Raw genomic sequence first — 55,766 nt, forward strand, 5'->3', positions numbered from 1 at the left:
GGAGAGGAAGTAACGCAAAAAATGTTCACCCGTCTCCCTGTTTTTCACGATCGAATAGGTTTCGAATTCACTATGAGCAAGTTCCTTGATCGTTTCGAGAGAGGACAGAAATTCGTCTTTTTCACGGGCATCTAGTGTGTCCACAGCAGTTCGCTCCTTTAGTATTGCCAAGCCGCGATACATTTTTTGTACAGATAAGAATGGAAAGGCTCTCATCCGGTATATGTGTTAACAGAGGCGAGGCCTGTGCTCTTTGGTTGCAAAAGCTTGGCGCAGCCAGGTTTTCTCATTCATACAGTATAGCAAATGCCTCGGAGAGTGACAACGAACGAAGATTTTGGGCATGCAAAAGAGCCCGGAGACAAAGGCTCCAGGCCCTTTTCTTTACGCAGGCGACTGACTAGCAGTCGCAGGAACACCCAACAATTACCAGCAGGATAAACAGTACGAGCACTAATGCGAAATTATCACCGAAGAAACCGCCGCAGAAAGATGTACTCATCTTTGTTTCCCCTCCTTTCCGTTATGCTCTAGTCTATACACGAACGCACAGGTTGGCGTGGGCGGATGACCAGCTCACCGAAAAATGGGCGCTGGCTTTTTGGACAACAGTTAATATTAGACAAATTCTCAATTGACGAAGAGACAGGGGGGTGATAAGATACTTGCAAACATCAACAAAGTTGCAAATCAACTTCATATTGATGAACGACTCTTATCCAGAGAGGCAGAGGGACTGGCCTGATGAAGCCTCGGCAACCGGTAGAAATCCGGTGCCAATTCCAGCAAAGCTACGGCTTTGAAAGATGAGAGGATGGCCAAGTGCAACTGCATTCCGCGGACAAATCCTCTTCTTTTCAAAGAAGGGGATTTTTTTGTTCAGCTAGGAAACGCTCCATTTTCCTACGCGTATATGCGCAACATAGCGAGACTTGTGCCTTCTGGGTACGAAGGCTTTGCCGCATCAAGGCTGGGCAAGGCCAGGTTTTCCACGACCGAATAAACGAAATGGATGAAATGGCGAAGGATAGCCAAAAAGGAGCAAGCTGATGAAACCAACTTTTCGCGAGCAGCTTTCCCGGAAAATTCTGATTCTCGATGGTGCAATGGGAACCATGCTGCAACAGGCAAACCTGACTGCCGATGACTTCGGCGGTGAGGAGTACGACGGATGTAATGAATTGTTGAACCTGACGAGACCGGACGTGATTCGCGGCATTCATGAGAAGTATTTGGAGGCCGGAGCAGACATCGTCGAGACGAATACGTTCGGGGCTACTTCAGTGGTTCTGGCAGAATACGACGTTGCGGACAAAGACCTCGAAATTAACATCGCGGCTACACGACTGGCAAAAGAAGCGGTGGATGCGTACTCGACCCCGGAATGGCCGCGTTACGTAGCAGGATCGATGGGGCCGACCACCAAGACGCTTTCCTTGACAGGCGGTGTCACGTTTGAAGAGCTGGTCGAGTCGTATTACCGCCAAGCGAAAGGGATGATTATCGGAGGCGCAGACGTCCTTTTGCTGGAGACCTCTCAGGATACGCTGAACGTCAAGGCGGGAGGAATCGGAATTCGCAAAGCCTTTGACGAATTGAACACCGAGCTGCCCGTCATGCTTTCGGGGACGATCGAGCCGATGGGGACCACACTTGCGGGTCAAAACATCGAAGCGTTCTATTTTTCACTGGAGCATCTCAAACCAGTGTCAGTCGGGCTGAACTGTGCGACAGGGCCCGAATTCATGCGTGATCATCTGCGGACCTTGTCCAGTCTCGCACAGTGTGGCGTCAGCTGCTATCCAAATGCGGGACTTCCGGATGAAAACGGGCATTATCACGAGACACCTCAGGGTCTTGCAGCGAAAATGCGGGCGTTTGCCGAGCAGGGGTGGCTGAACATTGCCGGTGGCTGCTGCGGTACGACTCCTGACCATATTCGAGCGATGGCAGAAGCCTTGAAGGATTGCCAGCCGCGGGCGCATGAGATTCCCCCTGTCAGTGCTGTATCCGGAATTGAGGTCGTGTATGTCGAGGATGACAATCGACCGCTGCTCGTAGGTGAGCGCACGAACGTAATCGGCTCGAAAAAATTCCGAGATCTCATTGCCGCTGGTCAATACGAAGAGGCATCCGATATCGCACGCGCGCAGGTGAAGCGCGGTGCCCACGTGATCGACATCTGTCTGGCTGACCCGGATCGGGATGAATACGAAGATATGGAAAAATTCCTGCAATTCATCGTGAAAAAGGTAAAAGCGCCGCTGATGATCGACTCCACGGATGCGAAAGTAATGGAGCTTGGATTGCGCTATTCCCAAGGGAAGGCGATCCTCAACTCGATCAACCTGGAGGATGGGCTGGAGCGCTTTCAGGAAGTCGCGCCGCTGATCCACAAATACGGGGCTGCGGTCGTCGTTGGGACGATCGAGGAAGCCGGTATGGCTGTCACTCGTGAAAAGAAGCTGGAGGTAGCCAAGCGCTCCTATGATATCTTGGTGAACCAATACGGAGTAAAACCGCAGGATATCATTTTCGATCCGCTCGTATTCCCGGTTGGAACCGGTGACGAACAGTATATCGGTTCTGCAAAGGAAACGGTCGAAGGGATCCGCCTGATCAAGCAGGCCATGCCTGAATGTAAAACGATCCTTGGGGTCAGCAATGTCTCCTTTGGCCTGCCAGCTGCCGGCCGGGAAGTGTTGAACGCAGTGTTCTTGTACCACACCACCTTGGCAGGATTAGACTACGCAATCGTCAATACCGAGAAGCTGGAGCGATACGCTTCCATTCCGGAACATGAGCGGAAGCTGGCTGAAGCCCTGCTGTTCGAGACCAATGACGAGACGCTGGCAGCCTTCACGGAGTTTTACCGTCAAAAGAAAAAAGAAGTGAGCGTGGAAGTCTCCAACCTGACGCTGGAAGAACGCTTGGCACGCTACGTTGTCGAGGGCTCCAAGGACGGACTGACCGAGGATCTGCAGCTCGCATTGGAAAAATACGCGCCGCTCGAAATCATCAACGGGCCGCTGATGACAGGAATGGAAGAGGTAGGTCGCCTGTTCAACGGGAATCAGTTGATCGTAGCCGAGGTGCTGCAAAGCGCTGAAGTCATGAAAGCATCTGTATCCTTCCTCGAACCATTCATGGAAAAGTCGGACGCTGCAGCCAAAGGGAAAATCTTGCTCGCAACCGTAAAAGGCGACGTGCACGACATCGGCAAAAACCTTGTGGAAATCATCTTGGCGAACAACGGCTATGAGGTCGTGAATCTCGGAATCAAAGTTCCGCCAGAGCAGCTGATCGCTGCATGCCGGGAAGAGAAGCCGGATGCGATCGGCCTGTCGGGTCTGCTGGTTAAGTCGGCTCAGCAAATGGTGATAACGGCGCAAGACTTGCGCGATGCTGGCATCGACGTACCGATGATGGTCGGTGGCGCTGCGCTGACTCGTAAGTTTACCTCCAACCGGATTGCACCGGAGTACAGCGGAATCGTGCTGTACGCCAAAGATGCCATGGACGGTCTGGACCTCGTGAACCGTTTGCAAAATCCTAAAGAGCGGGAACGCCTATTGGAAGAGCAGCAGCATTTGCTGGAAGCAGTTGCTACCGCCCAACCGGTAATCGAGGAGAAAAAGCCGACGATTCCTGCCCGATCTGCCGTCAGCAAAACGGTTCCTGTACATGTTCCGCCTGATTGTGAGCGTCACGTGCTGCGCCAGTACCCGATCTCTCATCTGCAGCCATACCTGAACCTGCGCATGCTGCTCGGAAAACACCTCGGGGTGCGTGGAAACGTCGACAAGCTCATCGAGTCCGGTGATGAGAAAGTGCTTGCGCTGTACAGTCTTGTGGAAGATTTGCTGAATGACGCCAAACAGAATGAGTCCATCTCAGCGCACGGGGTCTATCAATTCTTCCCGGCGCAGTCCAGCGGCAATGAGGTTCTGGTTTACGATCCAGCGGACCACAGCAGAGTGCTCGAACGTTTTGAATTCCCGCGCCAGCCAGAAGAACCGCATCTTTGCCTCTCCGACTTCCTCCGCCCTGTGGAAAGCGGCGAAATGGACTATGTCGGCTTCCTGACGGTAACCGCCGGTGGTGGCATTCGCGAGCGTTCTACCGAGCTGAAGGAGCAGGGGGACTATCTGCGCTCCCACGTTCTTCAGGCCCTCGCCTTGGAGCTGGCAGAAGCGTTTGCTGAGCGGATCCACCACATCATGCGGGATGTGTGGGGAATTCCAGATCCGGCTGAGATGACGATGCTGGAGCGCTTTGGCGCACGTTACCAAGGGATTCGCGTATCGTTCGGCTATCCCGCGTGCCCGAATCTGGAGGATCAAGCGCAGCTGTTCCGCTTGCTGCAGCCGGAAAGCATCGGAGTCCAACTGACAGAAGGCTTTATGATGGAGCCGGAAGCATCTGTTTCCGCGATGGTATTTGCCCATCCTGAGGCTCGCTATTTTAATGCCGGACCGTCGGTGTTTGAAGTATAAACGGAATCAAAAGGAGAGAAGTGATTGAGTTGACCACAAGCAAGAAAGATTTACGTGGGTATTTGAAGGACCATCTACTGATCGGTGATGGAGCGATGGCGACCCAGCTGCACAGGCTGGGCGTCCCGGTGGGGGTCAGCTTTGAGGAGCTGTGCCTGTCGAATCCAAAGCTCGTACAAGAAGTGCACGATTCCTACTACCTCGCAGGAGCGAGACTCCTCGAGACCAATACGTATTCGGCCAACCGGGATTCCTTGTCCCGCTATGGCCTGGAGCATAAAGTAGCGAGGATTAACCGGCTCGCAGTCAAGCTCGCGCGGGAATCAGCCAAGGATGATGCCTATGTGGCAGGCAGCATCGGTTCGATTTTGGCGGGACGTGTACGCAAGAAAGTGCTGGATGAATATCGCGACCAATATGAGGAGCAGGCCATTGCCTTGCTGCATGCAGGGGTGGACGGCATCATTCTGGAGACATTCCTGGACTTGGAGGAGCTGCTGCTGGCACTGGAAGTCATCCGTCCTCTGACGGATGCTCCGTTGATTGCCCAGCTGGCTACGCTGGAAGTGGGGCGGACGCGTGACGGATATTCGCTGACGGATGCGTTTGGCCAACTGAAAGGGGCAGGGGCGGACATCATCGGCCTCAACTGTCGACTCGGTCCGGCAGAAATTTTGCGCTCTTTTGAAAACACGGTGGTTCCGGAAGGCGCGCTCCTGTCTGCTTTCCCGAACGCAGGACGTTTGGGGATGACGGACGGAGAATACGCGTTTAAATCGACGCCGGAGTATTTTGCCAAGAGTGCATTGAATCTGCGGGAGCAAGGAATTCGCTTGTTGGGCGGTTGTTGCGGTACGACTCCCGCTCACGTGAAAGCCATGGCGGACGCTTTGGAATCTCTGGAGCCGCAAGCCCGGGTCAATCCGACGGTTATTCCGGGTGATCGTCCTCACGTATCGGTGCAGAACGCACGTGAAGCAAAGCCTAGCATTGTCGAACGTGTCAAAACAGAGACGACGATCATCGTGGAATTCGACCCGCCGCGGGATCTGGATGCCGATGCATTCCTGGATGGCTGCTGCGAGCTGCACAGGGCAGGAGCTGACGCCATTACGCTTGCGGATAATTCCTTGGCGACCGTCCGCATGAGCAACATGGCTCTGGGCGCTTTGATGAAAAGCCGGCACGGGATCGAACCGCTGCTGCATTTGGCCTGCCGCGACCGCAATCTGATCGGGCAGCAATCGCACTTGATGGGGCTGCATGCGCTCGGCATCGATCAAATTTTGGTCATCACTGGTGACCCATCTCGATTCGGTGACTTGCCAGGGGCTACGTCCGTATTCGACGTGACCTCCTTTGACTTGATTCGCATGGTGAAGCAGCTGAACGAAGGCGTATCGTTCTCCGGTCGCCCCCTCAAACAAAAAGCGAATTTTATCGTAGGAGCGGCTTTCAATCCGAATGTGAGGCAGATGGATGCTGCAATCGCCCGCCTGGAAAAGAAAGTGGAGGCCGGAGCCGATTACATTATGACCCAGCCTGTGTACGACGCGGAATCGATCAAGCTCGTATACGAGGCGACCAAGCATATCGGGATCCCGGTATTCATCGGGATCATGCCGCTGACCAGCTCGAGAAACGCGGAATTCCTGCACAATGAGGTGCCCGGGATCAAGCTGTCAGCCGAGGCACTGGAACGGATGAAAAAGGTGCAGGGTGAAGCAGCAAGGCAGGAAGGGATCAAGATGGCCAAAGAATTGCTCGATACGGCCGTTCAATACTTCAAAGGCATCTATCTGATCACGCCGTTCAATTATTCTTCGATGGCAGCCGAGCTGGTTCAGTATGTGCGCCAGCAGAGCGCTCTCGTCAAATCAGCCGTACACTAACGAGATAACGAAATCGACGGGCCCTTGGGTGAAGAAGCAGGCATTTTGCCGCTCTTTACTCAAGGGCCTTCATTTGTTCCAGCATGAAAGCGATTTTTTTTATTTCACGCTTGAGAAACGTTGCGACCTCATTGCCGGTCATAGTCAGGTATTGCTTTTGGCGTAAAAAACGCTCGGCAATATGAGGAAATGCCAGGTCTATATACATCAGATGGCGCTGGCTGCGCGACAATGAATTTTCATTCAGATAACCAGACAGCAAATAATGGAAGCTTTGCGGGCTCCAACGCTTGTTTTTTCTCATGAGTAAAGAGAGGATCCGGCTGATATCTTTTGAGGGAAAATCATAACGGACATCTTCCCAGTCGATGACGGTAATTTTTTGCTTATCGGCCAGCAGGTTGCCATTATTAAAGTCCCCATGGCACAAAAAGTGCTTGTAGCAGGGGAGTTCCTTCCACTGCATGAAATAGGTGGATGCTTGCAGGCTGTCGAGTGCGATCTTGCCGGCAATGAGAAAGAAGGGGAGGTGCTGGTAAATGATTCGAAGCTTCGGGTCCGTGGTATCCTCGTGCATTTGCCTCCATCGCAGAAGGCTGGCAAAATCTTGTTCGTACTCTTCTTCCCAGGTAGGCGCGGCGTTAAATTGCTCGCTTGAGGCAGTTTTAAAGCCGACGGAAGCAGCATGTATTTTGCCCAAGGTAGCGCCGACTCGTTTGATTCGAAATGGAGTATTGAGAGCGAGCATGGGACCCCGTGCCCACTCTTGTATGATAAAGGGGGTGCCTTTCCAGTAGATGAAGCGTTTGTTGTCTCTCGTTTTTTTGGTTTTGGGGATGTGAATTCCTTTTCGCAGCAGATGTTCTTCAGCGTCTAGAATAAATTCCTGTCTATGCGTGGGTGAAAATAAACTTTTCCCCACCCATTTCCCTTTTAAAGACTTAAGGTACACGACTAATGACTTGTCTGTGTTTCGCTCCACGTGGTGACCGACTATTTTCAAATCGTATTCTTCCTCGATCAAGCGGATGAGTGCATCCATCTCTATCCTCCATTCATCGAGTATACGATTATCCTACTGGCAGGGAAGGCGAGACGTGACAACTAGTGCAGGGGATGCCAGCCTTTTTCCAGCAAAAACTCGCTGAGCTTGCTGAACATGGCCAGTCGTTCCTCGCGAGTGAAGGAAGCATTTGCCCCACTGGTCGAAGGGATGACGAAGAGATAGCTGCCCGGCCAATCCGTTGTTTTGAAACGGCGTTCCGGCTGAAGCCCGAGAGAAATCGCTGCCTTTTTCTGTCCAGTGGCATGGCGAAAGGCAGTGATCCCGTTGAAGCAAATCACACGTGGGCGATAGGTCTGGACCATCTGTTGGAATTGCTCCGCGCCGAGCGTATAATCTTCTTCGCGCAAATCAGTGGAAGAACGAGTCGGCCGCGATACCAGGTCGGTAATCCCGTAGTTATAGTCCAGTAAGCTCGCTGTCTCTTCAGGAGCAAAGCGATGCGGGGTCAATCCGCCCTCGAACAAGCCTCGCCAGAAAAGGTTTGCTGGATTTGCATAATGGTATCCGGCGTTGGCAGAGACTCTCCCAGGATTGATTCCGCAGAACAGCACAGCCAGATCCCGCTTTATGTATGTGGGCAACCATTTTTCCGTGAAGTGTACCAACCTGTTTCCCTCCTGTCCCACCCATTGTAGCATGATCCATTGCTGTCCATACAAAAAAGCCGCCCCGAAAGAGGACGGCTGTTTCGCATGTTGAATTACAGCTGAGGATACGGGAGCATTTGCTCAGGTTCTGCTATCGTAAATTGCTCCATTTCGTTCCGGACGTATTTTTTCGCCTCGAATGGAACTTCTTCATGATCTTCTTTTCCCCACAACCAGCGTGACAGCGATTGTAGCATAGGTAGGACCCCTCACTTTGTGGAAATAATTGACACAAGGTAAGGATACTCCTGTTTTGTAAAATTGTGGTTGCCTGGATGTGAAGATGTTGTGAAGAAAGGCGAAATGTGAACTATTGTTCTTCTTTTTCTTCTTCGTAGTCTTCGTAGAACCAGAGCGGATCTTTGTTGTCCACATCGCCATTATAGTTGATGAAGACTTCTTCCCCAGCTTTTATGTCTGTATACGCGTAAAAGTCGAAAGTATGGTTATCGAAATTAATTTCGTAAATGGCATTCGGTTCATACGAATGGTTAAACAGCATGCCATACCCCAGGAGAATACAGGTGTGGTTGGCGCCATACTCAAAGGCGTAGTCGGCAATCATGGTTTTTTCGATATGCTCGTGCTCTTCATTTGGATAGGGGAGGACCGGCGCTTCGTGGATCAATTCCCCTTTCCGTATATCTTTCGTGGCGAATACTCCTCGATTGAGATCGCCATTGCTTATGCTGGAAGTTTTCACGGTCAGCATGTCAATCACCTGCACATTCTTTGTCGAGAACAAAATGTCTCTGATTTTACTTAAGCATGACAGCTTGGCGGTATGAAAGCAACGGTTGTTTACAGTTGCGGTCATTGAGAAAGGATGGAAAGCCGCATTTACTCCGTAAGCTTGTCCGAAACAACAAGAAAGAATGTGGCGATGGGACCGAAAAATAAGGAGAGCAAAAACCAGTTCATCCCACTGCGGTTTTTCCCTTGAGCTAATCCGGCGTTGATCAGGGCGAGGGTGCCCCAGCCGACGAAAAATTGGTTATCCACGCTTCCGTTTCCCCTTCTCTTCTTAGCTTCTATGTTCGTTGCTACATGATGTGATATTTACTTATTTTACCATCCAAGCGCATCCCGAACAATTCTGAAGAAACGGCATATGAACGACAGGCAGGAACTGGACCGAATTTTCAGCCGAAACCATTTTCAATCATCCATCCATGTGCTATTGTGAAAAATAAATTTCAGGGGTGGGAGATTCCAATGGGGAACTATTATCTATTTGTCATCATGTCCGTCTTGCTCATTATTCTTCCCGGTCCGGATACGGGATTGGCGACGCAAAATACCATTGCCTACGGAAAAAAGGGAGGCTTTCAAACGGTTTTCGGCATCTCAACCGGTTTGATCGTGCACACGCTGGCGGCCGTATTTGGACTTTCCGCCATGATTGTCAAGTCGGCCGTCTTGTTTTCCTTTTTTAAATACGTCGGTGCCGTCTATTTGATTTATTTGGGAATCACCTCGCTCTGGTCCCTGCGGAAAAAGAATGGGGATACCCAGAGCGATATACCCGCGAAATACAAGCATAAGTCGCCTTTTCGCCAAGGGTTTTTAACCAATCTGCTCAATCCCAAGGTAGCTGTATTCTTCCTGACCTTCTTGCCGCAGTTTTTGACCGCGGGAACGAAACCATTTTTGCAATTTCTCGGCATGGGCATGACGTACACCATTCTTACCATTCTGTGGTTCGTCCTGTACGTATCGTTCATCAATTACATTCGGACGTGGATGAAAAAGCCTTCCACACAGCGGGCCATTCAAGGGATTTCTGGGTTTGTGCTTGTAGGCTTTGGGATCAAGCTCGCCTTTGAAAAAGCCCCAAGCTAAAGTAGATCTTGCAAGAAGATGTACATTCACTTTGGTATCGTAAAAAGCGCTCCTCGTTTGAGGAACGCTTTTTGCAGGAGAGCTTACAGCTTGTAGATGGCGGAGTATTTTTTCTCCAGGTAATCCATCAGATACGTTGCGTTCGTACCCTCGCCAGTGATGGCCAGAACCAGCTCTTTCGGGCTCTTCATTTTCCCGTATTGGTGAATGTTTTCTTTCAGCCATTCACGAATCGGACCAAATTCGCCTTTTTCGATCAAATCTTCGTAGTCATTGATTTGCTGCTGCATGACGTGGGCAAACTGAGCAGCATACACGTTGCCCAAAGAGTAGGTAGGGAAGTAGCCAAAGCTGCCGCCAGACCAGTGAACGTCCTGCAAAACACCCAGCGTATCATTCGGAGGAACGACACCCAAATACTCTTTCATTCTATCGTTCCAGATCGTTGGCAGATCAGCGACTTCGATCGTCCGGTTGATCAGGCCTTTTTCGATTTCGTAGCGGATCATGACGTGCAGATTGTAGGTCAATTCGTCTGCTTCGGTACGGATGTAAGAAGGGGTGACCACGTTGATGGCGCGGTAGAACGAATCTACGCTGACTCCGTCAAACTGGGCAGGGAATGCTTTTTGCAGGTCGCTGTACAGACCGTTCCAGAATGGCAGACTACGTCCCACCATGTTTTCCCAGAAGCGAGATTGCGACTCGTGGATGCCCATGGATGTTCCGTCACAGAGAGGCGTGAACAGCAGCTGCGGATTGATGTTTTGCTCGTACATGGCGTGTCCTGCCTCATGGATGCAGCTGAACAGCGCAGAGTTGAATTCGTTTGCGTCATAGCGGGTCGTGATGCGCACGTCTCCAGGATTGAAGGACGTGCAGAACGGGTGAACGCTGCGGTCCATGCGTCCTGCCTGGAAGTCGTAGCCGATGCGCTCCAGGACAAAGCGGCTGAACGCCTCTTGCTCACCGATCGGGAAATGTCTTTTCAAGAAGGACGTGTCAGGCTTGTTCGGTGAATCTGCGATAGCGGATACGAGCTTCACTGTTTTCTCACGCAGCGTGGCAAAGATGGGATCCAGCTGATCGACCGTCATGCCAGGCTCGTACAGATCGAGAAGGGTGTTGTACTTGTTCTTCCCGTCGTGACCCCAATACTCGATGAACTCGAGCTGGAAGTTGACGATTTTCTCCAGGTAGGGCTGGAACATGGAGAAATCATTTTTCTCGCGCGCTTCTTCCCAGATGGTTTCTGCTTGCGAAGTCAGGATGACGAACTCCTGGTATTTGGCGGCAGGAATCTGTTTATTTCGGTCAAATTCCTTTTTGCATTCGAGCACGGTGTGGCGAGTTACTTCGTCGAGTGCTTCCAGTGCGGAAGGCTCGCTCAGTGTCTCCAGATAATCTTCCATCTCTTTTGAGGTAGCCAGCTTGAATTGTTCGCCTGCCAGTGTTCCAATGACTTCGGAACGGGCTTCCATTCCTTTTCGAGGCGCTTGGGTCGCTTTGTCCCAATGAAGGACGGCGAGTGCCTGATTGTAGCTCGTCATCTTTTTCACGAAGTCACGAAAAGCGGTTGCACGTGATTCCAGATTGGTCGTCATGGAGTCCCTCCTGATATGATTTTGGTATGTACTTCCAGCATACAGTCAAAAAATTTTTACTAATACACATTATAACGTTTTCAACAAAAAATACTAGGTGGATGCAGCACGCAAATGTCGGTATAATCGTAAGGAATAGATTGTGGATTCTTATTAGGAACGACAGGAGAATGAAGATGAGTCAAACCAATCCCCAATGGGAGAATGAAATAGCGAAACGGCGCACCTTTGCCATCATCTCCCACCCGGACGCGGGTAAGACAACGATGACGGAAAAACTGCTTTACTACGGCGGAGCGATCCGTGAAGCTGGAATGGTAAAGGGACGGAAAAACTCCAAGCACGCTACGTCCGACTGGATGGAGATCGAGAAAAAGCGCGGAATCTCCGTTACCTCTTCGGCAATGGACTTTGAATACAAAGGACATCATATCAACATTTTGGATACGCCTGGTCACCAGGACTTCAGTGAAGACACGTACCGTACACTGACCGCTGCAGACGCGGCTGTGATGATCATCGACGTGGCGAAAGGGGTGGAGGCGCAGACGATCAAGCTGTTCAAGGTCTGTCGGATGCGGGGAATCCCGATCTTCACCTTCGTCAACAAACTGGACCGTCACGGGAAAGATCCATTCGAGCTGCTGGAAGAAATCGAGCGCGTACTGGGTATCCGTTCTTACCCAATGAACTGGCCGATCGGCATGGGCAGCTACTTCAGCGGGGTATACGACCGGATGAAATCACGCGTGGAGCTGTACCAGAACAATTCACAGCACGAGGAGATCTCCTTCTTCCCCGTAGAAGGTGCAGAAGACCCGTTGATTGGCGATCGCGTCGGTCAGGAGCTGTGGCAGCAGCTGCAGGATGAAGTCTCCCTGCTGGATGTAGCAGGTGACGATTACAACGAAGAGCTGATCGCAAAGGGAGAACTGACTCCTGTCTTTTTCGGCAGTGCGATCAACAACTTCGGGGTGCAGACCTTTCTGGACAACTTTTTGCAGATGGCGCCACCGCCTTCTCCGAAAAAAAGCAATGCCGGGTTGATCGATCCGTACTCCAATGCGTTCTCCGGCTTCATTTTCAAAATCCAGGCCAACATGAATCCTGCCCACCGTGACCGGATTGCGTTCCTGCGCATCTGCTCTGGAAAGTTCGAGCGGGGGATGTCCGTGAAGCACGTTCGTCTGGGGAAAGATATCAAGCTTGCTCAGCCTGTGCAGTTCATGGCGCAGGACCGTGAGATCGTCGAGGAGTCATTTGCGGGGGATGTCATCGGGTTGTTTGACCCGGGAATTTTCCAAATCGGCGATACACTCTGTGTCGGCCAGTCTTTTGAATACGAGGAAATGCCGCACTTCTCGCCGGAGTTCTTCTCCAAGGTCATGGTGAAAGACGCCATGAAGCACAAGCAATTCCAAAAAGGAATCATGCAGCTGACGGAAGAGGGAACTGTGCAGCTGTTCCGGACCCATCCGATGGAAGAGCTGATCCTTGGCGTGGTAGGGGTACTCCAGTTTGAAGTACTGGAATACCGCCTGAAGGCCGAGTACGGCGTCGACATCATGCTTACCCGTATGCCTTACCAGATCGCTCGCTGGCTCGAAGGCGAAAAAGCCGACATCGACGCGCTCAAAAACAAGATCGTCACAGATCGCTACGGCCGGCCGGTCATGCTTTTCGAAAGCGAGTATCAGCTGCGGGTCGCTATGGATAAATATTCGTCGATTAAATTCCATGAAAGCTCGCTGGGATTGAAATCGGTGCTTTCGTAAAGGAAAGGGACTCACGTTTGACGGTGAGTCCCTTTTTCCTCTTTCAATCGGTAGCAGCTCGTGAAGAGTCGTATACAAACAGTTTGAGCTCATTTGTGTCATTTGGCATTTGAATGAGCCGCTCGAACCGCAGCCCGATTTTCTCCAGCAAGCGGCCAGAGGCGTGATTGTCCACATTGGTGATTGCCACTACCCGCGTCAGACCAACTTCCTGGCGGGCATATTGCATGACGGCTGCTGCCGCTTCATAGGCATAGCCTTTCGAGCGGTAGGGCGGGAGATAAGCAAATCCGATATCGACATCCTCCAGGCCATCCCGCTTGATGAGACCACAGAGCCCGATCGGCACATCGTCTTCTTTACGGGCTACGAGGTACAGACCGAAGCCGTATTTTTGGTACATCGCGATTGCCCCGTTTGCAATGTAGGACCGAGCTTGCTCGACTGTCCGTACGCCGCGGTCTCCAATGAACTGGATCCAAGCGGGGTCATTGACGAGCTCAAGAATAAAAGCAGCATCGTCTTCTGTTTGATAGCGAAGATAGAGGCGTTCTGTTTCCAAAATGACCAAGGCAATCACCATCCTCAAATGACTGTGAGTTACTCCCATACATAATGTACGGCAAGCCATTTTGATTTTCCTCTAGCAAGTTATTTTCTTTATCCTATTTGGACGACTCTCCTCATATATTGGGACAAAGACGGTACCACCCAAGGAGAGGAGGAGAATGCCTTGAGGGTTCTCCTGTTTGTCGTGTTATTTCTCGTTTCGTTTGATATGCACGCGCAGACGCCGCTGCTGGCGCCTTATCTCAACATACTCGGGGTGTCTGCGGCGATGATCGGCTTTGTGCTGGGAGGATATGCCATCAGTAATCTCACAGGAAATCTGCTGGCGGGCCCCTTTTTGGACCGATACCCGAAAAAGTGGTTTATCGCCGGGGGACTGTTTCTTGCAGGGGTGATGTTGATCGGTCAAGGTGTGGTTCAGCACACGGGAGGCTTCTTTGCGTTTCGGCTCATGCTCGGCTTTTTAATGGCATTCGTTTCTCCCGCTTGTTCGGCGCTGCTCGGTGAGACAGGCAGGACGGCTGTCGAGCAGGGCCAAATCATGGGGAAAAAGGGATTGGTGCTGACGTCAGCAGGGATTGTCTCACCCGCAGTCGGCAGCTTTCTAGCCGTACAGTTCGGTTACAGCCAATCGTTTATCATTCTAGGCTACCTCATGATGATCGCAGGGGTGTTTGCATGGCTGGTCCTGCCGGTTAAAGTACCAGGAAGCGAACTGATCCCCGGACGAAGCAAGGCACCAGTCAGAGGAAAAGGGAAGGGGAGCCTTTCAGCCGTCTTGGAAAATCGCTTGCTCTATCCCGCTTTTCTTGGCGGCTTTGCCATCATTTATGCGCAAGGGACCATTATTTACGAGGTTCCCCTGCTGATACAACGTCAAGGGCTTTCTCCGGCAGTGACTGGCGTGCTGTTCAGCCTCAAAGGTCTCGGTGCCCTCGCCATCCTCTGCCAGTTCTGGCTGTACAAGGTGTCTGTCGAGCAGCGGACATTCGCAGGCATCGGTGTCCTTAGTCTCTTGCTCTACACGATGGCGATCGGAGTAGCGATCCCGCTTCATCTCATGATGTTTTTGCTAGGGGCATGCTTCGGCATGTTGTTCCCGGCATTGGCTACGCTCCTGACGGTTCATTCTCCACGCGAGCTGTACGGCAGTGCGTTCAGTATCTATTCAGCGGTGCTTTCCATGGGAGCTGTGCTAAGTCCGATCATTGCAGGGCTTTTGGGGAACTGGCATCACTCGTATTTCATCGCGTTTTTCGTCACGGCAGGCGTATGCTTGGCAGGGGGGATTCATCGGCTCCTGCTGAGCGGAGTTCCGAGGTAATCCTTCACTCCAACTATACGGGAGGCAAGCAGACCGGAGCATTCAAAAAGACCGCAGCTGGAAGCTCGGTCTTTTTGGTTTGGCTGGTCCGCCCTGTATCTGTTTTGCTTTAGTCTGAGCGGGAGATCCTGCTCTTTACGTGTTTGAGCTCAGCCACGATGATAAAGCTCACGATGACGAGCAAAAACCAGGAGCTGATTTTGCTGAGATGCACGATTTCCCAGCCATCGCGCTGATTGGGATAGTACCAGGCGCCAAAAAAAGTGGCGATATTTTCGGCGATCCAGATAAAAAAGCCAATCAGAAAAAAAGCGAGTGGAAGCGGCATCCACAGTCGCTCCTCGGCTACGCGAAAATGAACGCGTGTACGCCAAAAGACTGGGAAAATAGCGAACATGAGAACCCAGCGCAGATCCACAGAGAAGTGGTGGGTGAAGAAGTTGAGATAGATCGCCGCTCCTAGCAGCATGGCCAGCCATGGCACAGGCCAGGCGGTCAGCGTGACATCTAGGCGTCGCCAAGCCTGACACAAGTAGCTGGCCACACTCGCGTACATGAATCCGCTGTAGAGAGGAACGCCAAAAATCTTGCTGTAGGCTTCTTCGGGATAACTCCAGGATCCCATGCGCACCTTGAACAGCTCCAAAGCCAGCCCGATCAGATGAAAAACCGTGATGACTTTCAACTCGTCCTTTGTCTCCAGGCCGCTCTTCACCATGACCACCTGAAAGAAGAGGCAAAGGATAAGCAAGAGATCATACCTGCCGATTCCGGGGATGGTGGCAAATTTGGATATGGCGAGTGAAGCGAAGATAAACACCGGAAACAGGCAGGACATCGCCTCCTGATAGGCAAAGTGCAGCAGGAGGCGGATGGCGCGCATCACTTCTTGATGTCGTCCGCAGGAGTCGGACCGACTGCAACAGGCAGATCGTAGGAGCTCCAATCGCTCCAGCTGCCCGCGTAAAGCTTCGCATCCGTCCGTCCGGCAGCATGCAGCGCCAGGAGGTTCGTGCAGGCAGTCACACCCGATCCGCAGTAGACGATGATATCTTGATCAGCAAACGGGGCGATGCGCTCCTGCAGTCTTTCTACGGGAAGCATGGTCAGATCCGCATCGAGATTGTCTTTGTAAAAGAAGTGCCGGGCACCGGGAATGTGCCCGGCTTTCGGATCGAGCGGTTCCATCTCGCCGCGGTAGCGTTCGCCTGCCCGAGAGTCCAGCAACGCAGTTTCTGGACTTCTCTCCTGGACCGCTTGATTGCTGGCGAGCATCTCCGGGCGTACTCGCGGTGTAAAGGTGCGAGGCATGGGGGTGCGAACCTCTGCCGTGACCTCGTAGCCAGCTCGTTTCCAGGCTGCGTATCCACCGTTCAGGACAGCTGTCTTGTCGTGACCGAAATAGCGCAGGAGCCACCAAAGACGGCCAGCCATCGACATTTCCTGATCGTCATAAGCGATTACTGTCGTATGCTCATCAATGCCTGCCTGCGATAGGAGGGCAGCGAATGCATCCGGCTCTGGCAGAGGATGGCGTCCGCCGTGCTCGCCTTTCGTGCCGGAGAGGTCACGGTTCAGATGGAAGTAGAGAGCACCAGGAATGTGATCCTGTTCATACCCTTCAGCACCGGCTTCTGCGATGCTCAGATTGAATCGGCAGTCTACGATGACGAGATTGTCGTCATGAAGATGGTCGTGCAGCCATTGCGGCGTGACGAGTGCTTGCATTCTTCTCCCTACTTTCACTTTTTTTCCTCCATCATAGCAGAAGACCAGTCCGATCGGGTACAATATTTAAGGGTTGGGGGAGGAAGGAGACATCTCATGAAACGATTCATTCGCTATTTTCTGGAGGGCTTGCTGTACGTCATACCGTTGGCCGTGACGGTGTACATCCTGTATACCATCTTTGTCACGATCGACAGCTGGCTCGGGCTTGGGATACCGGGAGTTGGATTCATTTTGACCATCATCGGGGTGACCGTGATCGGTTTTCTGGCTTCCAATGTGCTGACACGCGGTGTGCTGTCACTGGTATCCAAAGTATTTGAAAGAGTGCCTTTTATCAAATTGATCTATACCTCCATCAAGGATTTGATCGGAGCGTTTGTCGGAGAGAAGAAAAGCTTTGACAAACCGGTGCTGGTCACATTATCCAAGGATGGGAGCGCCAAAGCGATTGGCTTTATCACCAAGGAAAGCCTGGATGGATATGGTCTGGCTGATCACGTAGCCGTCTATTTTCCCCAGTCGTACAATTTTGCGGGTAATCTCTTGTTGTTTCCAAGCGAACAGGTTCAGCCGCTGGATGTGGATAGCTCGGAAGCAATGGCATTTCTCGTGTCAGGTGGGGTTTCAGGAAAATGATGAATTGCGATCAAGTAGAAATCGTAGCAGTAGATGCAGAAAACTGGTACCCATGCTGCCAGCTGGAGGTAGCAAAGAGCCAAATCGGGCATATCGAAAGCAATGCCGTTTCCATTGCCCAATCGAAGTTTGAGCCGACACTCATGCCCTATGCCATTCTTTTGGATGGGGAAGTAGTGGGATTTCTCATGTTTAATTCTGTTCCTGAAGAATTGGATGGCTATTGGATCTACCGAATCATGGTGGATCAGAACTATCAAAACAGAGGCATTGGCAAGCGTGCAGCCAGTCTGATGATTCAGGAAATGAAGAAGTTGCCAGGCGCCAAGCGGATCGTCGTCGGTTATCATCCCGAGAACAAGGAGGCCCATCAGCTGTATGCCGGATTAGGCTTCGTCGATCGGGGAGACCGTTTCGGAAAAGAAATGGCAGTCGTGCTGGACCTGTAAACGATGAGTTTTGATTCAGTCAAAAAAGGGATGTTCCACAGGAACATCCCTTTGATTCGTTTTAGCTGCTGAAAAATCCACTGCGACTGCTGTGTCTTCTGCGGTAATGATGATGCCCGTATGTTTTGTGGCCGTGCTTCCAGAAGGGTCCGCGATGCTTGTAATCACTGCTGCTGTAGCGTCGGTATCCATGACCGCCCATTCTCCATAGAAAGCTTGCTCCCTTTTTCAGCAGAGCTACTATGATGATAGCAGCAATGATGAACAGCACGAGTCCGATACCCAAAATGGTAAGTATGACTGTCATCCACATCTTCTCCTTGGCATTCGATCTACCTGGTTATACGGAGAAGGGGACGGCAGGTTTCAAAATGTCAGCCCTCGGCATTCAGGTAATGCTCGTAGCGGGTGTAGTCGATCTGCTTGTCCTTCAAATGCGCGATCAACCATTTGTGGTCACGCTTCGGTGTTGCGATGATATATCCTTTGACGATCAAATCGATGGTGATGGTCGTCGCTTTTTCCTCCAGGGCAATCTGTCCGATCTTGCCAGCGATGGTGCGTCTCGCCACATCGCGGAACAGCTGAGGAACCGGCTCGACGAGTTCATCCAGCAGTTTGAGCCCTTCCTCGGTCCAGAGAGAACGCGTATGGTCGATGTAGTAATCCTGCCAGTCCAGATCGGATTTACCGTCTTGCTTTGGCATGGATTTTAAAAACTTGCGAAACATGAAGTAGCCGCCGATTCCCATCAAACCTACGAGGAGGATGGACCAACCGACGATAAACAGGGAAAACCCTGTGGACATTTGTGACATGAAGCTGCACCTCGTTTTGATTACTTTATGAGCCAAAATGTTTCATAAGAGAAGTGTACCGTATTTTACCTGCAGCAACAAACTTTTTGTGCAAAAGCCCATCCTGCGGGTTTGCTCTTCCCAAGCACACATACAATTTAGTATGATTAGAATTAATCTTTTTAAGGAGTTGACGCTCATGTTCAAGCTAGGACAACGCGTCGTCATTGTTGCCGACTCCTTTGAGCAAGGTTTGCCTTTGGGCGAATACGGTTACTTGATTGCTCGCGACCGCAACCCGGATAGTGCGTTTGCATGGGTGATTCGCATACCCAAAATAGATAAGCAGTTTCCTGTTGTAGAGGAGGACATCGCTCTTGAGGCGAAATTGCTGGAGGAGGAAGCGGAGCGCATTTCGCATGAGGCTTTGCTCGACTTCGCACTGGCTACTCGCAACGAAGCGCTTTTCCGTCAATTGGTGGGCTTGCAGGAAGTGGATGAGGCGAATGACGAACCTGTCAAGGAATCAGTAGAAGATTTTATCCGTAAAGTAAATATGAAAGCATGGATTTAAAGCAGGGAGCCCTGACTTCTTGATACTATTTGTGTAGGAAACGAAAGCGAGGCTGTTACATGTCTGAGTTTGTATCGTTTACCAATGAGTTTGGTCAAACCATCGATATGTCCCGAGAGGACTACCAGAAAAAAATCATCCCGCATAACCTGGACATGTACTGGGACAAAAAAGAAAAGCTTCGCGATTTCGCGATGGAATTGGTGAAGGAGCAATTTCACGAGCAGGCAGCTGTTGCGGCAGATCGGCTCCTAGAGTTGTACGGTCCGATTGAGTCTGCGCTCATTTTCCGGGCAGTCGTCCATATGCAGGCGAGAGAGTTCGATCGGGCCAAAGCGATTTTGACGGATTGTCTGGAACGCTTCCCATCTTCGGGTACAGCTTGTACAAATCTCGCCAAGATCTACGCGTTTGAGGGAGAAGATGCCAAAGCTTTCGAAACGTTGAATACGGGCCTTCACAAAGATCCGAATCAGGAAAATGGCTTGAATATGTATGTGGAAAGCTTCCTGGCTGGAGGGAGCAAGGATGAACTGAGGACTCAACTGGAAGCGCTCGCAGGAAAAGAAGGGGCGTGGCGCCCGCAGCTGCATCTCGCACGTCTCGCGCTGACAGAAGAGAATCTGCTCAAAGCCATGCACTGGTACACGCATGCGATCGATGGCGCAAAGGATCGCTTTGAGGTCGTCATGACAGTGACAGGCGAACTCGGACAAGCAGGGTACGTCTACCAGCTGATTCAAATCTGCGAAAAGTATTGGACACCTGATTTCCCGTTTCCTTATGCGGGATTCAATTATGCCAATGCTCTCATTGCTACCGATCAAAAAGAGAAAGCGATCGCCATCCTTCGCAATATGCAGGACCATCTGCCTGACAACTACAAGCCAATGGTCGATCATTTCCTCCTCCGTGTACCGGGAGCACAGGAAATAGAAGCGGCAGCCGCCCAAAAGGTGGCGGAGAGCCAACCGTCGGATGGTACCAGCAAGAAAAGCTGGTGGAAGATCTGGAAGTAGCCAGCAGCCGAGGCGCCCGAGCGAACATGCCGGGCGTTTTTCTGCGCCTGTAGGAGGCCTTCCTCTATCCTTGCCGGGGCGAAGTCGCTTTGGGATAAAAAAGCGGTGCTGGCCCTCATCCCGGGTAGAGCCAGCACCGTTTTGTGTTGCCATCTATTTAAACTGGCTGGTGAGCCGCCTTTCCAGATACGCGACGCCTTGGTACATCAGGGTGGCGACGACTGCAATGATGGCGAGACTCATCATGACCAGGGTAAAATTAAACACCTGAAACCCGTAAATGATCAGATATCCCAACCCCTGCTGCGAAACGAGAAACTCTCCGACGATGACACCCACCCAGGAGAGACCCACGTTTACCTTCAAAGTAGCGAGAATGGTAGGGATGGTAGAAGGCAGGATGACCATCGAAAAGGTCTGCTTCTTGTTCCCCCCGAGTGTCTGCACGACTTTTAGGAAGTTGGGATTGACTTCCTTGAAGCTGGTGTAAATGTTGATGGTCGTAATGATCACCGAAATCGAGCAGCCCATGGCGATGACGGAGAACAATCCGGGGCCAAAGCTGACGATAAATACAGGGCCGAGGGCGACTTTTGGCATGCTGTTGGCGATGACGAGGTAAGGCTCCAGGACCCGTGAGAGAAACGGAGACCACCAGATGATTGCAGCGATCATCGTTCCGAGCAGCGTACCCAGGAGAAAGCCCACAATCGTCTCCCACACGGTCATCCCTACATGGGGCAGCAGGCTGCCATCGAGCAGACTCACCCAAAACTCCGCGAAAACTTTCGAGGGGTAGCTGAAGATCAGCGGATTAATCGTGTTCGTTCGTGCGAGCAGCTCCCATAATCCGATGAAGATGATGAACAGCACACACTGGGTGAACAAAACCCAGGATCGTGTCTTGGCTTCCTGTTGCAAATAGTTGCGATGAGCGGACTCAATTTCCTTTTGCTGCATCAGAGACCACCTCCATCTCTTTCCAGACATGGTGGAACAGGTCCTGGAACCCCGTTTCATTCCGCGCTTCAAATGGGATAGCATCGCGAATATGTCCGGGAATGATCACCTCGCTGTTAATCCGGCCGGGATTGCGAGACAGGATATAGACCCGATCACCCATCGCGATCGACTCTGACAGATCGTGTGTGACGAGGACAGCCGTCTTTTTATGACGGCGCAGCGTGGTGAAGATCAAGTCTTCGAGCTTCAGCTTCGTTTGATAGTCCAGGGCGGAAAAGGGTTCATCCAGCAGCAGGACATCAGGCTGACAAGCGAGTGTCCGTACGAGAGCGACCCGCTGCCTCATGCCACCCGACAGCTGCATCGGGGATGACTTGCGCACCTCGATGAGCTCCATTTCCTCGAGCAGATGGAGAGCGTATTCTTCGGTTTCTTTTGTGCGGATTCCCTGAATGTCCAAACCTAGAAAGACGTTGTCTTCAATCGTCCGCCAGTTGAACAGGTAATCCTGCTGGAGCATATAGCCGACCTGGCGTGAAGTGCCAGTGACAGGCTTTCCATCAATCCATATTTTGCCGGCGGTAGGCGTCTCCAGTCCGGCCATCAGTGAAAGCAATGTGGTTTTCCCACAGCCGCTGGGACCTACCAGACAGATGAACTCGCCTTCCTCCACGCGCAGGTTGATATCCCTGACCGCCATGAATGCCCGGGTAGCGGATAGGTAAAGATGGGTCACGTGGCCGAGTTCTATTTTGGCCGGCGTTGAAGGAATCTGGTTCATAGTCGTCTACTTCCCTTCCTTGGCAGCTTTGGCGAAGGTGGTATTGACCAGTTTGGCATAATCAGCGCGCTGCTTCAGCTCTCCCGCTTTGTCCATGATATCCTGGAGTTGATTCCATTCGGCTTCATCCAGAATCGGATCGGTCGCATAGGAGCCTTGCTCTAAATACCGTTTCACCGCATTCTCCAAAATGTCCGGCTTGATCGATTCAAAGTACTTCCCGATCACTTCGGCTGTCTCTTTTGGCGTATGGCTGGCAACCCATTGTTGCCCTTTGTAGACGGCATTGGTAAACTTTTGGATAGCTGCTGCGTTGCTGTCGATATAGCTTTGCTTGGTCATGAATACCGTATAGGGAACCGTGCCGCTTTCTTTTCCGAATGAGGCTACGACATGACCTATTCCTTCTTGTTCAAAACGGGAGGCTTCGGGTTCGAACAACTGTACATACTCGCCGGTTCCAGAGGCGAAGGAAGCGGCTATATTTTTGAATTCGATATTTTGGATCAGCTGCAAGTCGCTTTGCGGGTTGATGTTGTGCTGCTTGAGCACGTACTCGCCTACCATTTGCGGCATTCCCCCCTTGCGTTGGCCGAGGAAGACGCTGCCTTTCAGCTGGTCAAAGGAGAAATTGTCCACTTTCTTGCGGGCGACGAGGAATGTACCGTCCGTCTGTGTCAGCTGGGCGAAGTTCACGACGGGATCAGCTGCTCCTTGCTGGGAGACATAAATGCTGGTTTCCGAGCCAACGAGAGCGACTTCGATGCCGCCTGACAGCAGAGCGGACATGACTTTGTCGCCGCCAGGGATGGTGGACAGCTCGACATCCAATCCTTCTTCTTTGAAAAAGCCTTTTTCCAGCGCAACATATTGCGGTGCGTAAAACAAAGAACGTGTTACTTCGCCAATTCGTATTTTTTCCGGGGTGCTCGAGCATCCAGCCAAGACTGCCATGATGGCGAGGCCGGCGGCTAGACCCACGGAGATGAGGCGTTTCATTATCAGGAGTCCCTCCTTGCTAGGCTGTCGTTTGATGTAGCGTATGCGCCCCTCGAAAAAAGGGTGAATGCCTAGATAGAAAGACAGGCACATGGCAGATTAGAAAGAGGGAGCAGAACCAAAAGGAGATGCGCACAGATCGTGATCGTGACATTTTTGGGAACAGGATCGGGAGCACCTACGACCCGCCGAAATGTAAGCGGAATCGGGCTTCGCTTTTTGCAAGCGGGAAAGTGGTGGCTGTTTGACTGCGGGGAAGGGACGCAGCACCAGCTTCTCCGTTCCCCGATGAAAATTAGCCAGCTGGAAAAAATCTTTATCACCCATTTGCACGGAGATCATCTTTACGGCTTGATCGGCCTTTTGGCTAGCCGTTCCTTGCGCAATGGAGAGGCGGCGCCGCTTGAATTGTACGGTCCGCCTGGCTTGGATCGTTATTTTCGGGCTGTGATGGAGACTAGTCCGGTTCACTTGCAGTATCCATTAGAGCTGAAGATTGTCAGTGAAGGCGTCGTTTACGAGGATGAGGATGTCGTCGTAACGTGCCGAATGGCGAAGCACAGGGTACCTTCTTTTGCCTATGCAGTGACGGAAAAGGAAAAGCCGGGCGCCTTTTTGGTCGATCTGGCCAAGCAGGCGGGAGTGCCTTCGGGTCCAATGTACGGCTTACTGAAACGCGGGGAGCGAATTACCCTGGACGACGGCACGGTGCTGGATGGAAAAGATTTTGTAGGTGAGCCGCAGCCAGGCAGGAAAATTGTCTTTAGCGGCGACACGGAGCCATGCAAGGCCGTACGTGAGCTGGCGAGCGGGGCGGATTTGCTCGTTCACGAGGCGACGTATTCGCAGCGGGACAAGGAACTGGCTGTACGGAGCGGACACTCAACTGCCCAGGAAGCAGCGGAGCTTGCGAAGCAGGCAGGAGTGAAGCAGCTGTGCTTGACGCATTTCAGCCCGCGGTACGAGGATGAAGAGGGAGATTTCACCTTGGAAGACTTGTTGGCGGAAGCGCGCGCGATTCATCCATCTACGGTATTGGCGGAGGATTTTGGCAGTGTCTCCGTCAAGCGCGTGCGGATCACGGAAGAGATGGGCCACCATGAATGAACGTCGAGGTGGAGAAGCAGAATCGTACATCAACCAAGCCAAGTCGGAAGCCTATTATCGAAAAGACGGCATTTTTTTTGAAGTCATCGTGGGTTGGAGATAACCTCCAATTCACTAGAGAGAGCTGTTCAGAGGCAATGCAGGAGAGGAAAGGTGAACAACTGTGTCCGGTATACGGATCAAGAGACCGATCACCATGCGCTATATCATGTTTATTCTGGGACTTTTCGTAGGTGCACTGGGATGCGTCCTGACCATTCGGGCACATCTGGGAGTGGCGCCGTGGGATACGTTCCACATCGGTCTCCAAAAGACATTTGGACTCACGATCGGGATCTGGTCGCAAATCGTGGGCGTCATCGTTATCTTATCTTCATACGCAGTGGCGAAAATCAAGCCGAGCTTTCCCATGTTTTTGAACATGGTCTGTTTCGGAACGTTTCTCGATCTGATCTTGTGGTCGAATGTCATACCGGAACCGCAAACGCTGACGGTCCGATTGCTGATGTTCCTGCTCGGGGTCATCATCATGGCCATTGGCATCGGGATGTATTTGTCGCCGCGGCTGGGCGCAGGGCCGCGGGACAGCTTTATGCTTGCCATGAACGAGCGTCTGGGCTGGAGCATCCAAAAGGTGCGCTTGATCATTGAAATCACTGTTCTGATAGCTGGAGCTGCTTTGGGTGGTCCCGTCTCGATCGGTACGGTGCTGATCGCGCTTCTGACAGGGCCGATGATCCAGAGAACCATTCCGTTCTGGGAAACGGTGATGAAAAAACAATACGGCATGCCGGAAGCGGTGAAACGCCAAGTCAGCTAAGGATTCCCGCTGCCTTCATCGACACAGACAAAGAAAAACGTGGAAATATGGGCGTGAGTCCAATCACGTTTTGCCATGAGCACATACCCTATGACTAGTTGCCGATGAAGGAGGGAAAGCGAATGAGCGGATTCAACGGCTTTGGTTTCGACGACTTTGCTTTGGTGTTGGTGTTGTTCGTACTGTTGACTATCGTTGGTTGTGCTTGCGACTAATCATCGCGTGACTTTCAAGGAATCTTTGGATAGTAAAAGGGAGAGCGAATCTGCTCTCCTTTTTGCTTTGTCCAGGGAAGTCGGAACGCTTGTCCGAGAAAAGGAGCAGGCTGCGCAAAAGAAGGAGCGCAGCCTGAATCGTTTTAGCCGAGGACGTCATGCACTTGCTTTTTCACACTGGATAATTGTTTCTCATTCAGATCGATGCCGACCGCCTTGCTTACTTTTTTGATCAGCTTTTGCAATTTCTTGTCGTCCTTTAAATCCTTTTTCGAGTAACCCTTCGCCAACGATTTGATATCACTCATTTTCCATTTCTTTTTGCTCTTCTTGTTAATTTTTTTGAGAACATCCTTCGGGTTTCCCTTTATGCTTTTGAGCTTGATTTTCTTCTTTTTGGCCATCCGATCCCTCGCTCCTCTCCTGGATAAAAGTACGACTGTCCTATGCAGTTATATGGGAGTAAGCGGCTATCTGCTTGGACAGATAGACTGGTCAGTTCGCCTATTTTCGCTCTCATGTGTGTATGCCCAAACCCACCGTGTGCCTACGTACATAGGATGGTGACAGAGCATGCATGACAGGAGGCTATCGGTGTGAAAATAATCAGCTTTCACCGGCGTACACCATTTCAACAGATTTTGGCGGATTTGCAGGCACACGTGTCGGATCAAAAGGAGCATCAGACGTGGAGCTGCTACAACGATCTGTCTTGCCTGTGCGTCACGAAGCAGGTATATGAACGCCATCAGGCTCATTTCAATCGCTATCCCGCAACGGTAGAAGATGACGTGACGGTCAGTGTACATGCCGAAGAAGAGATTCCCTGGGGAGTCCGCTATGTGGGAGCGGAGAAGCTGTGGAAAAGAGGACGAGGAGCCGGCGTGAAAATCGCGGTCATTGATACGGGCATTTCCCGGGAGCATTTTGAACTGCGCGATCAAATCAAAGGGGGGATCAATCTCGTCTCTGGCCGCCAAAACGGACACGGGACGCACGTAGCAGGTATTATCGTGGCGGAAATGAACCAGAGAGGGATTGTAGGCGTGTCACCCGAGGCTCATCTGTACGATGTTCGGGCGTTTGGGGAAGACGGAAAGTCATCGCTCGGCACGATATTACGGGCGATCAACTGGTCCATTGAAAACAAGATGGACATTATTAACATGAGCTTTGGAATGCCGCAATACAGCGAAGCGCTTGCCAGGTCAGTAGAAAAGGCAAGGAAGCAGGGGATCGTCATGGTCGCTTCTGCAGGAAACAACGGGGGAGCAGTGGAGTATCCTGCCCGTTATAAAGGCGTGGTGGGTGTGAGCGCGATCGACCAGAACGGAAAGCTCGCCGATTTTAGTTCTCGCGGCAAAGGCGCCAATATCAAAGCTCCGGGAGTCGATATCTTGTCGACCTGGCCGGGGAATCAATTCAAGACGCTGAACGGGACGTCGATGGCTGCTCCTCATGTGACGGGACTCAAGGCGCTGGAAATTTCCCGATCCAGAAAAAACAAGGAGTAATCTGATTCGAGGCTGTGTACATAGGGCACAGCATGCATTCACACGGGTTCATGCATCCACATGAATAAAGCCCCGGGATTGTTCCCGGGGCTTTTTGCCGCATATGTCGAAGAAGGTTATTGATGGACTTTGGTGTCATGATCTTGCTGGACGCGAAACCATATATTAAGATCATTAATGACACTGGCTAATTCGTGGATTTCACTGTTTAATTCGCAGGATCGAATGAAGTTTTCTTCTTCGGACATCTGTTTGGTTTTTTCGATGATGACCGTCTCGATCCGGATGATCTGATCGGGAATGGTAGCGCGAATCTCCTCCCACTCCAGCAAAATGTCGGCTCGTTCTTCTTTGGAGTACGACTCCCACTCCATATCCAAAGCAGGGAGACGAATACCCAGTCGTTCATCTAGTATAAAATGATTGCGCAAAGATACGTTCACTCCTCTCCAAGACCATCATACCAAATTTGATGCATGGCGGGGAGAGTAAAAGCGAAGGAAAGGTGGAAAGCAATGCATAAAGCTCGCGTGCTGATCGATGCAGACGCTTGTCCCCGCCAGGCGTTGGCGATCGCACAGGCGCTCTGCAGGGAGCTCGGCTGGAAGTGCTTTACATACGCAAGCTTCAATCATCAATTGCGTGGAGATAACCATATCTCGGTGGATGCGGGCCCTCAAGCAGTCGATACCAAGCTGGCGAACGATACGAGGGCGGGAGACATTGTCGTCACACAGGATATTGGTCTTGGCGCTTTGATTTTGGGTAAAAAAGCTTCGTCCCTTACACCGCACGGGATGATTTTTGATCCGGACCGAATCGCCTTTCATCTGGAGGAGCGAAATGAAAAAGCCAGGTTTCGCCGTGGGGGAGGACGTACCCGTGGACCGGCTGCACGCACCCGCGAGGATGACGAGCGGTTTGCTGAGGCATTGCGTTCATTGATGGAAAGAGAAAGGGGGAAAACGGTTTGAGAATGAAAAGGAATGGGAGAGGGGTAGCCATCGGAGCCGTTCTGTTTGCAGCCATGTCTGTCGCTCTGATCAGCTTGTACATGACAGGGAAAGTGAACGGCATGGATGAGACGGGCTTTGCGCTGGCTGCTGATATACGGACAGAGGCATGGACGTCGTTTTTTACTGCGTTGACCTATTTGGGAAGCGGCGTCGTATTGGCTCCTGTGGGAGTCGTGCTCATTGTGGCGCTTTTTGCCAAAAAGCTGCGTGCCGAGGCGCTCACCCTTTTGCTTACACTTGGAGGCGGTGAGCTGTTGAACGAGCTGCTCAAAGCCGTATTCGCCAGACCTCGGCCGACTGACGTTCATTTGATTCCGTTGCCCGACTCCTTTTCCTTTCCCAGCGGACACGCGATGATTGCTCCTGCCTTTTATTGCATGCTCGCCTATCTGGTCAGTCGTTGGCTGAGAGGATCAGCGTGGGCAACGATCGTACAGGTCGTGACGGTCATCCTGGTCGTACTCCTCGGAGCGAGCAGGGTGTATCTGGGCGTACATTACGCGAGCGACGTGCTTACGGGGTTTTGCCTGGCCATGTGCGGGTATTTTCTCGTCCGGTACGGATATGAAAGGCATTTGGAAAGACAGCCCGCACCCGCGAGCCCGATTGTCCCATCCCCGTAAGGCTACGAGGTCGAATAGCCCAATTCCTTCATCAAGCCCAGCCATTTTTCCACGCTGGGTTTGTTCTTTTTCTCGCGGGGCAGCACGATATATGCAGAGCGCTTTGGCGGTTTGTTTCCGGTGATGGTAATTTCAACGAGCTCCCCCGCCGCCAGATGTGCCTTCACAGCAGATCTCGTCATGAGGCTCACGCCAAGTCCTTCCTTGATCAGATCGATGGCCAGCTCAGCCTTGTCGACAGTCAGCTTGGGAACGTAATTCCGCGGGAGAGTCTGCCTGATCCATTCGTTAAAAGGCGGGCCCCAGTTCATATGGATGAGCGGGAGACGTCGCAGCTCCCTGGAATCGATGTCAGTGGTTGTAATGTACGTACAGCCAGGGCGGCTCACCAAGACGACTTCATCCTCCCAGGTCGGAATCACATCAAAGTTCGGCAGGGAAGGCGGTACGTACACGATCCCGATCTGAATCACGTTGTCCAACAAATACTGGATGACGTCTGATGAGTGGCCGGTTCTGGTGCTGATGGCGATCTGCGGGTAACGGTAATGGTACTCCTTGAGAATGGGCTCGAGGGTCGAGGTCCAAATCGCGTTCAAGCTGCCGATGGACAGGTAGTCCTCATACGGCTGCAGGGATGCGACTTCGTTTAACGCTTCATGGGAGAGCTTGAGAATACGCTCTGCATACGGTAGCAGAGTGAGTCCTGCCTGTGTGATTTCGACACTCCGTTTGTCCCGGATGAAGAGAGGTTTTCCTACTTTTTCTTCCAGTTGCTTGATGCGCATAGTAACGGTAGACTGAACAAGGTGGAGCATTTCTGCAGCCTTGGTGAAATTTTTTGTTTGTGCTAACGTGTAAAATGCGCGTAATTGTTCAAAGTCCATAAAGTGAGTTTCCCTCTTATCTAAATATTTGATTACAATATACAAAATTGTTCGTTTCTCAAATTATACCCTGTTCTTTAAGCTGGGAATATCCCTATTTCAAGTAATCAAAAGGGAAGAGCGAGGGGTATTGATGAAACGGGAAGTATGGAGGGAAACACCGTTTGGAGTAAAGCTTCTGCTTACCACTTCATTTCTGATGAACATGGGCTTTTACGCACTGATCCCGTATCTTACGTTATACTTGACGGGCAGCATCGGGTGGGCACTGGCGATGGCAGGGCTGGTACTGAGTGTCCGGCAGTTTTCCCAGCAAGGCTTTGCCTTCATAGGCGGAGTTGCCGCAGATGCATTTGGATATAAAGGAACCATGGTGCTCGGAATGGCCGTACGTGCTATAGGATTTGCCATGTTCGCGTTTTGTACCGAGACATGGCATTTTTTTGTGGCTGCCATCTTGTCTGGATTAGGAGGGGCTTTGTTCGATCCCGCAGGCTCTGCTGCCTTTGCGGTGCTGACTCCGGAATCCATCCGAAAAGAAGTTTTTGCTTTTCGAAATGTGTTGACCAATATTGGCGTCGTAGGTTCCCAAATTATCGGAACTGCATTGTCTGCCGTTGATTTTACGTACTTGTCCCTTTTTGCAGGAGGGATCTTTGGATTATGTGCGCTGGTTGCCTTTTTCCTGCTGCCACCGATCTCGGCTACGAGCACGCGTCAAAGCGTATGGGATAGCATGCTCCACGTGATCAAGGATCGGCAGTTTGTCCGTTTCACCGTAATCTTGATGGGGTATTACTATTTGAGCAATCAAATTTTCCTCACGATTCCCCTCCTGGTGGAAAACGTGACCCATAACAAAGGAAATGTGGGGATCGTGCTGTCCGCTGTGTCTGTATCCGTCATTCTGCTGCAGATGAAGGTCAGTCACTGGATGGAAGGCTACTCGCAACGCCTGACCTTGATCGGGGTGGGTACGATGATCATGGGAACAGGATTGTTTATGCTGACGTTTGCAAATTCACTCTGGCTGCTCCTGCTTGATGTGTTCCTGTATGCCTTGGGTACGATGATCGCAGTCCCCAATCTGGTGGATGTGGTGCCCAGATTCGCCCCTAAGGAGCTGGTCGGTGCCTACTACGGCTTTAACGGGTACTCGATCGCGATCGGAGGATCCGTCGGTCAAATCGCTGGCGGCTGGGTATATGATCAGTCTATCCAGCTGGAAATGGCCTGGCTGCCTTGGACGATCTGTCTGCTGGTCGGGATGGTCGTGGCGTGGATGCTGTATCAAATGGAGCACGGAACCAATCAGATCGGCAAGGATTACCCCAAAATCGCTCGGTCCTAAAAAAATTTGGGCTTTTTGAAACATTTTCCAATCGTGGTACGTATATAACGATAGAGAAGATTGGCGCAAGAAAGTGAGGGAATGCTGCTATGGAAGATATGAAAAAACTAAAACGGATGTTACTGGTAACGAGTTCCCTTGGATTCGCAGTATTTGCAATGGTTGTCATTACCGAAATCGTACGCATCTCCGTGTAGCAAGAATAGGGATCAAAAACACGAAAAGCTTGCATGTCCCTCGAGGAGGACAGCAAGCTTTTCTTTTTTGAAGCGCTTCGATCAAGCAGCATTCTTTTTAAGCGGCTCCAGCTTTTTTTTGAAGTGAAGCTGGTACACGATGATGCAAATGATCATGAATGGCACACCGCAATAGAGGGCGATGCGCTGTTCAGGGTCAAATGCGAGGCTGACCAGAACCGTCAAATTCAAGATCAAGGAAAGCACAGGAACAATCGGGTAAAGTGGTGTGCGGAACTTCAGATCCTCCAGCTTGCCGCCATTTTTCAAATAGTGGCGGCGAAACGCGAGCTGGGATGCAGAAATCGAAATCCAACCTACCTGCGCACCCAGACCTGCAATGGACAGCAGAACCATGAACACGGTATCTTCCGCGAAGAAACCGGACAGAAGGGACAGCAGTGCAACCGCAAACGTGATCAGCAGGGCGTTCATCGGGATGCCTTTTTTGTTGACGGAAGCCAGCTTTTCAGAGGCCATGCCTTCTTTGGACAAGGCGAACAGCATACGTGTAGCAGCGTACAAGCCAGAGTTGGCAACGGACAGCAGCGCCGTCAACACAACGAAGTTCATGATATCAGCAGCGTAGGGGATACCGATGCTGTCAAATACGACCACAAATGGGCTTTCCACTACTCCGGCTTGCTCGAATGGAATCATGCCAGCCAGGATAAAGATCGCGAGTACGAAGAAAACGAGTGTGCGCCAAACGGTATTGCGAATGGACTTCGGAATGGTTTTTTCCGGTTCCTTGCTTTCTCCGGCGGCGATCCCGATCAGCTCCGTTCCTTGGAACGAGAAGTTTACCGTGATCATAGTCATCAAAAGTCCCGTAATCCCATGTGGAAGCCATGAAGCGCTTGAAAAGTTGGAGAACATTGGAGCTGGCTGACCATTTTTCAAATCGATCAGGCCAAACATTGCCGCACCACCCAAAATGATGAACAGGATGATAGCGCTTACCTTAATGCTGGAAAACCAAAACTCTGTCTCACCAAAAGCACGTGCCGATAACGCATTGAGGAGGAACAACGCAGCGCCAAAAATGGCACACCACATCCAGACAGGTGAATCAGGGAACCAGCGCTGCATCAAGAGACCGGAAGACGTGAGCTCCAGAGCAACCGTGACAGCCCAGCCTAACCAGTAAAGCCAACCGACGCCAAAGCCGAGAGAAGGACTGACGAAGCGGGTCATGTAAGTCTGGAAGGAACCCGATACAGGCATGGCAACCGTAAGCTCACCCAGACAAAGCATGGTCAGGTACATAATGAAGCCGCCGACCAGGAAGGAGAGGATCGTTCCGATCGGGCCTGCTTGGCTGATCGTGTATCCGGATCCGAGGAACAACCCCGTTCCAATCACACCGCCAAGCGAAATCATGAAGAGATGCCTGCTATTCATACTGCGTTTGAGTTCATTTTGTTGATCGTTGTGTGTTGTCATGTAGTCGACTCCTTCGTGCCAAAATAGAGGGTTGATGAATGCGGTTTCAGGATGGCTATATGTTCTGCAAGAATGATACCAAATAAAATAAGCAGAAAATTCAAGGTTCCACGAGCATTCGAAACGGATAGTGCAAACATCCTTTGCGTTTATGTGCAAAAGAATTAAAAAATACGCCAAAAAATTTGGCGTATGTAAAGAATGAAAGCGTATCATCCCCGAATCCCAAGCTTGCGCAGCCGGTATTGAAGGCTTTGCCGGCTGATTTGCAGCTCTTTTGCAGCTCGTGAGATGTTCCCATCGTATTTATCTACCACATGGTGAATGTACGAGGTCTCAAATTCCTGCATCGTCTCTTTCAAGGATTTGCCTTCATCCGGGAAAGGGAGGAAAGCCGGCTGTGTTTGCTGATCGGCGAGGACGGCTGCTGCTGGAGCACGGCGCAAAAAATGCAGTGGCAGGTGTTCATAGCCGATGATCGTCTCATCAAACATCAGGTTCATAGCCCCCTCGATGAGATGCTGCAGCTCGCGGACATTACCTGGCCAATCATGCTCATTGAAAAACTGTTGGACCTCTGCGCTTATTCCGACGACCTCCATTTGAAAGAGCTGATTGTATTTTTCAATGAAGTGATGTACCAGCGCAGGAATGTCATCCTTGCGTTCCCGCAGCGGTGGGATAAACAAGGTGACGACTCCCAAGCGATAGTACAAGTCCTTGCGCAAATGGTCGTTGGCGATGGCCTCGATAGGGTCTTCGTTGATCGCCGCGATAATCCGTACATCTATAGAGCGGTCTTTGGTGTCTCCAATCCGGCGAATGGACTTCTCCTGCAAGGCTCGTAACAATTTGGCTTGCAGAGGCATACTAAGCGAGTTGATCTCATCGAGAAAAAGGGTTCCGCCCTCAGCTTGCTCAAACAACCCGGGACGCTCGATCGCCCCAGTAAAGGCTCCACGCGCTGTTCCAAACAGCAACCCTTCAATCAGGCTGTCTGGAAGGGCGGCACAGTTTTGCGAAATAAGCGGACCGGATACGCGCAAACTAGCATTGTGAATGCTTTGCACAAACAGCTCCTTGCCGGCGCCTGTTTCTCCGACCACGAGAACGGAGGAGGAGGTGCGAGCAGCCCGTTTGGCACTCTCGATCACATCCAGAATGGACGTGCTGCGGCCTATGATTTGATCAAAGGTATAGCGGGATCCGTTTTTCTCCAACAAATTTTCGCGAATCAGCCGCTCCATTTTGGTGATGTCATCGGCGATTTCCACCGCACCGACGACCTGTCCATTTTCGATGATCGGGTACGTGTTGTTTATGGTCGTGATTTCTTTTTGTTTGTCATTGAAGTACGTCTGCCTGGTGTTGCGTATGCTTTTCCCAGTACGCAGGACCGTAAGCAGTGTGCTTTCCTGCCCGCTGGGAAATTGAAAGACCTCCGACAGTGGCTTGTGCAGGACATCCTGCTGCGTCATGGACTCGAGCTCCGTCATTTTCTGGTTGTAGACGATGGTCGTACCATGCACATCAATCACATGTACGCCTTCATTCATTCTGTCCAGTATTTGTTCATAGATGCGCAGAAACGTGTCGAGTGAAGAATGTTGCTTAGAAGACGACACAATGGTTCACCAGCCTTTCCTCGTGAAAGTATCATAACATAGGAAGCGGTGGGTGCAAAATGTTTATGCAGGTGCAGAATTTTAATAAACGATATGCAAAATATTTTTGCATGTGATGCTCATTTTTTGCATCTTTCCTGTCAATTTTACGTTGGCATCATTCTTGCTTTGTAAAATTTGCATGTGAAACTGAAGGAGGTCGTCAACATGGAACAAACCAAAAAAGTCATTGACCAAACGGAAAAATACGGTGCGCATAACTATCATCCGCTACCGATCGTTATCTCCAAAGCAGAAGGTGTATGGGTAGAAGATCCGGAAGGCAATAAATACTTGGATATGCTGAGCGCATACTCTGCTCTGAACCAAGGGCATCGCCACCCGCGCATCATCAAAGCACTGAAAGATCAAGCAGATAAAGTAACCCTCACTTCACGCGCGTTCTACAATGATCAACTGGGTGAATTTTACGAAAAGCTGTCCGCACTGACTGGCAAGGAAATGATCCTTCCGATGAATACGGGGGCAGAGGCTGTTGAGACTGCACTCAAAGCTGTTCGCCGCTGGGCATACGACGTGAAGAAAGTGCCTGAGAATCAAGCGGAAATCATCGTTTGCGAAGGCAACTTCCACGGTCGCACAGTGACCATCACTTCTTTCTCCTCCGCTGAAGAGTACAGACGCGGATTCGGTCCTTTCACGCCAGGCTTCAAGATCATCCCTTACGGCGATATCGAAGCTCTGAAACAAGCGATCACACCGAATACGGCTGCATTCATGCTGGAGCCGATCCAAGGGGAAGCGGGAATCATCATTCCTCCAGACGGCTTCCTGAAACAAGCGTATGACATTTGCAGGGAAAACAACGTCCTCCTGGTAAGCGATGAAATCCAGACTGGCTTCGGTCGTACCGGCAAACTGTTCGCGAGTGACTGGGAAGGTGTAAAACCGGATATGTACATCATGGGGAAAGCCCTCGGTGGAGGCGTATTCCCAATCTCTGCAGTCGCGGCTGACAAGGAAATTCTGAGTGTATTTGAACCAGGTTCCCATGGCTCCACTTTTGGAGGCAACCCGCTCGGATGTGCAGTCGCAATCGCAGCGATGGATGTACTGGCAGACGAGAAGCTGGTGCAGCGTTCCCTGGAAATGGGCGCGTACTTCATGGAGAAGCTGGGAGAAATCAACAACCCACTGATCGCTGAAATTCGCGGACGCGGCCTGTTCATCGGCCTCGAACTGAAAACAGCAGCACGTCCGTACTGCGAAAAACTGAAAGAACTGGGCTTACTCTGCAAAGAAACACATGAAACAACCATCCGCTTTGCTCCGCCGCTCGTCATTTCCAAAGAGGATCTGGATTGGGCCATCGAAAAAATCAAGCAAGTTCTGCATGTGACCGAAACAGCAAACGCTTAAGCATAAGCAATGGTGGTACGTCAAAAGCTATCCGATGACAGGATAGCTTTTTTCTTTGCGCAAACGACAAAAACGTTACTTCGAAGGAGAATTTTTCGACAACTTTCGACTTTGTGTGGATAAGATTGGAAGTAATATCCACATCGTGCCATCTTGTTTTGTTCCAGTTACGCACAAATTGCCCACATCTTTTCCACACCTTTTCAACATGGGATGTGGATATCGGAACGGTTGTTCGTTATTCTTGCTTTTGATACAATGGGCACATAAACGAGCTGGAGGTGAGCAAAGGTGAAATACTTGAGCGATCAAATGTTGATAGAAGTATATCATCGAGCTGTCGACCTTCAACTAGATTCTGCTTTTATTGAGCTGCTCCGTTCCGAATTAGACCACCGTGGTATCCGCATCTCACAGGTTAGCGCGTAAGAGCAGGTGCATGATTGGCAGGCAGGAGCATATTGTCATAAGAACGATAAAGCCATCCCCCGATAATGGAGGATGGCTTTTTCTGTGCGGGCCGTTTACTTGGATTGGAAGAACTCCATCACCGTAATGCTGTCGATGGGAGCCTCTTTTGCGAGCAGTGTCTCAGGAAGATAAAAATAGACCGGTCCTTTTTCGCGAATGGGTTTGCCGTCTTTCGCAAATTGCAGAATCGCGCGTTTCGCCTCAGACAGGGGCAGCTCGACTGGTTCTTGGTCTTCGCGGTGCAAGCGGACGTGCGTGGCTTCCGGGAGCGGCTGGGCATTGTTGATAAATGGCTCCAGACGAATGCCGTAGTCGCCTTCCAGTACTTTGCGCTCCTCTGCCAGGCTTTTTCGCTCAGAAGGCGGCTGCGCTCCTTCGCGAAGCTCCTTGTCCCACTGGGAGCCTGTCCCTTGCAAATATTTGGCTTGCTTCTGGTCGACAGATTCATTCTCACCGATGTATTCGCGAAGATCAAACTTGCGGTCGTCGAACACCCAAACGGTTGGATCTAAGGTAATAGGGAAGGAAATAGCCCCTTTGAACACGATAACTTCAGCCATGAAGCATACCTCCGTAATCTATCAATCTCATTTCTCATTCTACTGCAAGTTCACCGAGGTCGGCAAACGTAAGTAATATAACGAAAATTTCAGAAATTGGTCTCAAAATCATTGACAGCCAATTCTGAGTTTATATAATTATATTAAAATTATCGAATGCTTATATAAGAGGAGTGTATAACCTACCCATTCTGCATTCGTTGCATCCAGTTCAAAGGAGGAGATTGCGTTGATGAATCAAGAGAAAGTCTCTACCTTGCTTGAATCTGTGCGGGATGATGTGATCCAGTGGCGCCGCCACTTGCACAGACACCCCGAGCTGTCCTTTCAGGAGGAAAAAACGGCTCAATTTGTCTATGGGCTGCTGCATTCCTTTGGAAATCTGGAGCTGTCACGCCCTACCAAAACGAGTGTCATGGCGAGACTCATCGGGAATCGGCCAGGAAAAGTGATTGGCCTTCGCGCGGACATGGATGCGCTGGCCATTGCCGAAGAAAATGAATTCGAGTACGCCTCCCAGGTGCCAGGTGTGATGCATGCCTGTGGACACGACGGTCATACGGCCATGCTTTTAGGGGCAGCAAAAGTGCTCTCCCAGGTGCGCGATCACATCGCAGGAGAGGTGCGTTTTCTTTTTCAGCACGCGGAAGAAATGCATCCGGGCGGGGCGCAAGAGATGGTGAAAGCCGGCGTGACAGAGGGTGTCGATCTGATGCTGGGAATTCATCTGATGTCACATCTCCCTGTCGGCAAAATCGGGCTGACATACGGAGCGGTCACTGCTAATTCGGACCGGTTTGATATCACGATCCAAGGTAAGGGGGGGCATGCCTCGACTCCGAATTCGTCAGTCGATCCGGTAGCAATCGGAGCGCAGGTCATCTCCAGCTTGCAGCATATCGTTTCAAGGAACGCGGACCCACTCGAGAAGCTGGTCGTCTCCGTGACGAATTTTCACGGAGGGACAGGTGCGTACAATGTGATCCCGGATCGGGCACAGCTGAGCGGTTCGGTACGCAGCTTTGCACCTGAGATGAGGGAGCTGGCTGTCACCAGTATGGAGAGAATCATCAAAGGGACTACACTGGCACACGGCGCGACGTACAGCTTTGACTACCGCTACGGCTATGGCTCGGTTGTCAACGACGAGGCGGTCACGCGATCGGTTGAGGAACTGATTGTCGATGAATGGGGAGAAGCGGTGCTTTTACAGCTGTCACCGATGATGGGAGGCGAGGATTTTTCCGCCTTTTCCGATGTTGTGCCGAGCTGCTTTATCCTCGTGGGAGCAGGCAATGAAGAGAAGGGTATTGTCTATCCGCATCACCATCCGCGATTCACCGTGGATGAAGACGCGCTGCAAGACGGTGTCAAACTGTTTGTCAAGTACATTTGCAAGGCATCAGCAGAGACATCCGGGTAGAAATTACATGTGAAATGGGGGCGGGGTAACATGGCAAATGGCGCAGCAGGAATGGAAACAGAGCTGCAAAAACAGAAAGGAATCTTGAAATGGATCGAAACGGCTGGGAACAAGCTTCCCCATCCGTTCATGCTCTTCGTCATCCTATGTGGGGTGCTGATGGTCGTCTCGGCGATCCTCTCGGCGATGAATTTATCGGTCATCCATCCAGGAAAAGGCGAAGCCGTCGCGGTCAAAAACCTGCTCAGTGTAGAAGGGATTCACTGGATTTTGACCAGCATGCTGAAAAACTTCGTGGAGTTTCCCGCTCTCGGTCTTGTCTTGGCGATGACGCTCGGGATCGGGCTGGCGGAAAAAGTGGGGCTATTGACAACCGTACTCCGCAAGATGATGTCACACGTGCCCACAGCGATCGTCAGTTACGCAGTCGTCTTCGTCGGAGTACTGGGAAACCTCGCCTCCGACGCAGCCATGGTGATCATCCCACCTCTGGGCGGACTTGTCTTTCTGGCCATGGGGCGTCATCCGATCGCCGGGTTCGCTGCCGGGATGGCAGGTGTTTCATCCGGATTCACAGCCAACCTGTTTATCGCGGGGACCGATGCTCTCTTGTCCGGTATCAGTACCTCTGTGGCCCAAACGATCGATCCGAAAGCTCATGTCACACCTGTTGACAACTGGTTCTTCATGTCTGCCTCAGTATTCATTTTGGCGTTTATCGGTGGATGGATTACGGACAAGGTGATTGAGCCGCGCCTGGGCACTTTCAAGGGAGACACCAGTGTGGAATTCGACGAGCTCACGCCGCAAGAAAACAAGGCGCTGCGCGTTACAGGGATCGTCGCTTTGATTTTCATCGCCATTCTTGCTGTGCTGGTCGTGCCGGAGGGATCGCTGCTTCGCGACCCGAAAACGGGCGATTTCTTGACCTCTCCGTTCTTGAAAGGCATCATTCCGATCATTCTCTTGTTCTTCGTGACCATTTCGTTCGTTTATGGAAAGGTAATGGGACTGATCAAGACTTCAAAGGACATGCCTCATTACATGTCTGAAGCGATCAAGGATATGTCCGGCTTTATCGTTCTGGCTTTCACAGCAGCTCAATTCATCGCCTTTTTCAACTGGAGCAACATCGGAATCCTGATGGCCGTGCACGGCGCTGACTTCATGAAGAGCATCGGACTTACAGGACTTCCGATCGTCATCGGATTTACACTGTTCACAGGGATTTGCAGCTTGTTCATTACGAGTGGATCCGCTCTGTGGGCGATTCTCGCTCCTGTGTTCATGCCGATGCTGATGCTTCTCGACTACAGCCCTGCCTTTATCCAGGTAGCCTACCGGATCGCTGATTCAGCCACGAATACGATCTCACCGGTGAATCCGTATCTGCCGCTTATTTTGGCCTTCTATCAAAAGTACAACAAGAATGCGGGGATGGGCACCATCTTCGCTACGATGACTCCGTACGCCATCGTCTTCCTGGTCGTCTGGATCATTCAGATGGCAATTTGGTACTTCCTTGACCTGCCAGTCGGTCCGGGTGTATATCCGCGTTAATCCTGAAAAAAGAGTCGTGCCACTTGGCGCGGCTCTTTTTTCCATGACTTGCACTCATCTCTTGGACAACAGTCAAAAAAGCGTATATTCTGAAAAAGAAGGAAACGAGAAAACGGGGTGGATCACATGTACGATTTTGATAAGCGGATCGATCGCACAGGAACGAATAGCGTGAAGTGGGAGACGTCAAATCCTGACGTGAACGGAGAAGGGATGCTCCCTCTGTGGGTGGCTGACATGGACTTTGCCTGTCCGCCGGCCGTGACGGAGGCTCTCATCAAAAGGGCAACCCATCCGATCTACGGTTATCCGATGAAGCAAAAAGTTTACTATGAGGCGCTGCAGGAATGGATTCAAAAACGCTACGGGGCGTCCGTGGAGCAAAGCTGGATGACTAGTGTCGCTGGTGTCGTCCCTGGCATTCACGTAGCAATCGACGCATTCACGGCGCCGGAAGACAAGGTTCTGATCCAGACTCCGGTCTATCATCCGTTTGCCATTGCGATCGAGAATCGGGGGCGTCAGGTCGTACGGAGCAGCTTGCTGGAGCGCGAGGGGCAGTACGAGATGGATTGGGACGATCTTGCTCAAAAGCTTTGTGATGAGCGCGTCAAGCTGATGATTCTGTGCAGTCCGCACAATCCGGTAGGTCGAGTCTGGACGAGACAAGAGCTGGAACGCTTGGGGAGCTTGTGTGTGGAAAACGGCGTCATCGTTATTTCCGATGAGATTCACGCCGACCTTGTCTACGAAAAGGGGAGTCATACTCCGTTTTATACGCTGTCTCCGCAGATTGCCGAGCAAAGCGTTACCTTCCACGCCGCGAGCAAAACGTTTAATCTGGCAGGATTGTTTACGTCCTATATGCTCACTCCAAACACAAAGCTGCTCAAGAGCTTCAATCAAATGGCAGGAAAAATGGGGAACGAGCACATCAATCTATTCGGGATGGAAGCGGCTGTGGCTGCCTATCGCCACGGAGAAGAATGGCTGGACGAATTGCTGGTCTACTTGCATGGGAACGCTGTCTATCTCCATGAATTTCTGAAAGCGAGAATTCCACAGGTCACGATGAACATTCCGCAAGCGACGTACTTGGGCTGGATGGATTTTCGCAAGCTCGGATTGGAGCCCGCAGAATTGAATCGATTGCTCCGCCAGAAGGCCAAATTAGGCCTGAACGACGGGGCTGGGTTTGGTACGGAAGGAGAAGGATTCCAGCGGATCAACTTCGCTTGCCCGAGATCGCTATTGGTGGAGGCGATGGAGCGGTTGGAGAAGGCAATCCACAGCTAGCGGAGTGAACTTCTAGTCCCGGACGAGAATCATATTCCATGTGCTTAGCAGTGGATACAGATGTTTCTCGTCCGATCCACTTGTCCAAAAGGTGAAACGGCATTGCCAAACTCTCGCCTGTTTGACACCGGGAATTTTCCTCTCTACAATTTATTCCATACCGATGTTGAAACTTCCGAAAAAGGGGACCGCAGATGAACCTCGAGCTAGCAACTCAACAATTGAAAAGACTCCGTGATGATGCACAGACTTGCACGGGGAACGGGAAGGTCGCCTCTTATATCCCAGAATTGGCCAAGGAAGATCCTTGCCAGCTTGGGGTGAGCATCTGTTTGCCGGATGGAACGATCCTCTCTGCCGGAGAAGCCGACAAGCCTTTTACCCTGCAGAGCATCTCCAAGATCTTTTCGCTCATTGTCGCCCTCTGCCAGAACGGGCAGCAATACGTATTTGAGCGTGTAGGGAAGGAGCCGACAGGGGATCCTTTCAACTCGATTATCAAGCTGGAGACGATCAAGCCGCACAAGCCGCTGAATCCAATGATCAATGCAGGGGCAATCGCGGTTGCGGGTATGATTCGAGGGAAAAACGTGCAGGCGAGGCTGGATTGCATCCTGGACATGCTGCGCAAGATGACTGGGAATCCGGAAATTCAGGTAAACCATGCAGTCTATTGCTCCGAAAAGAAAACAGCCGATCGCAATCGGGCTCTTGCCTGGTTTTTGAAGGACAGCGGTGTTTTAACCGGAGATGTTGAGGAAACACTGGATTTATATTTCCAGCATTGCTCCATCGAGGTGACGGCCAAAGAAGTTGCGAGACTAGGGATGGTACTCGCGGCGGATGGCATAGACGTCTATACAGGGGATCGGGTGTTTCCGGCCGAAGTCGCACGTATCTGCAAGACCTTTATGGTGACATGCGGGATGTACAATGCGTCCGGAGAATTTGCGATTGACGTGGGCATCCCGGCAAAAAGCGGCGTGGCAGGAGGGATCATGGCGACCGTTCCACAAAGAATGGGCATTGGTGTTTTTGGACCTGCTCTGGATGAAAAAGGGAACTCTGTCTCTGGTGTGAACCTGCTGGAGTCGCTCTCAAAGGAATGGAATCTTGGTATCTTTTAGCTTCTTGCAGTTGTTGCTCCTTCTCCCCTTTTCAAATGGCCGAGAATCGCGTACTATGTATGATAAGGATGGAGGCAAACGGAGGGATAGGTTTTGACAGAAATTAAGGTTCCCGATCTGGAACAAAAAGCGCTAGCGTTGCTTCAAGCAGACGCGGACAAAATTTACAAGCTGATCGACGTACAGATGGAAAACCTGACCATGCCGCAGTGCCCGCTGTATGAAGAGGTATTGGATACACAAATGTTTGGGCTCTCCCGCGAAGTAGAGTATGCGGTTCGCCTGGGACTGATTGAAGAAGAGATCGGACGCGAAATTATGGGTTCCCTGGAACGCAAATTGGCCCATCTCCATGAACTGTATAACCAAAGGTAAAAGCGAGGAGAACAGCGATATTCCTCGCTTTTCATTTTGCTTCTAATTAGATTTAGCCAAATTGAAAAAAAGTATTGCATATTAGTAACGTGTACATTACATTAATAGATATATTTTTTGATATGTGTAAATGCGAAGATAGAGACTAGTAAACGGATCAACCGCTTGTCAGGGAGAAGCTGCCAGAGACTGGAAGCAGCTTTGAAGTGTGTCCCGTGGAATTCACTCTGGAGCATTTGGGTCATTCCGTTACAGATGGCAAAGCGAGACAGTCAGCTCACGGCAGCTGTTGTCTAAGTAGGGTGGTACCGCGAGAATAAACAGAACTCGTCCCTTTTTGGGGGCGGGTTTTTTTATTTTATCAAGAGAGTTACAGATTAGGAGTGAAGGGGTATGAAACAGACAGAGCAGTGGACGAGCAGGCTCGGGTTCATCCTGGCAGCAGCAGGGTCCGCGATTGGTCTGGGAGCAATTTGGAAGTTTCCGTATATCGTAGGAACCAGCGGGGGTGGCGCCTTTTTTCTTTTGTTCCTGATCTTCACGGTGGTGATTGGGCTTCCGCTGTTGCTCGGGGAGTTTACCATTGGGCGCAGCACACAAAAGGAGGCCATCAGCGCGTACAAGGCAGTTGCTCCCGGAACACTGTGGCATTGGATTGGGCGCCTCGGCGTCGTTACGTGTTTTCTCTTGCTGTCGTTCTACAGTGTGGTAGGAGGCTGGATCCTCACTTATTTGGTGAAAGGGCTCATGGGTCAGATCACGGGACCCGCTTATGATCAGCTGTTTGGAACGGTCATCAGCAATCCGACTGGTGCGGTTTTTGCTCAGCTCATCTTTATGCTGATCACATCTTGGGTAGTAGCCCGCGGGGTGCAGAGCGGGATTGAATCCGCCAATAAATACATGATGCCGGCCTTGTTTATTCTATTTCTCATCTTGATGTTTCGATCGCTTACGCTGGACGGGGCGATGGCAGGAATCTCCTTTTTTCTCAGTCCAGACTTCTCCAAGCTGAGTTCGCAGACCATCCTGTATGCCCTGGGTCAATCGTTCTTCTCGCTGAGTGTAGGCGTATCCGTTATGGTGACCTACAGCTCTTATCTGGCAAAGAATGAGAGCCTGGTGCGTTCCGCAGGTTCGATCGTTGGCTTGAATCTGTTGGTCTCCCTGTTTGCGGGACTGGCCATTTTCCCTGCTGTATTCTCACTGGGGGTCGAGCCGACTGCAGGGCCGGGCTTGCTCTTTATTGTGCTGCCTTCTGTCTTTGAAAAGATTGCGCTTGGCAGCCTGTTCTTGTGGATTTTCCTGGCCTTGTTCCTATTTGCGACGTTGACGTCAGCGTTTTCGATGCTGGAAATCATCGTGGCTTCCCTGGCTAAAGGAGAAGAGAAAAAGCGCAAGTACCTCTCCTGGCTGATCGGGCTCTTCATCTTCATCGTGGGAATACCGTCGGCTCTGTCGTTTGGCGTTTGGAGCGAGTTTACCATCTTTGGAAAATCGATTTTTGATGCCATGGACTTTCTGGTCAGCAATATCCTGATGCCGCTGGGTGCTCTGCTCATTGCGGTGTTCGTGCCTTTGAAAATGAAGCGGGAGACCCTTCTTCATGAACTGAATGCAAGTACCTCCGCTGGGCGTAAGCTGTTTGTTCTGTGGCTGGTGCTGCTGAAATACGTGGCTCCGCTCGCGATCTTGTTTGTGTTTTTGAATTTGCTGGGAATTTTATAGGGCGCAAAAAAGGACTGCCGGGCATCATGAGCCGCGCAGTCCTTTTGACTGTAAACGGACTTAGGCAAAGAAAAATGCTGTCCCTAAAATGATGTAAACCGTCAGCAACAGCACACCTTCAAACCAGTTGGTTGCCCCGTCTTTCGTAATGGAAATGGTGATGAACGTAGCCACACCGATGGCTGCCAGCTCATAGGGAGTGAACACGATGTCCATCGGCTTGCCGATCAGGAGGCTGACGAGCACGAGGGTAGGTGCGACAAACAGAGCGATTTGCAGGCTGGAGCCGATGGCGATCTCAACGGCGGCACCGATTCTTCCTTTCATAGCCAGCAGCAGTGCGGCACTATGCTCGGCTGCGTTCCCGATAATCGCGATGACGAATGCACCTACGAACAGCTCGGACCAGCCCATTGCTTCGGAGACGTGCTGGACTCCGTGAACGAGCCACTCCGAGACGAGGGCGACAAAGACGGTAGAGATGGCGAGCATTAGGATGGATACGCCTTTGGACCAGACGGCCTCACTTTCATGCTCTTCGATGTCTGACAAAAAGTCACTGTGGGTGATCATCGAGAAGATGAGCCACAGCACGTAGGCAAGGATGAGGAGGATGGCGATCACGATGCTGAGCGTCTCAATCTTCACTGGCGGCAAGCCTCTCATGAAAACCGCCGGGATAAACAGGGCAACGATAGCTAGCGTCATGAGGGAAGCATTATGACCAGCCAGCTGGCTATTGAACTTCTGCTCCTTGAATTTCAGGCCACCCATCAGGACGCTGAGCCCCAGCACCAGCAGCATGTTGCCGATGATGGCGCCGGTGATAGAGGCTTTCACCATTTCAAACAAGCCTTCTTTTACGAGGAAAAAGGCAATGATCAACTCAGCGGCATTGCCGAATGTCGCATTGAGAAAACCACCGATACGATCACCCGCGTAATGCGCGACGTTTTCGGTAGATTTTCCGAGCCAAGCAGCCAAAAACACAATGCTGATCGCCGCGGTAATGAACTGGAACATTTCATTTTCCGTGAAGTAGTGGGCGAATGCGGCCAAGAGGAAGGTCGCGCCGACCACGGCAAAAAATAGACGCAAATTCATACGGTCACCTCTGCTTATGTACTTTCTGTCTTGCGGGGGTGCAAGCACTATTACACCACTATTACCCTATGCGCCTTCCCGATAGTATAGAGTTCCTCAACAGGAAGAAACTAAACGGTGAACAACGAATGGGAGGTGGCAAACATGACAGTGCCTTACTTGTGTCCGACGTGTAAATCGAATCGCATGCGGTTTACGGTAATCGAACAAACACCCCGTTACATGCGACTCGACCCGCAGTCAGGAGAGGTGGTTGCCGAGTTATCCGCTGACCAGTTGGACCTCTTTCACAAGCCGTACAACGGAGACGCCTACTTGATCCAATGCGGGGTTTGTGGAACGACCGAGTCGGAAGAGCGATTCGTCAAGATGGCCGAGCACATGAAAAATCAACGCTCCTAGGAGCGTCACGCAAAAAGAAACAGGCACGTGAGTCTCGGACCCGCGTGCCTGTTTTTCGTTGCAGGAAAGCGATTAGCGGCAGAAAATGTGGCGACCGATCTTTTTGATTTGCGGACGGCTCCAAATCCATCCGGATGTGGCTGTGTCCGGATTGAAGTAGTAGATCGCTCCGCCAGTCGGGTCCCAGCCTTTGAGCGCATCATTGACGGCCCGTTTGGATGTTTCGTTCGGTGTGAGCCAGATTTGTCCATCTGCTACTGCCGTAAAAGCACGCGGTTCAAAGATGACGCCTGCAGGAGTATTCGGGAAGGCTGGGTTTTTGGTCCGATTGAGGATAACTGCAGCCACCGCTACTTGTCCGATGTATGGCTCCCCGCGGGATTCCCCGTACACCGCGTTTGCCATCAGGCGCAGATCATTTTCCGAAATCCCTGCTGCATGAAAGGTCTCTTTTGCGGGAGCGGGAGCAGGAGCGGTGGTTGTGGGCGGTGTTCCCTGCGCCGTTTGCGGAACACCCAGGTCTTCTGCGGTGGGTCTGTAGCCACTCGTCGCGTTGTACAGCTTCAGCTTTGTTTTGGCTCCGAGCACGCCGTCTATAGGCAATCCGAATTCATATTGGAAGTTGCGCAGAGCCCAATACGAACGCCAACCGAAGACGCCGTCCACCTTTCCTGTGTAGAATCCCAAATGTTTCAGTCGATATTGCATCTCGCGGACGTCTGATCCTTCTGCCCCAACCTTGACGATTTGTTGGCTGAACGCATCCGATCGCATTGGGTAAACCACTACTGCTGTCGTGATTAGAATCGCAAGTACTGCTGCGGCCATCAGCCATTTATAAGGCTGTTTCATGGCAAATCCTCCTTCACAAGGGTGCTAAACACCAGATGATAGAGATTAGGTTCTCCAACTATCGAAATCGAGTCTTAGTAAAATACTGGAGAAAGAGCAAACTATCGCGTGAACGGGAATGACTCGAGGAAGGGAAGTGCAGCAGGATGCAGGTCGCAACGTTTCTTACCGCTCAACTGACAAAATGGGGAGTAAAGCGAATCTATGGCGTCGCAGGAGATGCTCTATTTGCTTGGCTGGAGAGTTTGGGGAATCAGGAGGAGATCCATTATGTGTCGTGCAAGCATGAGGCAGCAGCTGCCATGATGGCAAGCGCGGAGGCAAAGCTCACTGGCCGTCCGTCCGTCTGCACGGCTACGATGGGGCCGGGCTCGATCAATTTGTTGAATGGACTGGCGGATGCATGGGCGGACCGAGTCCCTGTGGTGGCGATTACCGGTCAGGTAGAAACATACAAGCTGGGAGGAGCGTATAAACAGTACATCCCCCAAGAGGACGTGATGAGGCCTGTCTGCAAATATACGACGACAGTCACCCATCCGGATGCGATTGGGATGGTTTTGCATAAAGCATTCGTCACTTCGTCGGAGCAAAGGGGAGTTTCGCATATTGCCATCTGCAAGGATGTGTTTGGCCAACTGACGCAGTCCAGAATCATACCGGAACTGCCGAGAGTGGCCTCGTCCATCAGTCCGGATCGTATCGAGATGGAGCAGGCGGCAGAGCTTCTCCTGCGATCAAAGAAACCAGTGCTGCTGCTCGGTGTGGGTGCAAGGCAGGAGGCGAAAGGCTGCCGCAGACTAGCTGAGCAGCTAGGGGCAGGGGTGCTGCTCACCTTAGGAGCGAAGGGAATGCTCGATGAATCCCATCCTCTTGTCCTGGGTGGTCTGGGCGAAGGGGGGAGTGAATCTGGTTTGCATGCTTTGGCGAAGGCGGATTTGCTGGTGATTTTGGGGGCAAGCTGGTTCCCACGTTCCTACATACCGAAATATCTACCCATTATCCAGGTCGATTCCCACCCCGATTCCGTCCACGCGCATCCGCAGCTGTTTTCCGTGATCGCCAATCTCGATGATGTGCTTTCGCTGTGGACAAGGCGTTTAGAAATGCGTGAACTGGACGATGCTTGGGAGGAACAGGTAGAACGATGGCATGCGGAGTTTTGGGAGGAAACGGAGCGACTCACGGATCAGGGCGCTGATGAACGGATCAAACCGGAAACGTTGATTCATGAATTGGGGAATGTCCTCAAAGAGGATGCGATCATTACGCTGGATACCGGCGAGCACACCCTTTGGTTTAACCGTGCTTTTCGAGCCAGCGCCCAGTTTCCCCTGTTTTCAGGCAAATGGCGGACGATGGGGTTTGGGTTGCCCGCTGCGATAGCCGCCAAGCTCAGTCATCCTGAGCGGCAAGTGGTTTGCCTAACGGGCGACGGTGGTTTGCAGATGCACTTGGCTGAGTTGATGACGGCAGTCGAGCAGAGCGTTTCCATTTTGTTGGTGGTGGTCAACAACGCCACGCTTGGACTGGAAGAGATCAAGATGAAGCAGGCGGGCTATACGCCGTTTGGAATGAAGCTGCGCAATCCGGATTTTGTACGTTGGGCCGAGGCGTGTGGAGTCGACGGTCGGGCGGTACAGACAATTGCTGACTTGCGCTCTACCTTGAATGAGCTGCGGGATGTCGAGCGTTTGACACTGCTCGACGTCTCCTGCACGCCTCCGACATTATCGGAGAGAAAAAAACAAATTCCCTTCCAAGCCCAAGCTTGATTTGTTTATAATGAGAGAAAAGTGAGAAATATTGGTGGGAGAGGTTACTAATCGGGCGAAGGAGGAGGGCGTCCAGATGGTGGAAAAGCTCGGTGAAATCAGGGTAGCAGATCAGGTGATTGCTGTCATCGCTGGAGCGGCAGTAGAAGAAGTGCTGGAGGTATCCGTTCGTTCTGGTGGACTTTATCAGGATATTGCCAAGAAAATTAATGGTGGATCGAAAGGGATCAGTGTCTCGATGCAAGAAGACCGTGTCACGATCGATATGCGCGTCTCTGTGCGCTATGGAACGCCCATCCATCACGTATGCCAGACCTTGCAGGAGCGAGTCAAAGAGGCTGTGGAGCATTTGACAGGTCTGCTGGTCGAAGCCATCAATGTTCGGGTGGAAGCCATCGAGGTAAAATAATCTCCCGCTTACATGATAAGATACAGTAAGAATTGGAAAATCACTCGTCCTTCAGGTATTTCAACATACGTTGAGATGCCTTTTTGTTTGCAAAGGACAACGGTACACAAAAAGCCGCCCGTTCAGGCGGCTTTTGCGAAGTAGGATGGATTCCTCTTTCATGAAACGGTATACGTCGTCCTGGTGACCTGCTCGTCCACCTTTTGCCTGCTCACTTCCCTGGACACATTCAGCAAAATGCCTGTGGAGATCAGACAGACGAGCAAGGATGACCCGCCATAGCTGATAAAGGGAAGGGGGACGCCTGTCAGCGGGATAATCCCTGTCACCCCACCGATGTTAACGGCAGCTTGCAGGGCGATCATGCTGATGACACCGATTCCCACGAGGCTGGCAAACGTATCCTTGACGCGCAGGCAAATATGGATGCCTCGAAGCAAGAACAGCAAATAGATGAGCAAGAAGATGGAAGCACCGATGAAACCGAGCTCTTCCGAAATGATCGAAAAAATGAAATCGGTATGGGCTTCGGGCAAGTACAAATATTTCTGGATGCTTTTACCAAACCCTGTGCCTGAAAGTCCGCCGTGTGCGATCGCGATCCACGACTGAATAATGTTGTAGCCCGTGTACAAAGGATCACTCCATGGGTCGAGATAGGAGTTGATCCGGTTCAAGGCGTGCTGCTTTACGGTAATGTAGGCAGCCAAGGCAAGAGTGACGACAGGCCCGCCGATTACGATCAAATGTCGAATCTTTGCCCCCCCACAGACCAGAACAATCAGCGCAGTGCCAAGCAAAATGGCGGCCGAACCGAGGTCAGGCTGCGCGACGATCAGCAGAAAAAACAGCCCGGTCACCAAAAGCGGAGGCATCAGACCTGATTTTAATTTGCCGATGCCGTCTCCTTTTTTGGCGACGATCGCAGCCAAGTACAGGATCAGCCCGAGCTTGGCAAATTCAGCTGGCTGGAGACTTGCCGAACCGATACGGAACCAGGAACGCGCTCCCTTGATGTCTTCCCCGATCCCTGGAATCAATACCAGCAGCAAGGAAAAGAAGCTCACGATGGCAATCAGCAAGAAATTGCGTTTGTAAAAGGAGAAGGGAATGTTCATGGCAACCAGCATCCCGACAATGCCTAATACCAAAAAGCGAATTTGCCGTTTCACAAAGTACAATTCATCGCCGTTGCAGTAACTGCAGCCGTTTGAGGTAAAGCTGGTCAATGCAAAGATCGAGCTTGAGCTGAGTACCATTGTGATGCCAAACCCAACGATCAGGGCGGTTAGAAACAGTAACAAAAAGTCAGGAACGCCCCGTGTTTTCATCGTAGAACCCCCTTCTACGTGAAACAGAGAGGGGACGCCTCTCTGTTTGTTTGCACGTTTTCATTTGAAATGCTGGCTGTGACTAGTGCGAGGAGAGTTTTTCGTTCAGCATTTGCAGTTTGAGTTTGGCCGATTTGATGACAGAATCAGGGATTGGGTAGTCATAATCCAAGCCGTGCGGGAAAAGATGTTTGCCCATATAAGGGTCTTCCAGTTTCAGGACAGCGTGGGAATCCTCCAGCTTTCCTTCGGTCACGTTTGCTTCCAGACGCAGGTAGTAAACGTTCCCTTTATCTTGGATTTTATAATCGTATGTAGCGTGTTTGTAATCCCAAGCACCACGGTCAAAACCGAGATCGCTCATGTAGTGCTCCAGATCGGCGAAAAAGACTTCTTTTGTGCCAACCCCAGTGTCCTTGATAACCATTCTTTTTCCTCCTACAAAAAGGTAAGATTTTCACTTATTAATGATAGTCTGTTTTTGGAAGAAGCGCAATGTATAAGTCAGTCATGTGGGTAGATGACCTGAATTACCATCATATGGTATAATTTTCTTTACAATAGATCGTACTCAAGGGTGGTCGGCATCCCCGGTAGAAGGGGGGTGATAACATGACAGTATTCGAGGCACTAAGTCTGATGTTAACGTTTGGGACTTTAGTAGTGATGCTGTCATCTAGTAGGAAAAAGTAGACCTCCCTTGAGCTTCGCAGCTGGGAGGTCTACAGGCGGGTACTATGAGCCGACTCCCCTAGGAGAACGACTATTGTAGCTTTGGGCCGCACGGGTGTTGCAGCACCCTGCGGCCTTTTTCGCTACTGTCCATAGACACCATGTTACCATAATATCACAGGGGGATCGATCTACTCTAGTGGAAAAATCGTGACGCACGTCCCGCCAGTGCGAATGAACGAATAGGTAATAGGACACACTACAAGCGTTCATTAGCAAAGGAGGAGAACGATGATGGCGAAAGTAGAAAACCGCACATTGCGCGAAATCATGACAAAAGATATCGCGACGGTGACGCTCAAGGATAACGTGTACGAGGTCGCTTGCAAAATGCGTGACTGGAACGTGGGCGTGATTCCAGTCGTAAACGAGCAAAACGATGTGATCGGCGTCATTACCGACCGCGATATCGTGATTCGCGGACTGGCTGAGAAACATGAGGGCTCGACTGCCACCGAAGTCGTCATGACACGTGATATTGTCCTCGGTCAACCAGGGATGACCGTAGATGAGGCGGCTAAGATCATGGCCCAGCATCAAATTCGCCGCCTGCCTGTCGTGGAAAACGGCAAGCTGGCTGGAATTGTCGCGTTGGGTGACATGGCGATTCGTCAAGTTCACCATGATGAAGCGAGCGATGCGCTCCAGCAAATTTCGGAACCTGCTACGCATTAACCCTCTGCACCCATTTCCCACACATGAAGCATCAGCTGTCGGCAGCGAAAACCGGCAGCTTTTTTGATTTTTGCTTTACTCTGACGTTACGGAAAGGTTTATGATACGAGAAAGGAATGAGAGCAGGGAGAGGTACCTGATGCAAATAAAGGACATGGCTCAGCGGCTGCAGATTACTCCGCGGGCAATCCGTTATTATGAAGAAAAAGGTTTGATCCGGCCGCAAAAGGCGGATGAATCCGGCTATCGCCAATTTTCCGAAGAGGATCTTTGGAGACTGCAGACCATCATTACCTTGCGCGAGGTGGGAATGCCCATTGAAGATATCCGAGAGCTGCTGGAACAGATGGACCAGGGGAAGGGAAGCTTATTGCACTATTTGGAGCTTCAGCGATCATTCATGTACGACAGGTGGGTAGAGCTGAGCAAGGTAATCGAAACGACGGAATCAATGATCGAACGGGTCCGGACTGAGCAGGTCATCGCTCCTGCCTCTTTATACGAACTGGCGGAAGCCAACAAACGGCTCCGACAGACACGGGACGTCTGGGTGGACCGCTGGAATTTTAACCAGATAGCAGATGTATACGACGAGCTGGTGACGAGGAAGCAGGAAGGGTACAACAAGCACGAGAGGTACGACGAAGTGCTGGACGCCGTGGTATCGGCGACTGTGCCAATGCCGGGTGAAGCAGGCTTGGACGCAGGGACCGGGACGGGCAATCTGGCTGGCCGGTTTCTTTCATACGGCGTCAAGATGAGCGGGTTTGACCAATCCCTGGAGATGCTTAGACAATGCAGGCGCAAGCATCCAGAGGTAGAGACCAAGCTGGGGACATTTTTCGCCTTCCCATTCCTGGAGAACCGCTTTGATTTTGTAGTGAGCAGCTATGCCCTGCATCATTTGACTGATGATCAAAAGGTGCTCGCGCTAGCGGAGTTCCGGCGGGTGCTCAAGCACCAAGGCCGGTTGATCATTGCCGATCTGATGTTTGCCGATCAGGAGCATCGCCGGCAGCATGTGAAGGAGCTTGAAAATGCTGGAGATATTCGTGCGCTTGAACAGCTGGAACATGAATGCGTGGCAGACCGTTCCCGTTTGCTTGCCGAACTGGCCGATCTCGGCTTCCAGGCTGATTCTCATCAATTGACAACATATGTTCATCTGATTTCAGCTCGATTAAAATAGAACATCCTCTGCATTTTTGGGCTCTTCCAATCACTGGCACGTGTCTAGCCTTCTGCATAGGCTGTATCGAGAAGGGAAAGGGGGACTCCGTAATGGGTCTGTTCGACAGTTTTTTTGATCGAGACAACGATGAGCTTTTATGGATTATTATCGTCGTGGCTGTCTTGTTTTTCTTCTTTAACAGTGACCGCGACTAATCCGAACCTATAGACAAAAACGACCTTCGCGCTAGGTCGTTTTTTCCGTGCGAAGATTGCATGACATATTGACCTTGACCCGATCTTCTACTACGCTAAAAGCCGATGCAACGTAGAAGGGAAGGAATGGAATGAAACGAATGGCAATATGCCTGGCATTGCTCGCGGGATTGCTGGGTGCCTGTTCAACGCCGGGTCAACCCCAGGCCAATGGCGAGATGGAAGCCACCGTTCAGCGAGTGGTGGATGGAGATACGTTCGAATTATCTACTGGGGAAAAGGTACGTCTCATTGGCGTAGATACGCCAGAGACAGTCAAGCCCAATCATCCTGTGGAACCATATGGAAAAGAAGCGAGCGATTTTTCAAAGCAATTGCTGACCGGTCAAAAGGTCACGTTGAAATTCGATGTGGAGCCCTATGACAAATACAAACGGTTGCTAGCCTATATGTATTTGCAGGACGGGACATTCGTCAACGAAAAATTGGTTCGGGAAGGCTATGCACGCATCATGACCATACCGCCGAATGTAGCCCAAGCGGATTTGTTTTTGCAAGCCGAGAGGGAAGCTCGGGAGAACAATAGAGGACTGTGGGGAAAATCCACACAGACACAGAATCCAAATCCAACCAAGACGCCGACTTCAACCGAGAAGCCATCTGCGGCCGATCCTTCGCAACCAGAAGGCAAGCCCATCAAGGGAAACATCAATGCCAAGGGCGAGAAAATCTATCACGTACCTGGTTCTTCCAGCTATGAACAAACCAAGGCGGAGATGTGGTTTGCGACGGAGGAAGAGGCAAAAGCGGCGGGCTTCAGGGCGCCGAAGCGTTAGCAGCAGGGGAAGTCAAACGCCATTTCGTTCTTCATGTATTGTGGAGGCGAAATGGCGTTTGTTCGTTCGTTAAAGGAGGGGTGATTGTTCTTTACAACGAACAATGAGATGCTACAATAAGAAACATAGGCATCCCTTTCGGAAAGGAGATGTGATGCATGCTAGTCTCTGTTGCTTCAGAATATGATTGCTGGGAAAGGGGGGAATGGCCAATCGAGGCTGCAAATGGTGGACCCTTTCTGAAAAAAAAAGAAGTCCATGTCTGGGTGGCGAGTGTCTCCTCCGTCCTTCCTGGCAACTTCGACCTGAGTCACGAAGAAGAAGCAAAGGCAACCCGTTTTTTATCTCGCCTCGATCAAAAACGATACCGATTTTCTCGCATGCTCCTCCGACTTCTCTTATCCGCTTATGTGCAATGTGATCCTTCAGTCTTACGCTTTGGAAAAAATCACGTTGGTAAGCCTTTTTTGTTTTCAGGAGATAAAGAAAGCCACATCCGCTTTAACCTGTCGCACACCAGGGATGCCGTTTGCTATGTAATGGCTTTTGATCAGGAAGTGGGTATTGATATGGAATACATCGATGACAGGTTTGATTGGCAAAGTGTCTCCCATTCCTTTTTTTCAGATCTAGAGAAGCAACTGCTCCATTCGAAGCAGGGAAACGATCAGCTCATTGCGTTCTATCAGATCTGGACCCGAAAAGAGGCCTATCTAAAAGCTAAGGGAATGGGACTGGCTGGTCTCGATGAATGGGGACGTTTAAAGGATACGAGTACGTTTGAGGACGTATGCCTGCATGATTTTCGCTACCGAGATCAGTACGTTGGGACATTGGCTCTGGAATCAACTTTACCATCGGTACGTTATTTCCAATTTCCGAATGCTTGAAATGGATGCAAGCTGAATGAGGAGGATTTTATGAAGCATGTTCTCTTGGAGCAGGAAGACGTTGGCCTTTCTACGGACCACGGAATTGCGGAACGAGCATTCGATCATGAGAGAAGAGCCAAGTTTTACACTTATGTGTGGAAGCTGGCCGGTCAACTCGACTCTGATGCATTGCAAGAGGCCATGGACGAAATCGTGAGAAGGCATGAAGTTCTGCGAATGTCTGTCAGCATGCAAAACGGGATTCCTGCGAACATCGTACAGCCATTTTTGCCGTTGAAATGGACAATCATTGATCTTCGCCCAATGCCAAAGGCAGAGTCAGATGTCTATATCCAAATGTGCTTGCAAGGTAGAAACTTCAGCCCATTGGAGACGGCAAGGGAAAGCGACCCTCCTCTTCGTACAGTACTGCTGAAGGTGTCAGATACGGAACACTTGTTTTTGCTGCAGGTATATGCATCAGCTGCTGACGATTGGTCTATTCACATTTTGCAGGAAGAGCTGTTTGCGGCATACCAGGCTTTTCAACTCAAAGAATCCCCACAGTGGCGAGAACAACCCGTTTCTTTTGAAAGCTACCGCCAGTGGCGGGAAAAATGGTGTACAGGCCAAACAGCAGTAGCTGAGCTCGCATTTTGGAAAAAGAAAATGGGTTATGAACCACCCGAGCAGTATTTGCCCGTGGATTCATCAGGCGCCCCAGCAGCTGTTTTAACCACGCACACCTACCAACTATCCATCCCTCCGCATCTCAAGCAGCAATTGTACGCTTTCTCCAATCAACAACAGCTCAGCCCATTCCATCTATTATTGACCGTGTTGAAAATGCTGTTACGACGATATGGTAACGAAGACGAGATTCGTGTCGCCACGCTCGTTTCCAGGCGAGACGATCCTGCTATCGAGCGAGGCATTGGCTCCTTTGCCAACCTGCTGCTTCTACAAACGTTCTGGAAGCAAGATTTGACGTTTCGTGAAGCCCTCTTCGTCGTTCAACAGACACTTACCGAGGCGTACCAGCGTCAGCGGATCCCATTCGACTATGTGGTAAAGGAGCTAGGTTTAAGCCGCACAGCTCAGCCTCTCTATCGAGTGATGTTTCACATGCCGCCTGCGCTGCCGAAAATAGTTTTACCAGGTCTGCAAATCACAAAACTTGACACAGGCAATCGCTGTGAGGAAGCGGAGTTGGTCATAAAGGCAACGGAGTCCGAAGAAGGGATGAAGTTCTTATTTACCTATGCTACCAACAAGTTCAGTGAGGATAGCATTATCCGTATGGGAGGGCATTTCACCACGCTGCTCAGCGAAGCATTGGCACATCCTGACGTGAGAGTAACAGAATTGCCGATGCTGACCTCGGCTGAAAGCCAGCAGCTGCTGGTGGAATGGAATCTGGAGAGGGCC

The 55,766-nt window shown here is 51.1% G+C and carries 59 protein-coding genes and 1 riboswitch (2 of these 60 only partly in view); of the genes, 33 read left to right on the forward strand and 26 right to left on the reverse strand.

All coding sequences use genetic code 11. From position 1 onward, the window contains the following. Both JNE38_RS11535 and JNE38_RS11540 read right to left on the reverse strand, forming a co-directional pair. Window positions 1–144 carry the 5' portion of a hypothetical protein gene (locus tag JNE38_RS11535; protein WP_203356678.1) on the reverse strand. It extends 351 nt beyond the left edge of the window, so 144 of the gene's 495 nt are visible here — the first part of the coding sequence; its start codon is at window positions 142–144; the stop codon falls past the left edge of the window. A gap of 256 nt (window positions 145–400) precedes the next feature. After that, window positions 401–502: a YjcZ family sporulation protein gene (locus tag JNE38_RS11540; protein ID WP_203356679.1), complete on the reverse strand. Its 102-nt coding sequence runs from the start codon at window positions 500–502 to the stop codon at window positions 401–403. A 210-nt stretch (window positions 503–712) separates the two neighbouring features. Continuing rightward, window positions 713–813: riboswitch (SAM riboswitch) on the forward strand. A gap of 236 nt (window positions 814–1,049) precedes the next feature. On the opposite strand from JNE38_RS11540, the gene metH reads away from it, so the two are divergent. Together metH and JNE38_RS11550 are read left to right on the forward strand one after the other, a co-directional pair. Continuing rightward, the gene (gene metH, locus JNE38_RS11545) at window positions 1,050–4,496 is read left to right on the forward strand and encodes a methionine synthase (protein ID WP_203356680.1); all 3,447 of its coding nucleotides are present in this window, start codon (window positions 1,050–1,052) and stop codon (window positions 4,494–4,496) included. 29 nt (window positions 4,497–4,525) lie between these two features. Continuing rightward, window positions 4,526–6,388, forward strand: a complete 1,863-nt coding sequence (locus JNE38_RS11550; RefSeq protein ID WP_203356681.1) for a bifunctional homocysteine S-methyltransferase/methylenetetrahydrofolate reductase — start codon at window positions 4,526–4,528, stop codon at window positions 6,386–6,388. A gap of 55 nt (window positions 6,389–6,443) precedes the next feature. Here JNE38_RS11550 and JNE38_RS11555 read toward each other — a convergent pair whose 3' ends face one another. The 5 genes from JNE38_RS11555 to JNE38_RS11575 all read right to left on the reverse strand — a co-directional run bounded on the left by JNE38_RS11555 (window position 6,444) and on the right by JNE38_RS11575 (window position 9,103). Further along, complete coding sequence (locus tag JNE38_RS11555; RefSeq protein ID WP_203356682.1) at window positions 6,444–7,430, reverse strand: phosphotransferase; 987 nt, start codon at window positions 7,428–7,430, stop codon at window positions 6,444–6,446. A 62-nt stretch (window positions 7,431–7,492) separates the two neighbouring features. After that, complete coding sequence (locus JNE38_RS11560; RefSeq protein WP_203356683.1) at window positions 7,493–8,059, reverse strand: mismatch-specific DNA-glycosylase; 567 nt, start codon at window positions 8,057–8,059, stop codon at window positions 7,493–7,495. Between the two features lie 95 nt (window positions 8,060–8,154). Continuing rightward, window positions 8,155–8,298: a hypothetical protein gene (locus JNE38_RS11565; RefSeq protein WP_203356684.1), complete on the reverse strand. Its 144-nt coding sequence runs from the start codon at window positions 8,296–8,298 to the stop codon at window positions 8,155–8,157. Window positions 8,299–8,411: 113 nt separating this feature from the next. Beyond that, window positions 8,412–8,813, reverse strand: a complete 402-nt coding sequence (locus JNE38_RS11570) for an SET domain-containing protein (protein WP_203356685.1) — start codon at window positions 8,811–8,813, stop codon at window positions 8,412–8,414. Between the two features lie 128 nt (window positions 8,814–8,941). Beyond that, window positions 8,942–9,103, reverse strand: coding sequence for a hypothetical protein (locus tag JNE38_RS11575; protein ID WP_203356686.1), 162 nt, complete (start codon window positions 9,101–9,103; stop codon window positions 8,942–8,944). A gap of 213 nt (window positions 9,104–9,316) precedes the next feature. Here JNE38_RS11575 and JNE38_RS11580 point away from each other — a divergent pair, with 213 nt between their 5' ends. Beyond that, a complete protein-coding gene (locus tag JNE38_RS11580; RefSeq protein ID WP_203356687.1) occupies window positions 9,317–9,943 on the forward strand; it encodes a LysE family translocator in 627 nt (208 codons plus the stop codon). An 83-nt stretch (window positions 9,944–10,026) separates the two neighbouring features. On the opposite strand, the gene JNE38_RS11585 is transcribed toward JNE38_RS11580, so the two are convergent. After that, window positions 10,027–11,547 carry a carboxypeptidase M32 gene (locus tag JNE38_RS11585; protein ID WP_203356688.1) on the reverse strand — a complete coding sequence of 507 codons (1,521 nt, stop codon included), beginning with the start codon at window positions 11,545–11,547 and terminating at the stop codon, window positions 10,027–10,029. 176 nt (window positions 11,548–11,723) lie between these two features. Here JNE38_RS11585 and JNE38_RS11590 point away from each other — a divergent pair, with 176 nt between their 5' ends. Next, window positions 11,724–13,322 carry a peptide chain release factor 3 gene (locus tag JNE38_RS11590; protein WP_203356689.1) on the forward strand — a complete coding sequence of 533 codons (1,599 nt, stop codon included), beginning with the start codon at window positions 11,724–11,726 and terminating at the stop codon, window positions 13,320–13,322. 43 nt (window positions 13,323–13,365) lie between these two features. Here the strand turns inward: JNE38_RS11590 and JNE38_RS11595 are convergent, their stop codons facing one another. Then, entirely contained in the window at window positions 13,366–13,893 is a 528-nt protein-coding gene (locus tag JNE38_RS11595; protein WP_203357514.1) for a GNAT family N-acetyltransferase, read from the reverse strand. A gap of 162 nt (window positions 13,894–14,055) precedes the next feature. Here JNE38_RS11595 and JNE38_RS11600 point away from each other — a divergent pair, with 162 nt between their 5' ends. Beyond that, window positions 14,056–15,216 carry an MFS transporter gene (locus JNE38_RS11600; RefSeq protein ID WP_203356690.1) on the forward strand — a complete coding sequence of 387 codons (1,161 nt, stop codon included), beginning with the start codon at window positions 14,056–14,058 and terminating at the stop codon, window positions 15,214–15,216. A 109-nt stretch (window positions 15,217–15,325) separates the two neighbouring features. Here the strand turns inward: JNE38_RS11600 and JNE38_RS11605 are convergent, their stop codons facing one another. Together JNE38_RS11605 and JNE38_RS11610 are read right to left on the reverse strand one after the other, a co-directional pair. Beyond that, window positions 15,326–16,099, reverse strand: coding sequence for a DUF817 domain-containing protein (locus tag JNE38_RS11605; RefSeq protein ID WP_203357515.1), 774 nt, complete (start codon window positions 16,097–16,099; stop codon window positions 15,326–15,328). Then, window positions 16,099–16,944, reverse strand: coding sequence for a sulfurtransferase (locus JNE38_RS11610; RefSeq protein WP_203357516.1), 846 nt, complete (start codon window positions 16,942–16,944; stop codon window positions 16,099–16,101). The genes JNE38_RS11605 and JNE38_RS11610 overlap by 1 nt, the downstream gene beginning before the upstream one ends. 96 nt (window positions 16,945–17,040) lie before the next feature. Here JNE38_RS11610 and JNE38_RS11615 point away from each other — a divergent pair, with 96 nt between their 5' ends. Both JNE38_RS11615 and JNE38_RS11620 read left to right on the forward strand, forming a co-directional pair. Next, on the forward strand, window positions 17,041–17,583 hold the full coding sequence (locus tag JNE38_RS11615; RefSeq protein ID WP_203356691.1) for a DUF502 domain-containing protein: 543 nt from the start codon (window positions 17,041–17,043) through the stop codon (window positions 17,581–17,583). Next, on the forward strand, window positions 17,583–18,032 hold the full coding sequence (locus tag JNE38_RS11620; RefSeq protein WP_203357517.1) for a GNAT family N-acetyltransferase: 450 nt from the start codon (window positions 17,583–17,585) through the stop codon (window positions 18,030–18,032). The genes JNE38_RS11615 and JNE38_RS11620 overlap by 1 nt, the downstream gene beginning before the upstream one ends. A 61-nt stretch (window positions 18,033–18,093) precedes the next feature. Here the strand turns inward: JNE38_RS11620 and JNE38_RS11625 are convergent, their stop codons facing one another. Both JNE38_RS11625 and JNE38_RS11630 read right to left on the reverse strand, forming a co-directional pair. Then, window positions 18,094–18,339 (reverse strand): hypothetical protein, encoded by a 246-nt coding sequence (locus JNE38_RS11625; protein WP_203356692.1) that lies wholly within the window; start codon window positions 18,337–18,339, stop codon window positions 18,094–18,096. 67 nt (window positions 18,340–18,406) lie between these two features. Continuing rightward, window positions 18,407–18,850 (reverse strand): DUF2621 domain-containing protein, encoded by a 444-nt coding sequence (locus JNE38_RS11630; protein ID WP_203356693.1) that lies wholly within the window; start codon window positions 18,848–18,850, stop codon window positions 18,407–18,409. Between the two features lie 178 nt (window positions 18,851–19,028). Between JNE38_RS11630 and JNE38_RS11635 the strand changes: the two genes are divergently transcribed. Next, a complete protein-coding gene (locus tag JNE38_RS11635; RefSeq protein WP_203356694.1) occupies window positions 19,029–19,403 on the forward strand; it encodes an ATPase in 375 nt (124 codons plus the stop codon). 59 nt (window positions 19,404–19,462) lie between these two features. Continuing rightward, the gene (locus tag JNE38_RS11640; RefSeq protein WP_203356695.1) at window positions 19,463–20,422 is read left to right on the forward strand and encodes a tetratricopeptide repeat protein; all 960 of its coding nucleotides are present in this window, start codon (window positions 19,463–19,465) and stop codon (window positions 20,420–20,422) included. Window positions 20,423–20,575: 153 nt separating this feature from the next. On the opposite strand, the gene JNE38_RS11645 is transcribed toward JNE38_RS11640, so the two are convergent. The 3 genes from JNE38_RS11645 to JNE38_RS11655 are packed head-to-tail and all read right to left on the reverse strand — an operon-like array spanning window position 20,576 to window position 23,165. After that, window positions 20,576–21,382, reverse strand: coding sequence for an ABC transporter permease (locus JNE38_RS11645; protein ID WP_203356696.1), 807 nt, complete (start codon window positions 21,380–21,382; stop codon window positions 20,576–20,578). Continuing rightward, window positions 21,363–22,166 carry an ABC transporter ATP-binding protein gene (locus JNE38_RS11650; protein ID WP_203356697.1) on the reverse strand — a complete coding sequence of 268 codons (804 nt, stop codon included), beginning with the start codon at window positions 22,164–22,166 and terminating at the stop codon, window positions 21,363–21,365. The genes JNE38_RS11645 and JNE38_RS11650 overlap by 20 nt, the downstream gene beginning before the upstream one ends. 6 nt (window positions 22,167–22,172) lie before the next feature. Further along, the gene (locus JNE38_RS11655; RefSeq protein WP_203356698.1) at window positions 22,173–23,165 is read right to left on the reverse strand and encodes an ABC transporter substrate-binding protein; all 993 of its coding nucleotides are present in this window, start codon (window positions 23,163–23,165) and stop codon (window positions 22,173–22,175) included. A 141-nt stretch (window positions 23,166–23,306) separates the two neighbouring features. On the opposite strand from JNE38_RS11655, the gene rnz reads away from it, so the two are divergent. From rnz to yjcZ, 3 genes are all read left to right on the forward strand, one after another. Beyond that, entirely contained in the window at window positions 23,307–24,272 is a 966-nt protein-coding gene (gene rnz / locus JNE38_RS11660) for a ribonuclease Z (RefSeq protein WP_203356699.1), read from the forward strand. A gap of 196 nt (window positions 24,273–24,468) precedes the next feature. Beyond that, entirely contained in the window at window positions 24,469–25,092 is a 624-nt protein-coding gene (locus tag JNE38_RS11665; protein ID WP_203356700.1) for a YczE/YyaS/YitT family protein, read from the forward strand. A gap of 122 nt (window positions 25,093–25,214) precedes the next feature. Further along, window positions 25,215–25,307, forward strand: a complete 93-nt coding sequence (yjcZ, locus tag JNE38_RS11670; RefSeq protein ID WP_238933629.1) for a sporulation protein YjcZ — start codon at window positions 25,215–25,217, stop codon at window positions 25,305–25,307. A 143-nt stretch (window positions 25,308–25,450) separates the two neighbouring features. Here yjcZ and JNE38_RS11675 read toward each other — a convergent pair whose 3' ends face one another. After that, the gene (locus JNE38_RS11675; RefSeq protein WP_203356702.1) at window positions 25,451–25,711 is read right to left on the reverse strand and encodes a stage VI sporulation protein F; all 261 of its coding nucleotides are present in this window, start codon (window positions 25,709–25,711) and stop codon (window positions 25,451–25,453) included. A gap of 192 nt (window positions 25,712–25,903) precedes the next feature. Here JNE38_RS11675 and JNE38_RS11680 point away from each other — a divergent pair, with 192 nt between their 5' ends. Beyond that, the gene (locus tag JNE38_RS11680; RefSeq protein ID WP_203356703.1) at window positions 25,904–26,821 is read left to right on the forward strand and encodes a S8 family peptidase; all 918 of its coding nucleotides are present in this window, start codon (window positions 25,904–25,906) and stop codon (window positions 26,819–26,821) included. 116 nt (window positions 26,822–26,937) lie between these two features. On the opposite strand, the gene JNE38_RS11685 is transcribed toward JNE38_RS11680, so the two are convergent. After that, a complete protein-coding gene (locus JNE38_RS11685) occupies window positions 26,938–27,195 on the reverse strand; it encodes a hypothetical protein (protein WP_428993721.1) in 258 nt (85 codons plus the stop codon). Window positions 27,196–27,336: 141 nt separating this feature from the next. Between JNE38_RS11685 and JNE38_RS11690 the strand changes: the two genes are divergently transcribed. Then, complete coding sequence (locus tag JNE38_RS11690) at window positions 27,337–27,795, forward strand: DUF188 domain-containing protein (protein ID WP_203356705.1); 459 nt, start codon at window positions 27,337–27,339, stop codon at window positions 27,793–27,795. Window positions 27,796–27,797: 2 nt separating this feature from the next. After that, the gene (locus tag JNE38_RS11695; protein WP_203357518.1) at window positions 27,798–28,460 is read left to right on the forward strand and encodes a phosphatase PAP2 family protein; all 663 of its coding nucleotides are present in this window, start codon (window positions 27,798–27,800) and stop codon (window positions 28,458–28,460) included. Between the two features lie 2 nt (window positions 28,461–28,462). Here the strand turns inward: JNE38_RS11695 and JNE38_RS11700 are convergent, their stop codons facing one another. After that, window positions 28,463–29,347, reverse strand: a complete 885-nt coding sequence (locus JNE38_RS11700; protein ID WP_203356706.1) for a LysR family transcriptional regulator — start codon at window positions 29,345–29,347, stop codon at window positions 28,463–28,465. A gap of 133 nt (window positions 29,348–29,480) precedes the next feature. Here JNE38_RS11700 and JNE38_RS11705 point away from each other — a divergent pair, with 133 nt between their 5' ends. Continuing rightward, window positions 29,481–30,698 carry an MDR family MFS transporter gene (locus JNE38_RS11705; RefSeq protein WP_203356707.1) on the forward strand — a complete coding sequence of 406 codons (1,218 nt, stop codon included), beginning with the start codon at window positions 29,481–29,483 and terminating at the stop codon, window positions 30,696–30,698. Between the two features lie 278 nt (window positions 30,699–30,976). Here the strand turns inward: JNE38_RS11705 and JNE38_RS11710 are convergent, their stop codons facing one another. Beyond that, window positions 30,977–32,380 (reverse strand): amino acid permease, encoded by a 1,404-nt coding sequence (locus JNE38_RS11710; protein WP_203356708.1) that lies wholly within the window; start codon window positions 32,378–32,380, stop codon window positions 30,977–30,979. Window positions 32,381–32,592: 212 nt separating this feature from the next. After that, a complete protein-coding gene (locus tag JNE38_RS11715; RefSeq protein WP_203356709.1) occupies window positions 32,593–34,005 on the reverse strand; it encodes a sigma-54 interaction domain-containing protein in 1,413 nt (470 codons plus the stop codon). 207 nt (window positions 34,006–34,212) lie between these two features. Here JNE38_RS11715 and JNE38_RS11720 point away from each other — a divergent pair, with 207 nt between their 5' ends. Further along, a complete protein-coding gene (locus JNE38_RS11720; RefSeq protein ID WP_203356710.1) occupies window positions 34,213–35,424 on the forward strand; it encodes an ornithine--oxo-acid transaminase in 1,212 nt (403 codons plus the stop codon). 291 nt (window positions 35,425–35,715) lie between these two features. After that, window positions 35,716–35,853 (forward strand): sporulation histidine kinase inhibitor Sda, encoded by a 138-nt coding sequence (locus tag JNE38_RS11725; protein WP_203356711.1) that lies wholly within the window; start codon window positions 35,716–35,718, stop codon window positions 35,851–35,853. Between the two features lie 95 nt (window positions 35,854–35,948). Here JNE38_RS11725 and JNE38_RS11730 read toward each other — a convergent pair whose 3' ends face one another. Then, entirely contained in the window at window positions 35,949–36,455 is a 507-nt protein-coding gene (locus JNE38_RS11730; RefSeq protein ID WP_203356712.1) for a molybdopterin-binding protein, read from the reverse strand. Between the two features lie 232 nt (window positions 36,456–36,687). On the opposite strand from JNE38_RS11730, the gene JNE38_RS11735 reads away from it, so the two are divergent. From JNE38_RS11735 to JNE38_RS11760, 6 genes are all read left to right on the forward strand, one after another. Then, entirely contained in the window at window positions 36,688–37,878 is a 1,191-nt protein-coding gene (locus JNE38_RS11735) for an amidohydrolase (RefSeq protein ID WP_203356713.1), read from the forward strand. Window positions 37,879–37,908: 30 nt separating this feature from the next. Next, the gene (locus JNE38_RS11740) at window positions 37,909–39,438 is read left to right on the forward strand and encodes an AbgT family transporter (protein ID WP_203356714.1); all 1,530 of its coding nucleotides are present in this window, start codon (window positions 37,909–37,911) and stop codon (window positions 39,436–39,438) included. Window positions 39,439–39,564: 126 nt separating this feature from the next. Further along, window positions 39,565–40,734 (forward strand): MalY/PatB family protein, encoded by a 1,170-nt coding sequence (locus tag JNE38_RS11745; protein ID WP_203356715.1) that lies wholly within the window; start codon window positions 39,565–39,567, stop codon window positions 40,732–40,734. A 194-nt stretch (window positions 40,735–40,928) separates the two neighbouring features. Continuing rightward, on the forward strand, window positions 40,929–41,861 hold the full coding sequence (glsA, locus tag JNE38_RS11750) for a glutaminase A (RefSeq protein WP_203356716.1): 933 nt from the start codon (window positions 40,929–40,931) through the stop codon (window positions 41,859–41,861). Between the two features lie 93 nt (window positions 41,862–41,954). Further along, complete coding sequence (locus tag JNE38_RS11755) at window positions 41,955–42,236, forward strand: Fpa/YlaN family protein (RefSeq protein ID WP_055743407.1); 282 nt, start codon at window positions 41,955–41,957, stop codon at window positions 42,234–42,236. Between the two features lie 393 nt (window positions 42,237–42,629). After that, the gene (locus JNE38_RS11760) at window positions 42,630–43,964 is read left to right on the forward strand and encodes a sodium-dependent transporter (RefSeq protein WP_203356717.1); all 1,335 of its coding nucleotides are present in this window, start codon (window positions 42,630–42,632) and stop codon (window positions 43,962–43,964) included. A 60-nt stretch (window positions 43,965–44,024) separates the two neighbouring features. Here the strand turns inward: JNE38_RS11760 and cax are convergent, their stop codons facing one another. Continuing rightward, on the reverse strand, window positions 44,025–45,068 hold the full coding sequence (gene cax / locus JNE38_RS11765) for a calcium/proton exchanger (RefSeq protein WP_203356718.1): 1,044 nt from the start codon (window positions 45,066–45,068) through the stop codon (window positions 44,025–44,027). 144 nt (window positions 45,069–45,212) lie between these two features. On the opposite strand from cax, the gene JNE38_RS11770 reads away from it, so the two are divergent. Beyond that, entirely contained in the window at window positions 45,213–45,470 is a 258-nt protein-coding gene (locus JNE38_RS11770) for a hypothetical protein (RefSeq protein ID WP_203357519.1), read from the forward strand. 72 nt (window positions 45,471–45,542) lie between these two features. Here the strand turns inward: JNE38_RS11770 and sleB are convergent, their stop codons facing one another. Next, window positions 45,543–46,322, reverse strand: a complete 780-nt coding sequence (gene sleB / locus JNE38_RS11775) for a spore cortex-lytic enzyme (protein ID WP_203356719.1) — start codon at window positions 46,320–46,322, stop codon at window positions 45,543–45,545. 146 nt (window positions 46,323–46,468) lie between these two features. On the opposite strand from sleB, the gene JNE38_RS11780 reads away from it, so the two are divergent. Together JNE38_RS11780 and JNE38_RS11785 are read left to right on the forward strand one after the other, a co-directional pair. Then, the gene (locus JNE38_RS11780) at window positions 46,469–48,097 is read left to right on the forward strand and encodes a thiamine pyrophosphate-binding protein (protein ID WP_203356720.1); all 1,629 of its coding nucleotides are present in this window, start codon (window positions 46,469–46,471) and stop codon (window positions 48,095–48,097) included. Window positions 48,098–48,173: 76 nt separating this feature from the next. Continuing rightward, window positions 48,174–48,506, forward strand: a complete 333-nt coding sequence (locus JNE38_RS11785; protein WP_203356721.1) for an Asp23/Gls24 family envelope stress response protein — start codon at window positions 48,174–48,176, stop codon at window positions 48,504–48,506. Window positions 48,507–48,664: 158 nt separating this feature from the next. Here the strand turns inward: JNE38_RS11785 and ftsW are convergent, their stop codons facing one another. Both ftsW and JNE38_RS11795 read right to left on the reverse strand, forming a co-directional pair. Further along, window positions 48,665–49,837: a putative lipid II flippase FtsW gene (gene ftsW, locus JNE38_RS11790; protein WP_203356722.1), complete on the reverse strand. Its 1,173-nt coding sequence runs from the start codon at window positions 49,835–49,837 to the stop codon at window positions 48,665–48,667. 82 nt (window positions 49,838–49,919) lie between these two features. Then, window positions 49,920–50,264 carry a YugN family protein gene (locus JNE38_RS11795; RefSeq protein WP_203356723.1) on the reverse strand — a complete coding sequence of 115 codons (345 nt, stop codon included), beginning with the start codon at window positions 50,262–50,264 and terminating at the stop codon, window positions 49,920–49,922. 185 nt (window positions 50,265–50,449) lie between these two features. Here JNE38_RS11795 and JNE38_RS31145 point away from each other — a divergent pair, with 185 nt between their 5' ends. The 6 genes from JNE38_RS31145 to JNE38_RS11820 form a co-directional block, all read left to right on the forward strand. Continuing rightward, window positions 50,450–50,530 carry a putative holin-like toxin gene (locus tag JNE38_RS31145; RefSeq protein ID WP_353936533.1) on the forward strand — a complete coding sequence of 27 codons (81 nt, stop codon included), beginning with the start codon at window positions 50,450–50,452 and terminating at the stop codon, window positions 50,528–50,530. A gap of 273 nt (window positions 50,531–50,803) precedes the next feature. Next, window positions 50,804–51,244: a CBS domain-containing protein gene (locus JNE38_RS11800; RefSeq protein ID WP_203357520.1), complete on the forward strand. Its 441-nt coding sequence runs from the start codon at window positions 50,804–50,806 to the stop codon at window positions 51,242–51,244. A gap of 139 nt (window positions 51,245–51,383) precedes the next feature. Then, a complete protein-coding gene (locus JNE38_RS11805; protein WP_203356724.1) occupies window positions 51,384–52,433 on the forward strand; it encodes a MerR family transcriptional regulator in 1,050 nt (349 codons plus the stop codon). Window positions 52,434–52,761: 328 nt separating this feature from the next. Beyond that, window positions 52,762–53,466 carry a thermonuclease family protein gene (locus JNE38_RS11810; protein ID WP_203356725.1) on the forward strand — a complete coding sequence of 235 codons (705 nt, stop codon included), beginning with the start codon at window positions 52,762–52,764 and terminating at the stop codon, window positions 53,464–53,466. A gap of 158 nt (window positions 53,467–53,624) precedes the next feature. Further along, the gene (locus tag JNE38_RS11815; protein WP_203356726.1) at window positions 53,625–54,356 is read left to right on the forward strand and encodes a 4'-phosphopantetheinyl transferase family protein; all 732 of its coding nucleotides are present in this window, start codon (window positions 53,625–53,627) and stop codon (window positions 54,354–54,356) included. A 30-nt stretch (window positions 54,357–54,386) separates the two neighbouring features. Continuing rightward, on the forward strand, window positions 54,387–55,766 hold the start of the coding sequence (locus JNE38_RS11820; protein ID WP_203356727.1) for a non-ribosomal peptide synthetase. Its footprint extends 2,541 nt past the window's final position; 1,380 of the gene's 3,921 nt are visible here — the first part of the coding sequence; the start codon lies at window positions 54,387–54,389; the stop codon falls past the right edge of the window.

This window comes from Brevibacillus choshinensis (assembly GCF_016811915.1).
Taxonomy (GTDB): Bacteria; Bacillota; Bacilli; order Brevibacillales; family Brevibacillaceae; genus Brevibacillus; species Brevibacillus choshinensis_A.

What these genes read in the sequence shown, in the direction of transcription:
- JNE38_RS11540 (WP_203356679.1), bottom strand. Translation starts at nt 502, where the DNA reads ATGAGTACATCTTTCTGCGGCGGTTTCTTCGGTGATAATTTCGCATTA.
- metH (WP_203356680.1), top strand. Translation starts at nt 1,050, where the DNA reads ATGAAACCAACTTTTCGCGAGCAGCTTTCCCGGAAAATTCTGATTCTC.
- JNE38_RS11555 (WP_203356682.1), bottom strand. Translation starts at nt 7,430, where the DNA reads ATGGATGCACTCATCCGCTTGATCGAGGAAGAATACGATTTGAAAATA.
- JNE38_RS11565 (WP_203356684.1), bottom strand. Translation starts at nt 8,298, where the DNA reads ATGCTACAATCGCTGTCACGCTGGTTGTGGGGAAAAGAAGATCATGAA.
- JNE38_RS11570 (WP_203356685.1), bottom strand. Translation starts at nt 8,813, where the DNA reads ATGCTGACCGTGAAAACTTCCAGCATAAGCAATGGCGATCTCAATCGA.
- JNE38_RS11580 (WP_203356687.1), top strand. Translation starts at nt 9,317, where the DNA reads ATGGGGAACTATTATCTATTTGTCATCATGTCCGTCTTGCTCATTATT.
- JNE38_RS11585 (WP_203356688.1), bottom strand. Translation starts at nt 11,547, where the DNA reads ATGACGACCAATCTGGAATCACGTGCAACCGCTTTTCGTGACTTCGTG.
- JNE38_RS11590 (WP_203356689.1), top strand. Translation starts at nt 11,724, where the DNA reads ATGAGTCAAACCAATCCCCAATGGGAGAATGAAATAGCGAAACGGCGC.
- JNE38_RS11605 (WP_203357515.1), bottom strand. Translation starts at nt 16,099, where the DNA reads ATGCGCGCCATCCGCCTCCTGCTGCACTTTGCCTATCAGGAGGCGATG.
- JNE38_RS11610 (WP_203357516.1), bottom strand. Translation starts at nt 16,944, where the DNA reads ATGCAAGCACTCGTCACGCCGCAATGGCTGCACGACCATCTTCATGAC.
- JNE38_RS11615 (WP_203356691.1), top strand. Translation starts at nt 17,041, where the DNA reads ATGAAACGATTCATTCGCTATTTTCTGGAGGGCTTGCTGTACGTCATA.
- JNE38_RS11620 (WP_203357517.1), top strand. Translation starts at nt 17,583, where the DNA reads ATGAATTGCGATCAAGTAGAAATCGTAGCAGTAGATGCAGAAAACTGG.
- JNE38_RS11625 (WP_203356692.1), bottom strand. Translation starts at nt 18,339, where the DNA reads ATGACAGTCATACTTACCATTTTGGGTATCGGACTCGTGCTGTTCATC.
- JNE38_RS11630 (WP_203356693.1), bottom strand. Translation starts at nt 18,850, where the DNA reads ATGTCACAAATGTCCACAGGGTTTTCCCTGTTTATCGTCGGTTGGTCC.
- JNE38_RS11635 (WP_203356694.1), top strand. Translation starts at nt 19,029, where the DNA reads ATGTTCAAGCTAGGACAACGCGTCGTCATTGTTGCCGACTCCTTTGAG.
- JNE38_RS11640 (WP_203356695.1), top strand. Translation starts at nt 19,463, where the DNA reads ATGTCTGAGTTTGTATCGTTTACCAATGAGTTTGGTCAAACCATCGAT.
- JNE38_RS11645 (WP_203356696.1), bottom strand. Translation starts at nt 21,382, where the DNA reads ATGCAGCAAAAGGAAATTGAGTCCGCTCATCGCAACTATTTGCAACAG.
- JNE38_RS11650 (WP_203356697.1), bottom strand. Translation starts at nt 22,166, where the DNA reads ATGAACCAGATTCCTTCAACGCCGGCCAAAATAGAACTCGGCCACGTG.
- JNE38_RS11655 (WP_203356698.1), bottom strand. Translation starts at nt 23,165, where the DNA reads ATGAAACGCCTCATCTCCGTGGGTCTAGCCGCCGGCCTCGCCATCATG.
- JNE38_RS11665 (WP_203356700.1), top strand. Translation starts at nt 24,469, where the DNA reads ATGCGCTATATCATGTTTATTCTGGGACTTTTCGTAGGTGCACTGGGA.
- yjcZ (WP_238933629.1), top strand. Translation starts at nt 25,215, where the DNA reads ATGAGCGGATTCAACGGCTTTGGTTTCGACGACTTTGCTTTGGTGTTG.
- JNE38_RS11675 (WP_203356702.1), bottom strand. Translation starts at nt 25,711, where the DNA reads ATGGCCAAAAAGAAGAAAATCAAGCTCAAAAGCATAAAGGGAAACCCG.
- JNE38_RS11685 (WP_428993721.1), bottom strand. Translation starts at nt 27,195, where the DNA reads ATGGAGTGGGAGTCGTACTCCAAAGAAGAACGAGCCGACATTTTGCTG.
- JNE38_RS11690 (WP_203356705.1), top strand. Translation starts at nt 27,337, where the DNA reads ATGCATAAAGCTCGCGTGCTGATCGATGCAGACGCTTGTCCCCGCCAG.
- JNE38_RS11695 (WP_203357518.1), top strand. Translation starts at nt 27,798, where the DNA reads ATGAAAAGGAATGGGAGAGGGGTAGCCATCGGAGCCGTTCTGTTTGCA.
- JNE38_RS11700 (WP_203356706.1), bottom strand. Translation starts at nt 29,347, where the DNA reads ATGGACTTTGAACAATTACGCGCATTTTACACGTTAGCACAAACAAAA.
- JNE38_RS11705 (WP_203356707.1), top strand. Translation starts at nt 29,481, where the DNA reads ATGAAACGGGAAGTATGGAGGGAAACACCGTTTGGAGTAAAGCTTCTG.
- JNE38_RS11710 (WP_203356708.1), bottom strand. Translation starts at nt 32,380, where the DNA reads ATGACAACACACAACGATCAACAAAATGAACTCAAACGCAGTATGAAT.
- JNE38_RS11720 (WP_203356710.1), top strand. Translation starts at nt 34,213, where the DNA reads ATGGAACAAACCAAAAAAGTCATTGACCAAACGGAAAAATACGGTGCG.
- JNE38_RS11730 (WP_203356712.1), bottom strand. Translation starts at nt 36,455, where the DNA reads ATGGCTGAAGTTATCGTGTTCAAAGGGGCTATTTCCTTCCCTATTACC.
- JNE38_RS11735 (WP_203356713.1), top strand. Translation starts at nt 36,688, where the DNA reads ATGAATCAAGAGAAAGTCTCTACCTTGCTTGAATCTGTGCGGGATGAT.
- JNE38_RS11740 (WP_203356714.1), top strand. Translation starts at nt 37,909, where the DNA reads ATGGCAAATGGCGCAGCAGGAATGGAAACAGAGCTGCAAAAACAGAAA.
- JNE38_RS11745 (WP_203356715.1), top strand. Translation starts at nt 39,565, where the DNA reads ATGTACGATTTTGATAAGCGGATCGATCGCACAGGAACGAATAGCGTG.
- glsA (WP_203356716.1), top strand. Translation starts at nt 40,929, where the DNA reads ATGAACCTCGAGCTAGCAACTCAACAATTGAAAAGACTCCGTGATGAT.
- JNE38_RS11760 (WP_203356717.1), top strand. Translation starts at nt 42,630, where the DNA reads ATGAAACAGACAGAGCAGTGGACGAGCAGGCTCGGGTTCATCCTGGCA.
- cax (WP_203356718.1), bottom strand. Translation starts at nt 45,068, where the DNA reads ATGAATTTGCGTCTATTTTTTGCCGTGGTCGGCGCGACCTTCCTCTTG.
- JNE38_RS11770 (WP_203357519.1), top strand. Translation starts at nt 45,213, where the DNA reads ATGACAGTGCCTTACTTGTGTCCGACGTGTAAATCGAATCGCATGCGG.
- sleB (WP_203356719.1), bottom strand. Translation starts at nt 46,322, where the DNA reads ATGAAACAGCCTTATAAATGGCTGATGGCCGCAGCAGTACTTGCGATT.
- JNE38_RS11780 (WP_203356720.1), top strand. Translation starts at nt 46,469, where the DNA reads ATGCAGGTCGCAACGTTTCTTACCGCTCAACTGACAAAATGGGGAGTA.
- JNE38_RS11785 (WP_203356721.1), top strand. Translation starts at nt 48,174, where the DNA reads ATGGTGGAAAAGCTCGGTGAAATCAGGGTAGCAGATCAGGTGATTGCT.
- ftsW (WP_203356722.1), bottom strand. Translation starts at nt 49,837, where the DNA reads ATGAAAACACGGGGCGTTCCTGACTTTTTGTTACTGTTTCTAACCGCC.
- JNE38_RS11795 (WP_203356723.1), bottom strand. Translation starts at nt 50,264, where the DNA reads ATGGTTATCAAGGACACTGGGGTTGGCACAAAAGAAGTCTTTTTCGCC.
- JNE38_RS31145 (WP_353936533.1), top strand. Translation starts at nt 50,450, where the DNA reads ATGACAGTATTCGAGGCACTAAGTCTGATGTTAACGTTTGGGACTTTA.
- JNE38_RS11800 (WP_203357520.1), top strand. Translation starts at nt 50,804, where the DNA reads ATGGCGAAAGTAGAAAACCGCACATTGCGCGAAATCATGACAAAAGAT.
- JNE38_RS11805 (WP_203356724.1), top strand. Translation starts at nt 51,384, where the DNA reads ATGCAAATAAAGGACATGGCTCAGCGGCTGCAGATTACTCCGCGGGCA.
- JNE38_RS11810 (WP_203356725.1), top strand. Translation starts at nt 52,762, where the DNA reads ATGAAACGAATGGCAATATGCCTGGCATTGCTCGCGGGATTGCTGGGT.
- JNE38_RS11815 (WP_203356726.1), top strand. Translation starts at nt 53,625, where the DNA reads ATGCTAGTCTCTGTTGCTTCAGAATATGATTGCTGGGAAAGGGGGGAA.